This window comes from Nostoc sp. 2RC, from assembly GCF_014222165.1.
Taxonomy (GTDB): Bacteria; Cyanobacteriota; Cyanobacteriia; order Cyanobacteriales; family Nostocaceae; genus Nostoc; species Nostoc linckia.
Window position 1 is genome coordinate 1 of sequence record NZ_JACKZU010000007.1, and the last position, 57,671, is coordinate 57,671.

Consider the following 57,671-nt stretch of genomic DNA (forward strand, 5'->3'; position numbering starts at 1 on the left):
CCATCCTCCCACACCTCCCACACCTCCCACACCTCCCACACCTCCCACACCTCCCACACTTCCTAGAAAGCCCCATTCCCAATGCCCCATTACCAAACAAAGTCAGTATCCAGTTGAGCGTTTTATACACTTTTATTTTTACGGATGCCCATGTCTGATGTTAGAAAAATCAGAATTTTGATTGTTTATGAGCGTTCGGGAATGGGTCATGAAGTGATGGCTAATATTCTCGCCAATGAGATTTTACAGAATTCTCAGTTTGAAATTCTCAGGTACACCATCACTGAATTACTTCAAGACCCGTTGAGCGAACTATTAACAAAAACTTGGGTTAGGGCGTGGAATTTTTTAATTAATCGTAACTGGATTAATGTAGCAGATGTACTAATTAATTATCTGATGCGGTTTATTTTGTTGCCCATTGGTGAGGTTAGCTCAGTTGCAGCTATGCACCAAACTTTAGACGAAATTGCACCGGATATTGTTATTTGTACTGCCGATACTGCTGCTAAATCCTTGGGGAGTTGGGCTAAAGAAAAGCAAATTCCTTTTTTGATTGTGATTACAGATTTGGCTGTTTTTATAGATTTAGTTTGTCCCAATGCTATCCATATCTGTTATTTTCATGAAACTGTAAATGCTGTACAAAGTTTTCCATTCACCCTTACTTATTGGGCTGATGAATTAAATCGTCATAGTAAGTTTTCACAGCAAATTCGGTTTATAGGTAAATATCTTTATGATTTTGTGATTTGGTACCCACAAAATCGCATCTATCGGAATATAGATAGAGATTATCAATCTAAAAATCAGGCTCGTTGTGAGGTAATCGGCCCGTTGCGTGAAGCCAAACATTTTGCAATTAAAGAACAAAATAAACTGCGCGATCGCTTGCAATTATCTCCCACAGATTCCTGTATTCTTATCATCAGTGGCAGTTTTGGCGGCAATTTTTGTACAAAATATCTGAAATATTTACAAAGCTTATTTTTAGATTCTTTATTTATAATTGTGGCTTGTGGGCGAGATGAAAAACTGCGGATTCAAGTTGAGCAGATAGCTAAACAAAATCTAAATGGTAAAGTGCGATCGCTTGGTTTTGTAGATAATCTTCATGAGTGGATGTCTGCTGTAGATATTATTCTCGCCCGCCCTTCAGCAGGTGTTTTATTAGAATCAATGTTAGCTCGCACTCCATTGTTACTTACTAAAAAAGCTGCGGCGAACGACCGGGGAACCATTAGCTTTGTGGAAAAATATCAATTGGGTGAGTGCTTTACAAATCGCCAAGATTTGCAGTTAAAAATCAAGCGTTTATTGGACGAGAAAGAACAATACCAAAATCGCATTGAGGCTTTACTGAAAAAGTATCCATCTACCTTTGAAGAACAAAGCGCAAACTTCTACAATATATTATTGCGATCGCTGGAAAATTAAGTAATATTATTTTAGGGGTTTAAACAGAAGATTTTCTATCAAGAATACCTTGTAAAATATCAGGAACTTCAAACACAGCTTGGTTTTTAATTGCTGCCACATTCGCTTGATAGCGCAGCAAATTTTCTGGTTGTAAGAGTTCTTCTACAGCCGGAACAATATTGCGGAAACTATTAATTACCATACCGACTTGTTTTTCTAATATCCACTGTGCATTGTATTTTTCAGTCATGAGTGTTGAAGAATTGCCTTCGACAATCACAGGCAAATTCATCACCATAGCTTCACTAATACTCATAGGCCCTGGTTTGCCGATAAAAAAATCAGCCAAACTCAAAAAATATGGCACTTCATCGGTAAAACCTTGCACGTATTGGCGTAACTTCGTTGGACGTTTTTGTAATGCTTGTGCGAGTTTTTGATTAGAACCACAGAGAAAAATTAACTGTATTTTATCGCTGATACAATCTAAATACTTGGCAATATCCAGCATTGTTGCAGAACCTTTAGCCCCAAACAAAACGATTCCCGTTAATCGGTTTTTTTCTAATCCTAAACGCTGTCTTTCAACAAAGCGATCGCCAGATATCGGTTGATAGAAACGGGGATGTACAATCATTCCTGAAGTTTGCACAATGTATTCTTCTGAAATACCCAAAGAACGCGCTTGGTTAGTGGCGCGATCGGTTCCACAAATCAAGTGACTTTGAGTCTTTGGTTCTACCCAAAAATGTGGAGGAATATCGGCAAAATCAGTCATGATTGTTACCATTGGTGTGTGCGGTTTCACTCGTTGCAGACTCTCCCAAATTGGTAAGTTGTAGAGAGGAATTAAAGAAATCACTAAATCCGGGGGAGGTTGCTTTTGCCAATGTTGTTCGCCCAATTTTACCCCAATGGGATGCAACAAACGAATAAAGAATTTATCAAAAAACATCATGATTGGATGTAGCCATGTCCAATCTGCACCAATCATTTCGTTATAAAGTTCGTTACCATCAGAACCGAACAGCTTTTTATAGGGATCTATCGGTTCTGATAATTCGCCGATATCTGTAACAGTGATTTCCCAAGGTCGTTTTTGTTGAATGGCGATCGCACTTAAAGCTTTGAGGGTGGCGTAGTGACCTCCACCAGCGTTGAGTGTAAAAATATGCAACGAAAAAATTTTATCATCAGTCATAAGTTATTCAGACGCTCACGGACACGGTAAATCGCTACTTTATCCGCCAGTCGTACATAATACCCAACTGAATCCTGACGACTGACTTTTGAATTCTGTTTTGATAAATCTTCAGGCGAAGCTGATATTATTCAGCAACACCAAAAATTCTGAGACGTTGCAATACAAAGTCTCTACATTTGCATACATACCACAATTGTGCAACACTTTCGTGATTTACATCTGTTGCTTGATTTTGGAGAATTACTATAATCTCAAAAATCAAACCGAATTATTATATAATTTTTAAATTCTAATTAACGAGATTAAACCTTTAGCATTCTTTTTGAGCCTATGCACTGTTGCTCTATGCCAAATTATTGGGATAGTAAGTGTTGTTTGAAATTCTGGAAATAGCTTTCTAGTCAAGATTTTTAATCCAAACTTCACAATCTCAAATCCCAAATTGGTATGAGGCAACAAAATACTTACGCAAAAGGTCTATTCATTTGTTACATTCCAACTTTATTTCATTGGCAATGATGAAGCAATGGTTTGCCGATAACATTTTCCTTAAGAAAATTATTAAAAATGCTAGTTGGCTGCTAGGAGGTAGAGTCATGACTGGACTCACTAGCCTAGTGTATTTAAGTGTGGTTACTCGTCACCTTGGCGTTACGGGTTTTGGTACGCTGGTTCTCATCCAAACTTATATTCAGATAATTATAGATTTAACTACCTTTCAATCTTCTCAAGCCGTGATTCGTTACGGGACTATTTGTCTTGAGCAAAACGATAAAGTAGCTTTGCAACAGTTGTTAAAGTTTACTACCTTGTTGGATTTACTGGGAGTGCTGATTGGTTTGGCCATCGCAGTTGTAATTGCTCCCTATATTGGTTTTTATCTGGGATGGGATGGAAGCTTAATTACTCAAGTTCAGTGGTGTAGTTTGATTATTCTTTTTACCAGCACAGCAACACCCAGAGGCTTATTACAACTTTGCGATCGCTTTGATTTATTAGCTTTACAAATTAGCATTCCTACCTTCATTTCCATGTTATCAGCCCTCGTTGCTGTTACCGTGAATGCTCCCTTATGGGGATATCTTCTAGGCTGGTTCATTGCACAGGGATTTGGAGGTTTAGTGCTGTTTGTAATTGGCTGGAAAGAAGCCAAGAAACGAGGAATGCTGAGGAATATCAATTGGTTTGGTATTGAGTTGAGTCAACGCCATCGCGGCTTGTTGGAGTTTTGCATCGTCTCCAACTTTGATTCTTCCCTACCAACAATGATGAGACAAGCTAGCCCTTTAGCGGTGGGAATTTTCGCCACTCCCGCAGCCGCAGGATTGTTTCAAGTAGGTTATGAATTATCTACTCCCCTCAAGGATCTAGCTTTTATTTTGAATCAATCTGTATATCCAGAACTAGCTAGGTTAGATGTCCAACAAAAGTCGCGTTCATTTGTGACTTTGCTACTCAAATCAAGCGCCATCGCCACAGCTATCGGCATACTAATCTTGCTTGTCATCGTTTGCCTGGGTAAAATTTTCCTCAAATATTTCTTTGGTGATGAATTTATTTCTGCCTATGGTATCCTATTGCTCTTGGTGACAGCAGAAGTCTTCACAATGGCGAATTCCGCTTTAGAACCTGCCTTTTATGCAATTGGCAAACCCAGTTTTCCTTTGAGAATCAACGCGATGGCAATTTTGGGAGTTTATTTCCCATTGTTGTTGATTTTAACTAAATCCTTTGGCATCACCGGTACAGGAATTGCCACCTTATCTTCCACAGCTTTAATCTTTATTTTCAGTAGCGTACTAATTTCGCGCCAACTGCGTCAAAAATTACGAACATACACCAGAATTGAGAAATCACAAGTCAGAGTTGGCAAGTAAATAGGGAAAAGGGGAAGGGGAAAGGGGGAAAGGTTTCAAATACATCCTTTACCCTTTTCCCAACCACAAGGAAAGTTCATACTGCTTATCCGAACGAGATTGGATCACCACCAACGAACTTGTAAATATCCACGCTTGTCTGGTTGCAACTGGCTCTCGGTTTGCCAATTTACAAGTTGATAGGTTCCAAAAATTCGATCCCACCAGTCAACACCAATACCAAAGTTATGATTCCATTGCTGGTATTCGTGATGAACATGATGAACTGGCATAGCTAACCAGAAACATAGTTTGGGGTTATCGTGTTGGAGTTGATGGGCGTAAGCTGCAAATACGGCATAACTTAAACATCCGATTACCCAAGCAATTTGAATGTACAAGTTTGCCCCAATTCGGTCAAGAACTAAAATTGTCAACAACAGTATTGGCAAACCACCAAGGACATAATCTCGAAGTTCTTTCACCACACCTTGTCCGGTTCCGTCTGTATGGTGATCGACATGAAATTGGCAAGTTTTCGGAAATATATGCATCAAGCGATGACTCCAGTACTCACCGAAACTGGCGATCGCAAAGCCGGCTATCAAGGCAGTTACTATTTGTATAATATCAATCAACATATTTTTGACAAAATTTTGTTTATCTACAGGACTTACGCACAAGTAATGAAATAACGAACCGCAAAGGACGCAAAGGACACAAAGAAATAAGAGTTTTAGAGAGTTTTTGCGTAAGTCCTATTTCTCATTTGGGACTGCCATAGGAATGGATTATTATTATTTTGCTCTGCGCTTTATCATAAGATTTTTGTGACAGTGTTATCCTCTTCGTTTAAATCTCTCATAGATGTTCTCATCCATCGCGCCGAAAAACAACCAAGCGATGGAGCTTTCACTTTTCTCAAAGACGGAGAAATTGAGTCTGGTTTCCTCACCTATCAAGACTTAGATTTACAAGCTCGTGCCATCGCTGTTAGTCTGGAATCTGTCACTTCAATTGGCGATGCCTGCGGCGGGCACAGCCAACGCATTTTTTTAGTTTATCCTTTCAAAGCTTGTCTGGAGTTTGTTGCAGCTTTATTTGGTTGCTTTTATGCAGGGGCGATCGCCATACCCACAAGACCCCCTCAAAATGCTGAAGAATGGGCGGATTTCGCCTTTCGCGTCAAAGAATGTCAAGTAAATTTTGCTCTCACTACTAGCGAACTCACAAATAAGTTACAAAATTCATGGTCAGAATGGTTGACTAAATCACCAAATTATGTATTAGAAACTAAAAATTTATCTTGGATAGCCAGCGATGGAATTTCCTTGAATCAGGCTTGTAAATGGCAGAAACGAGAAATTGATGGCGATGCCATCGCTTATTTTCAATACACCTCTGGTTCCACGGGTATTCCCAAAGCAGTCACAATAACCCACAGGAATGTGTTGGAAAACTGCGGCAATTTTCAACGGAAATTTCCTGATTTTGAATTTCGGGCAGTGAATTGGCTGCCTTTAACTCATGATATGGGTTTGGTTGCTGCCATTATGCAAACCCTTTATTCTGGAGGCCATGCTGCTTTAATGACGCCAGTAGCAGTGTTTCAAAACCCCAGCCGTTGGCTCAAGGCAATTTCAACCTACAAAGCAACCATCACCGGCGGCCCTAATTTTATGTACGATCTCTGCATCCATAGAGTGAAACCAGAACAAATAGCAGATTTGGATTTGAGTAGTTGGCAAATCGCTGGCAATGGCGCAGAACCTATAAGACCTGAAACTCTAGAAAAATTTACAGCTTTATTTGCACCCTATGGCTTTCGAGAAGAGGTATTTTATCCTTCCTATGGAATGGCGGAAGCAACTTTGTGGATTTCTGGAGGTGTTTTTCAAAGGTCATCAGCCATTCAGTTTGTGGATGAGCAAGCTTTGTCAGAAAATCGAGTTGTGATGGTAGAACAGGGGCAAACGAGAGCGCGAATGGTGGTGAGTTGCGGTCATCCGTGGCCCGGAAACCGCGCGGTCATAGTCAATCCCCAGACTTTAACTCCTTGTCCCCCTGATGGTGTCGGTGAAATTTGGGTGCAAGGACTGGGGCTGAGTCGTAGTTATTGGCATCGACCCCAAGAAACCGAGAAAACATTCCAAGCTTATTTGTCAGATAGTGGTGACGGCCCCTTTTTAAGAACCGGTGATTTAGGTTTCATACACAATGACCAATTGTTTATTACTGGTCGTTTCAAAGACATCATGATTTTTTGGGGGCGCAATTTTTATCCTCAATTGTTAGAACAAACTTCAGAAAACAGCCATCCAGCATTATCAGACAATGCTAGCGCCGCTTTTTCTGTAAATGTGGAAGGAGAAGAAAGACTAGTAATTGTCCAAGAAATCCATCGTCACGCCCTGCGAACATTGGATGCCAAGCAGATTGCAGAGATAATTGGTGCTATTCGCCAAACCATGTTGATGCAGCATTTAGTAGAAGTTTATGCGATCGCTCTGTTAAAACCCGGTGCTGTACCCAAAACCTTTAGCGGCAAAGTCCAACGCCGTCGCTGTCGAGACAAGTTTTTAGCAGGCACACTACCCTTTATTGAACAATGGTTCTGCCCTGCCTCAGAACGATTAGATCCCACCGATTTGAGTAGTTTGCCAGGAATCGAAGACACTTGATACTTTGTGTGACTTATCAGCTGACGCGAAGACACGGGACACGGAGACGCGGGGACACGGAGACGCGGGGACATGGAGACGCGGGGACACGGAGACGCGGGGACACGGAGACGCGGGGACATGGAGACGCGGGGACACGGAGACGCGGGGACACGGGGAGGCAAAGAAAGTTTAATCATAAGTAATATCATGTCCAATACGGTTCGGATAAGCAGTATGAACTTCCCTTGTGGTCTGGGAAAAGGTTAAGGGGTAAGGGGTAAAGGATGTATTTGAAACCTTTCCCCTTTCCCCTTTCCCCTTTCCCCTTTTCCCTTTCCCCTTTCGGGGACGTGTGAGGAGAATTTGTATGGCTAAGCTGAGATTGAGGTTTTAAGTTGACCAAAACGGCGATCGCGTTTTTGGTAACTCAACAAAGCCTGATGAAATGCTTGTGTGTCAAAATCTGGCCAAAGAGTCTCAGTAAAATACATTTCTGTATAGGCCATTTGCCACAAAAGAAAATTACTCAATCGCATTTCACCACTGGTACGAATCAGCAAATCTGGTTCTGGAGTATCTGCGGTGTAGAGGTGTTTTTCTATCAAGTTTTCATTTACTTGTTCTGCGCTAAGTTCCCCTGTTTCCACTAATTGAGCTACTTGACGACAGACTTTTGTAATTTCGTTGCGGCTACCGTAGTTCACTGCAACAGTAAAGTGTATTGCTTGGTTATTTAAGGTTTCTGTCATTGAACGTTCCATTTCCCTTTGTAGAGATTTGGCTAGAACTGATAAATCTCCAATAAATGAAATTCGCACGCCTTCTTGATGCATCTGTGCTAATTCTCGGCGCAGTAATCGCTCAAACAAAAGCATCAGAAAATCTACTTCTTCAACGGGACGTTGCCAGTTTTCGGTAGAAAAAGCGTAGGCGGTTAGTGCTTTGATTCCCCAATGTTTGCAACAACGTAATAATTCTTTGAGGGTTTTGGCTCCTTGGCGATGTCCGGCGATGCGAGGTAATCCTCGTTGAGTTGCCCAACGGCCGTTACCATCCATGATGACGGCGATATGTTGGGGTAGGTGTTGCGGGTTTAAATCGGCGGGTAATGTGGTCATTTTTTATACGATTAAATTTGAGATTTTGGATTGGAAATTGCTTTGATGTGTGTGGCTTGGTGGGTTATTCGTCTAAAACTAATGACTAATTTCAAATAAAGTTTGTAGGTATTTTGATGTCAGGGTTTTGTTCCAAGTCCACAAGCGATGCATTGTATAAGTGGAGGTAAACAGGAGGGTGGTTTTGTTGGTTAATGACCAAGCCTTCCAATTCAGGGTAGCCATCATCCGGCGAAGAGTACGGATGAGGTTGTTGCGCTGATAGTTTTGAGAGCGAGTTTTGATTAGGGTGCGTGTAATTCGGATTAACCCCGTATCTGGAAAAGCCCAGACTCCAAAACCCCAGAATTTAGTCATGTGGTTGATTTCATCTTGTGCTAGTTCTGCTAGTACTTCGTGGAGTGCGCCTGTGGTGTGAGCCATTAGCCAAAGGTAAAGGCAGGTTGCACCATATTCTGTAGCAATGCGGTGTAAGCCGTGGCGATATAAATCTTCGTTAGGGTCATCTGTGGGGAGATAGCCGCGGACTGTACGATGTTTAGGGGTAATTTTCTCGCCTGTTAGTTGGCTATAGACTTTGATTAATGCAGGTGTGTGCTGACGTTCTTCTTTTTCCCATAAACCAAGTTCTGTCAGATTGTTATCTTCACCGACTGTTCCACCAACAAAGCAAGCCATGTGAGGATGCAATTTTTCTAAATATTGGCGACTGGTTTGGGTATAGCCGCGAATGGGTGCTTCTGTATCCATTGCACCAATCAAGATTGATAAAAAAACCTCTGGTTCTATACCGATAATTTGATTGCGGTTGATTGCTTGCCAGTCGATGACTTTCCAAGGACGCGGTTGGGGATTTTGAAATTGTATCGGTAAATCTTGCAAACGTTCGTGTAGTTTTTCGGCTGCAACATATCTATCTACAAGGAAACGGATGCGATGTTGTATTGTCAAAAAATCACAACTGGGATGGTTTTGAACTGCTAAGTCTTCTGCAAGTGGGCTGGGAGTGTGAAGCATAATTTTTATACTTGACATTTTATCTCTTCGCCCAATAGCCTAAGCGATCGCACTTTGTTTTGTCAGTCGGCTTAAGTCGGCTGTTTTATCTGATGCTGTTGCAAAAGTCGGGGAAAAAGTTGGTTTTGATTGTTAATTGTTGACTGGTCAATACGATTCGGATAAGCAGTATGAACTTCCCTTGTGGTGTGGGAAAAGGTTAAGGGGTAAGGGGATTTGGATGTATTTAAAACCTTTCCCCTTTCCCCTTTCCCCAAACCCTATTGGGTGACTGGGGAGTTATTGTTGTCCTCTGCCCCCGAATGAAGTTTTAGAATGCCCAGTGGTATTACTCCCCATCGCCTGTTTAGGTTGATTAGTCAATCAATTTTATTTATCAATTTAAGAAAAAAAATATTTTCTCCTATCATTCAACCAGCGTACATTCACCATTGGACTAAATCGTTTGTTGAATCCCGAAAACGATTCTCAGTCAGAAGTACAGCCCCAATTGTCTAGTTCTTTTTCCTTGATTAGTTTTCTATCTCCCCAAGCTTGCAGTGTGGCGGCTATTACCATCGCCAACGGTAGTGATAACATCAGTATCTATATGCCCTTGTTTGCTAATAGTACCCCCTCTAGTTTGCTGGCGATCGTTGCAATCTTCTTGCTGTTAGTGGGCGTTTGGTGCTATGTAACCTACAAGCTGACTTGCCAGCCTGCAATTTCTCAGCTGTTAACTCGTTATGGCAACGGTTTTGTTCCTTTCGTTTTAATAGGCTTGGGTGTGTTTATTATCTTAGACAGTGCCTCCCTAACTCCAATTGCCTTGATAGTTAGCTGCTTGTGTTTAACTGGGCTTGTCAAACTGTATGCAATGAATGGACAGCTGGCAACATCCTCAAGCATTGAAATTCGCGGGTAATCATGGCTGAATATTTGTGAGACTGTTTGCTAACAAAGCTAAAAACCCATTCAAATAAATAGTCTCATTTAGGAAAATTTTCAATACTGAAAATCTTTTGTAAACCTCAAAAGGACAATCCAAGTGAAACTTTTCAAAACTGCTCTCGTCGCTTTAGTACTTTTAGTTAATTTAATAATTGCCCAACCTTCGTGGGCTGATAGACCGGACTTAACTACTACTCCCGACTATATCGAAGTAAATCAAGTAATTAATAATGTATTGCAGCTGAAAAATACACCAGAACAATCTCAATATACACCAGAACAAATTGAGCAAGAATTAGGTGAATTGAAGCTACAAAAGTACATTTTAGAAACAGCATCAAGCTGGGCACAATGCCGCAATGAAACTGGCAAAACTCTAGCGATTTACGCCCACAAACCTAAAAAAGTTGCCCAAGGAAATACCCTGTATTTCTTAGGAAATGGTCAAATTACAGAAAATGAATGGGATTGTGATGGCGTTTACCTACCGATTGGAACTAAGGTAGCTGGTATAGCTGCGGATGGCCAAGCATTGACAGAACCTTTGGCTATTAAAATTGTAGATGGAACTCAGTTAATAGCTAAAACTAATCCACAAACCGGTACTATTGAATTTAACGTTAATCCTGCAAGAGTATTCAAAGCCGGTGAATCTAACTGGTCAATTCCCAATTTATCCCAAGCTGATATTGATGCAGCAATTCCCAATGCACCCATTGAAGATTAATATCATTTCATATCATGTCCGGTTGAAGACTTATCATTAGGACTGACACGGAGACGCGGGGACGCGGAGAATTTTTTTGACAAGTGATTAGGCGGACATGATATCACTTGAAAATTGATACAAAATATACAGCAGTTAGCAAGGGAGCAAGGGAGAAAAAAGCTTAACTGAACTGTATTACCTTAAAAAGGGGGCTTTAGAAGTTGCCCCCTTTTTCAGCTTGCAGAAGTCGGGAAAAGGGCAAAGGGAAAGGGGGAAAGGTTTGGTATTTTGCCTTTCCCCAGACCACAAGAGTGCAAAAAGCAATTGATTACAAGAGGTCTATTGTAAGGGCCGACGACCGTTGGCCCCTACCCATCTACCTCATTTACCTAAAAAACGTGTAATTATTGGAGATGTCTAATGACTAATGACTAATCACAATTAAACTTGAATTGGCATTCCTCGATCTTCATTTTTTGGCTGCGAACTCAATTGATCTAGAATTTCTAAAACTTCTTGTTCAAAGGCGACTTGAGCGCGATTAGTTTTACCACCTACATATAAGCGATCGCCTTTTTGTAATGCCCAAACTTGTGAGTGGGAAAAGTAACTCATCACCACACCCAACATTAATAAAGCAAATCCTGAATAAACAATTGGTATACCTGGATCGGCTTTAATTTGTAAACCTGTGCTACCAATTACCTCTATTATTTTCAAGTTCACACCATTGACTTCGGCGGACATCCCAGCGCGGATAGTATTAACTAGTTTGCCAGTGGCATCATAAATTAATACCATTCCTTGCAAATCTTTGGCTAGCACCGAGACACCTTGACTCAAATCTGGTTTAGTCGGAATCCAGGTTCCCCAAATTGCACCTTGGCCGTTGGTATTCAACTTGACCATCGGTAGCTGGAAAACTGGACTTTTATTAAATTGGACGCGAACAGCTGCAATTCCCCAGTCAGTTTGGTAGAAGGTAACGCCATGATAGCGCAGAGGTTGGTTAACAAAAATCTTTTTGTGGTCAACTTCTTGTCCTTGATTATTTAAAACAGATAAATCTGAATAAAATTGATCTATTCCTCCAGTGGGAGTGTAATCAATCCAAAAACGATTTACTCGCACAGACCAATCTTTTGGTACTTGACTTGCTGCCAAAGGCCCAGCATCTATAATATTTTTTACCTCAAATGTATCGCCACTAGCAACCATTTCCTGGGCAAGAAAACCGGTCATTGCCCCCCAAATTCCTCCCAGCAAAATAGTGACGATGCCAATATGAACTATAATTGGCCCAATACGTCCGACTATTCCTTTACGGGCATATAAAACATTTTCTTTTTCTATTTCTGAAAAAATTTTATAACGGCGTTTCTGTAAAATTTGATTGAGAAAATTCAAAGAACCAGTATCTAATTCTGCACTTAAAGCTAGTTTTTTAAATTCCCGTGGTTCTTCATAATATTTCCAGCGTTGGGCTGCTTTTAAAGCTGGTAACTGACGAGTAAAAGAACAAGCAGTTAAGCTAGTGCCAAATAAAATGAGTAATGCTAAAAACCACCAAGTACGATATACATGGTCTAAGCCAACTACTTGAATTACTTTCCAACTTAAGAAACCAAACAATGCTGGATGTTCTGGATAGTTAGCTTGGTAAAATGCTGGAGACTGACCTTGCTCAATTACAGTACCTGTAGCGCTAAAAATGGCAATCAATAGTAATAGTGCGATCGCCAGTCGTAAATCTGTCAGTACAGGCAAAAACTCCCGGCGTAAATACCGCCCAACCACAGCCCACCAACTGATTTTTTTGGAAGTCGAATCTTCTAATGTCATTACTCACATGTGTTAATCGGTGTACAATTATCTGAATTTAGGAATCAGAATTCAGAATTCAGAATTCAGAATTCAGAATTAACAAAAATATAATAATTCAGTACTTGGGAGGAAAAATCACAAATTAGAAAGAATTTAGTATCATTTGTAGATTAATTCATCAAATTTTATTCTAATTTATAAAGTCATCTGACTCCTGAATTCTGACTCCTGAATTCTGACTCCTGAGTTCTGACTCCTGAATTCTGACTCCTGAGTTCTGACTCCTGAATTCTGACTCCTGAATTCTGACTCCTGAATTCTGACTCCTTACTTAAAAACTACTAAAGGGAATTCGAGAAATTAAAGAAAATACACCGAATCCTACTAATAGTGCCCCACTGACTGGGTTAATCCAACCAGACCAACGGCGTAGTTCTAGCAACTTTTTAATTGAAGCAGTAAAAGTACCTGCTAAAATTAATGGTGCTACATAGCCGGCTGTATAAGAAAGTAGTAAAACAGCGCCTAAAATTAAGTCTTGTGTATTAGCAATCCAACCAAGTAAGCTAGCTAAAACAGGCGTGCTGCAAGGAGATGCAACTAAGCCGAAAGTCAGCCCCAATAAATAGGAACGCAACCCTACTGGCAAATCTTGGGAAATCCAATTAGTTTCACCCAAGGAGGGAAATTGCAGAGGTAGTGCTTCCAATAAATTCAACCCCATCAAAATGGCAATGATGCTCACAATGATTGGTAAACCAACTCCAACCTGACCGTAGACTTTTCCCACTAAACTTGCTATAATGCCTAATCCTGCGAGAGTAGTTGCCAATCCCAAAGCAAACCAAGTTGATTGTGCAGCACCTTGGAGACGGCTTTTTGCTTCATAACCGCCGATATAACCAATGGTAATTGGCAGCATAGAAAGCGTACAGGGCGTCAAGCTGGTGAGCAAGCCAGCGGCAAAGATAACACCCACACTCACTACACTAATGTGGGTCAGTTGATTAGAAACAAGGGCGTTGGCAAATTGTTCTAGTTCGTAAAGTCGGGTTTCCAAAGTTTCAAGCATGGAGTGTACCTAAGCGTGAAATGCTTACTCTGCTTGAATTTTAGCTTAAATTTAGCCATTTTGCTCCCAGGTAGGGCATTGGGCAGGGGGAAAGAATTGGGTATTTTGTGAGATGGTATTATTCAAAAAGCGATCGCCCCATCTACAACATATCAGGACACAGTTAGCCAATGAGGGTTTATATTCCGCACCACAATATTTTTTCCTGTTCAAACAAATGTAGAGACTAGCAATTGCTAGTCTCTACCTGTCTACAACCATTTTGTGGGAAAACCAAAATTTATTTGCCGTAGCAGGTTGTACCTGGAGTATTTTCGGGCTTGAACTCGTTACATTCTCTGTTATTTGGACGTTCTAAAGACCAACCGTAGGGTTTGTCGGAGGTCACAACGCCATTAGTTAAAATTGTCAATCGGTAGTTTGCCGCCCGAAAATTGGTAAACAGCAATTTGGCATCCTTTAAGTTTGCTGCTTCTAAATTAGCGCTTATGAAACCTGCATAGGATAAATCAGCTTTTTCTAGGGATGCTGATTTTAAGTTTGCACCAGTTAACGAAGCACCAGTGAGATTAGCCGAATTTAGAATTGCACCCTCTAAATTCGCACCTGTGAGATCGGCATTTGTGAGATTCACTTGAGATAATGTCGCACCACTCAAATTAGCCCCACGCAAAATAGCTCCACTTAGATTCAGTTGAGTCAGGTCAGCACCACTCAAATCGCACCTGGGACAAGCATTTGTCGCCTTCAACAGTTCTAAGTCTTGCACGTTTGATGCAAAAGTCTGCCCTGCAAAACCGAAACTAGCTAACAGGGAGACGGTGGCGACAATCTTAAGTTTCATATTTTTTACAGATATTTACAAGAATGACAACTAATGTACGCTCGGTACTGTCATAATTACATATAGAACCTGCGAAGTGAATAACAGGCATGAAGCATTGATTAAGAAGTAATGAATATCAGATAAATTATTGCGGTAGGACTACTCAAAGTAGAATCTAGGCTATACAATCGAGTCGTAAGGAACTATACCGAACCATTTATAGACTACCATATATGTGATCCCCCTAGTTCGATGAAAAAAAACGGCTAGGGGGATCTTGTTTTTAGGATAGTTGGAGGGTTGACGGTTGACGGTTGACTGATTAGGGAGTATTTATTCTCATTTTCCCAATGCCCCATGCCCCATACCCCATCTTCTTTACCTCCATCCCAAGAAACGCAATCCAGGGACAATTAAGTAAAAACTCACTCCTAACCAAAAGCTGAGAAATAAGCCTACGGAACCAAAAAAAATCAGTGGGTTGTATAACTGTGCCCAAGCTGGTTGAGTGGAAAATTCCAGCATTGCAGGTGCTAAGTTGATTAGAATCAAAGTTGCATAGGCGATCGCACTGCCAAAGGCTGCGAACACGGCATACACTATATGATGGCTGCGAAGTCCTAAACTCAGGGTAAGTAGGCAAACTCCCACCAAAATCGTTGCTATTAAGCCTTCGCCGCTGTTTTTTGGGGTTATGAATTGCAAAATCAACCAGCCGAAGCCATAACTAACGATACCCATTAAGGAAGCTACTAAAAATCGCCGCCGTTGACCAAAACACCCGGATACTGTCAGTCCCCATGCGGTTCCCCAACCAGCAGCGAGAAAAACCAAAATATCTGTCCCGAATGAGGGTTGGGTGTTGGGAACTAATTGGTTAACCTGAATCGAAAGGAATTCTACAATGCGAGGCCCCAAGCTTGTGCGATAGGCCAAAATAAAACCAGCGATCGCGCCAAAACAAGCCCCAAAACTAGTCAGCATCATCGCCCAAATTGTTGCCAAACAAGCTTTGATAATTCTCAGGATGGTTTGAACAATAAATATAATGGTTTGATTGACGCCTTGGCTAAATTGACCTAAACCTTGTTCAACGGCTTGTGTTAGCTGTGTCAATTTCTGGGAGGCTTGGGTTGAGGTTTGCTTGAGCTTGTCCTTTAGTTGGGAAAATAATCTTGGCGGTGGTAATGGTTGAGAAATCTTTGCGAGGCGTTTTTCAATTATCGCTGCATTTAAAGGACGCGATCGCACATCTTCCTGCACCATTTCATCCAGCAAGTCCGCTAACTCTGGGTTAACATTGGCTTCGGTGCGCCAGCGCAACTCACCAGTTTGCTGGTCTTCTAAATCTAAGGGATACTTGCCCGTTAGTAGTTCAATAATTGTTCGACCAAGGGCATAAAAATCCGCACCAGGCCCCACAATTCCCCCGGTTACTTGTTCTGGTGGACTGTAGCCAGAAGAAAATAATCGAGTGGAACTAGACCGCGAACCCACTTTTGAAGCGCTAACTTGTTTTGCTCCCCCAAAATCAATTAATACCAAGCGATCGCTTTTTGGTTCCCCTCCATAGGTATCCAGCATCAAATTAGAAGGTTTGATATCTCGGTGAATAATTTGACGTTTATGTAATTCTTTTAAAATCTCTACTGCTTGGGCGAACCAATTTAAAACTAAATTCTCCGGACACCCTTGGGGATATTTTTGTAATATCTCCTCTAAAGTCTTTCCATTGATTTTTTCCATCACCAGACAAGGCAGTTGGTGTGGTTTGGGGTTAAACAAATTTACCTGAAAATAACCGTCAGCTTCAACTCTAGGCACACCGGGATGCTGTAATCTCGATAAAACATCCGCCTCTTGGGTAAATAATTCCAGTGCTTTTGGTGAATCTTCAACTAATACTTTCAGCACTTTCTCAGTTTGAGTTTTTTCATCCCAAACCGTGTAAATTTGAGCAAATCCCCCCGAACCCAAACGCTGAATCGGGATATAACGGTCTAACAACTGTAGAGGTGCGCCACAGCTGTTGCAAAATTTGTTTCCCCAAGGTTGAGGATAAGGACGTTGACAATCAGGATTTATGCAGTGAACCTTAGAAAAACTGTACATCAACGCTTTTAGGCACAATGAATGCTAGCTCGTTTGATGCTCAAATCCCCTACTTTTAGCATTGTCTGTATAAATTATTGATATATTTTTATACTCAATAACTATACTCAAGCAATGCTCACCCTCTGAGGGAAGGCAGAATCAAAGCTTATATCTATCTTAAATCCTAGAAGTTGTTCATGCTCATCAATAGACCTCTTGCAATCAATTGCTTTCTGCACTCTTGTGGTCAAAGGGAAAAGGTGAGCCAGCGCGGTCTTGGGGGTTTCCCCCATGAGCGACTGGCGAACTCCGAAGGGGTTAATGGTTCGACAAGCTCACCAACCGGGGAAAGGGAAAATACCAAACCTTTTCCCCTTTCCCCTTCCCCTTTTCCCGACTTCTGCAAGAAGTCTAATAGCTACCATGACTCAACTGCTCCTGAAATTTTGCGCGTAAACATAATTACAACAATTCTGTGATGGAAAATAGGCGTTGTCTGTCTATTTGTTGCAGTTTGATTTTTTCAGTGTAAAAAGCCTGATAATAGAATTGATATTTTTCTGGTTCGGTTTCCGGATCGGTTTGCTGCCATAGTTCTAGAAAGTGGCGATAGCGTTTTTCTAGCATAACCAAATCCATGCAAGCGATCGCCGCTTGAACTACCTGCGGAGTGCGAAGTATTTCTTTTGTAGTTTTTTCGTTCAAATGAAATAAATGTGATATTAATCCCAGGTCTTCTGATAATTCTAAATATCTATTTTGTAGAGTCGAAATTAAATCTATTTGTTCCACCGCCATTTCTAAAATTTGTCGCCACAATAATCGGTGATGGGAAAGGCTAAATTGCAAATCTCGTTCATCTAATTCCTCAATAATTACTTGACGCTGTTCGGGACAATGCAAGTAAATTCGCAGTAATAATGCTTCTGCATGTTCTAAAAGACTGCGTTCAGTGGGGAGTGGGGAAACTTTTTCGCTGCTTCCCCATGCTTTTTTTGCTGATACGGGTTTGGAATATGTAGGTGCAAAAGGAGCAATTTGAGTTAATAAATTTTCCACTCGTAGCGGTATAAGTCTAGCATCGCCTAAACTGAGTATTTCTGCACAATAAGAAACATAATAATTGCGGGTATCGCTGTTAGCGATATTTTTGAGTAATTTAACTATTTGCTGAGTGACTTGTTGAAAATCAGTAGCTTGTTTTAAATCACGGTCTTGAATAATTTGTTGAATTTGCCAATCTAGCCAAAGGGGTGCATTTGCTAATAGTTGAACATAATCTTCTGGTGTTTGTTCGCGCAAATATTCATCAGCATCTTTGCCATTAGGTAAATTGAGAATTTTTAGCTGCACTTCTCCTTTATATGCTAGTTCGGCAATTTCGCCGATCGCCCTTTCGGCTGCATTGGTTCCGGCTTTATCAGCGTCAAAGTTGAGTATTAATTGTTTCGATTCACTGTAGCGTAATACTAGCCGCACTTGCTCTAGACTTAAGGCTGTACCCAGGGAGGCGACGGCGTTATTAATTCCAGCCGCGTGGAGGGCGATGGCATCAAAATAACCCTCCACCACCACGGCTCGATCCTGTTGGGAAATTCCGGTTTTGGCTAGATCCAGGGCAAATAATGTTTTACCTTTACTAAAAAGTTCGGTTTCTGGGGAATTTAAATATTTTGGTTGTTCCTCAGTTAGAGTTCTACCGCCAAAAGCAATAACGCGTCCTTGGACATCGCGGATGGGAATCATTAAGCGATCGCGGAACACATCATAATAACTGCCCCCTTCCTTGCGTGGTTTAATCAAGCCGGCTTTTTCCACCAGTTGCACTGGATAGCGTTTGTCTTCCACTAAGTAGCGATAGAGAGTTTCCCAACCTGCGGGGGCGTAACCCAAACCAAACTGCTGTATTGTTTCTTCTTTAAATTTGCGGTTAAATTGCAAATATGCAATTGCCTTTTGCCCTTGGGATTGTCTGAGGGCGTGTTGATAAAACTGCGCCGCAGAAGCCAGAACTTCATATAATTGTTCCCGCAAAGACAGCTGACGCTGTAATTCTTGGCGTTGTTCGGGTTCTAAGGTTTGTACGGGTATTTGGTAACGCCGTGCTAAATCCAGCACCACCTCAGCAAAAGAACGCTTTCCCAATTCCATCACAAACTTAATGGCATTTCCCCCGGCTTGACAGCCGAAGCAATAATACATTTGCTTGGTTTGGCTAACGGTGAAGCTGGGAGATTTTTCATCATGGAACGGGCATAACCCGACAAAATCTTTCCCTCGCTTCCGTAAAACTACGTACTCAGAGACGACATCGACAATATCAGCTCTGAGTTTAACTTCTTCAATTGTATCTGGGTGTAAGCGGGGGATTTGCATAATATTGGGCATGGGGCATTGGGCATTGGGCATTGGGCATGGGGCAAAGGGCAAAGGGCAAAAGAAAGATCCCTCCTTTTCCCTTTAACCTTTCCCCTTGTCCCTTGGCGAAGCCATTTCCCTACTCCGTTGTCCTATCAACTTTGGAGAAATAACAAAGGACAAATTACTTTCGACTTCTGATAGCTATTATATTGTTGTTGCGAAGCCACCAATTATATCTAAAATTGCTTACGTTTAATTTTATCAGAGGAAATACTGTAGATGGGACGTATTTTTATATCGGCGGCTCACGGAGGCAAAGAAGCGGGAGGAATCGATCCGGGTGCGATCGCTGGTGGTACAACTGAAGCTAAAGAAATGATTTTGTTGCGGGATTTGATTGTTACGGAATTGCGGGCGCGGAATTTTGAAATTTTAGCAGTTCCCGACGATTTAAGTGCTGCCGACACCATCACCTGGATCAATTCCCGTGGACGCCGGGGTGATGTGGCGCTAGAAATTCAATCTGATGCAGCTAGCAGTCCTGCTGTACGTGGGGCGAGTGTGTTTTACATTGCCAATAATACTGAACGCAAAACCAATGCCGAACAGTTACTCGTGGCACTGTTGCGCCGCGTACCCCAATTACCAAATCGCGGAGTCAAGCCAGATACAGACAGTGGATTGGGTAGTTTGGCATTTTGTCGCCGCACAACCCTTCCGGCTTTGTTAATGCAAGTGGGATTTCTCAGCAGTCCAGAGGATCGGGCTTTGCTGCAAAGTCGTCGCCGTGATTTTGCTTTGGGAATTGCTGACGGCTTGGTATCTTGGAGTCGTGTAATTGACCCTACCGGAACTCCCACAGAACCAACTTACCCAGCAATTAATATTAATATTAACGGGCAAAATTATTCCGAGCAAGGAATTTTAGTTAATGGTAATGCTTACATTCCCATTGATTTAGTAGACCGTCTGCGAATAGATTTATCAAAAGCACCAAATGTCAATCGAATTACCTATCGCAGAATAGTTTATGTCAAAGCGATCGAACTCCGAGATTTTAATATTGCAGTCAGCTGGGATGCTACAACTCGTACCGTCAGCTTGCGATCGAATTTAATAGTTTGTACTGGTCAATTAGACCGGATAATTTCAAACGGTAATACCTCAGAAATACAGTTACAATTATTCCTCAGGAATAATAATGAAAATGCTTTAGTAAAGTTTCCCGATATCGCAAAACTTTATCGGGAGGAAGCAGGTATAGAAGGGGTAAATTATGATATCGCCTTTTGCCAAATGTGTGTCGAAACTGGATTTTTAAGATTTGGTAGTGATATTAAACCCGAACAAAATAACTTTGCTGGTTTGGGTGCTATTGGTGGTGGTTCTGAGGCTGCATCTTTTCCCAGTGCCAGAATAGGAGTCAGGGCACACGTGCAACATTTAAAAGCTTACGCTAGTTTAGAACCTTTGGTACAGGAAGTTGTAGACCCTAGATTTCGCTTTGTAACGCGAGGAATTGCACCATTAATTGACCAACTATCAGGACGTTGGTCAGCAGATTTAGATTATGGTGCAAGAATTACAGCAATGGTGAAACGATTGTATGAATCAGCAGGACTACTTTGAGTTTTGAGCAACTACAGTTTATGTGGTGTTTTATGCTATTGATAAATCTCATAAACTTGATATAGCAATCCTATTTTATTGATGAGAATTTTGGTGTTTACTGTCCTTTATCATTGGTCATTTTTACTTGGTTTTGTCTCACAAATGATTTAGGATTGCTATAGTAATTAAGAAGACAGACCGTGAGCACTCCATCAAAAAATAAAGCGTTAATTGCAAATGATATCAGTAGTTTAGAGTTGAGAAGCCTCGCAGAAATATCAACTGGAAACTTACTTGCAGAAGTGGATTTTCGTCGTACTGTAGCAAGTTTGCAGCTAACACAAAATAAAAAAGCATCGATGGGCCAGTTTCTTACCCCAGCTTCAGTAGCAGAATTGATGGCTGGGATGTTTGATAGGCTAGATTTGCCTGAAATTTCCTTGCTAGATGCCGGAGCTGGAATCGGTTCGTTACTAGCGGCTTTTGTCAACAAAGTATGCCAGCAAAAACAGACTTCAAGTTTGCGTATTGTCGCCTATGAAATCGATCCTTTTCTAATTGGATATTTGAGCCAGACTTTAAAACTATGCGAACGGGAATGTCAACGTGTAAACATTTCTTTCAATTACGAAATTCGTGAAATTGATTTTATCAAAGATACAGCTAAGCGGCTTGAAGTTAATTTATTAAATAATACACATCCAGCAGAATTTACCCATGCTATTCTCAATCCACCTTATTTGAAAATCATTTGAATTATTTTCATAAAGATGGGCGTGGTCTTAGCCATACCTTGGCTTGTGGGCTTGCAGTTTATCTTAATTCAACTTTAGTTGATTTATTTTTTCGGTTGTTCAATGGACATACTCAAGTAAATGCAACAGATTTGCGAAAATTAAAGTATCCGACATTGGAACAATTATTGTCTTTAGGAACGGAGATTAAAGAACGCTTTCCCTCTGGGTGCGAAATCGATCTACTTGTGCAAAATAAGTTATTGAATATGTCAAATCAGTCCGACAAAAATCCCATCAAAATTAAGTCTCGAATTGACGAAGCACTGCAAATATTAAGGCAATTGGGCTTTCCACGACGACAGCTTAACGAACGCTCAGCTTTAACCCTTCTGGCGTTACTTGACTTAAAACCGACAGACTCTTGGAATTTAGCGACTTCTCCTTTAATGGGAATTACGCCAATAATGGACTTTATGGCTCAGCATTATGGTAAAACTTATAAGCCCAATACACGAGAAACAGTTTGCCGCCAAACAGTACATCAATTTCTAGATGCTGCTTTGATAGTTGCAAATCCAGATAATCTGAGCCGCCCTATCAACAGTCCAAAAACTGTCTATCAAATTGAAGAAAGTGCGCTCGAATTATTACGAACCTATGGTACTAATGAATGGGAGAAAAGCATAAGCACTTACCTGGCTTCCATTGAAACTCTCAAAAAGCAGTATGCACAAGAACGGGAGATGTCCCGTATTCCGATAGTAATTGCAGGAGAAATTAAAACTTTATCACCAGGTGGTCAGAATATTCTGATTGAAAAAATTATTAACGATTTCGCTCCACGTTTTACTCCTGGTGGAAAGCTAATTTATGTTGGTGATACCGATGAAAAATTCACACATTTCGATGAAGCAGCATTAACGGATTTAGGCGTTACTATTGATTCTCATGGCAAAATGCCAGATGTAATTATTCACTTGACAACAAATAATTGGTTAGTGCTAATTGAAGCTGTAACTTCACACGGGCCAATTAATGCAAAACGAAAGAAGGATTTGGAATCTCTATTTAAAGGCGTCAAAATCCCTTTAGTTATGGTAACAACATTTCTCAGTCGCAAAGCAATGGTAGAATACCTACCAGAGATTGCTTGGGAAACAGATGTTTGGGTTGCTGAAGATGCAACTCATGTAATTCATTTTAATGGCGAACATTTATTGCAGGCTTACGAAATATAGCTAGAATTCAGGCTGATTTAAAAAATCGAATGATTTCTCGTACATGATCGAGAAATTGTCCGTCAGTTGAAAGTTGAGCGATCGCACTTCTAGCTTCTCTTCCTAAACGTTCGTGTTCTGTGTGATTTATTGCACGTAATTCTTCTAAATTAGCCACAATTCTGGCTAAATCTCTGCGAGTTTCTTCTGCAAAACGTTGTTGAGTTGCTGGTAATGAAGATGGTTGTTCTGGGTTAAGTTGATCCTCTAAAGATTGCACTTTTTGTTCTAAATTATAAAAGCGATCGCGCAATTCCATAATATCTTCGCGGGGATACTTCCATTCTTGGCGAATCATCGCTAACCTTGCATATAAATACTCATAAGCCCGAATCGCTGGACGCAGAATTGTTAATAACAAAGCTGCACCAGAACTCACATATCCCACTGTACTAATACCAGTGACAGCGAGAGTATAAAGACCAACGGCTGAGAGTAAGTGTAAAGCAATGGCAACCCAAAGCGATCGCTTTGCCAAAACTGTGACATACTTCACTTGTTTTTCATCGACTGGAATTTCTTTTTCCCTAGATTGTGCTGCTTCTGCTAATACTTCTTTAGCTTGAAAATGCACATTCCACGGTACGGTCACAATTACCAACAACCACCAAAAACTTGCACCGCCAATCACCCAGTCCAGAAAGCTACCAGCAGGTATGTGCAACCATTGGAGTAATCCAAAAGCAGCCAGCACCACAATTACAATGCTGGCAATGGAACTGATAAAAAAGTTAATATACATTTTGTATTGTCTCCGATGAAACTATCATTTGAGAATCAGAATTCAGAATTCAGAATTCAGAATTCAGAATTCAGAATTCAGAATTAATATGGCGTATTTTTTCCCTTATCAATTACGAATTATGTTGACCGTCAACAGTCAACATCGATATTGTTCGCAACTGAAACAAGATTGCTATATTTTTATCGTGACTATAGCCCAGCAGTTTTACTGAAATAATTGTGATGCTTTTTTTTATTGCACACACCATCTTTTGCATGAGATGGCTACACCAAATAGGCTAAGTATCTTTTGCACCTTTTTGTAAAAATTAGTAACACAAATGCTTGTGATAGTTTTTATAGCTGCACATATACTAAGATTAACAAGTTCAAAATTCAGAACTAAATAAGTTCGTACAATAAAATCAAACTATCTTAAAAAAAGAAACTAAGTTGCCTTGGCGACTAGAATTCGCGCCTACACAGACAAAACCTTAATTTTCCGTTAGTCCACCTCCGTGGACTTCTCTGCGAGAGGCTACGGGAATGTTTCTGTAGTAGCGAATTCTGTTCGCATTTTCCAACATCATCTAAAACCCTTATCCCTATTGCCTATTACTTATTGAATGAGATAACTACGCCAAATTTGTTGAATATTTTTACTATTTTTATCTGGAAGCAGCAGTCGCCAAGTTTTACCTTCTTGCTGAATTTGCAAGTAAAGGTTAAAGGGTTTTTTTGGTTGTGTTAAGCTTCGTTTTGGTAACTTAAGAATTAAATCGTATGTTCCCTGAACGCGAAAAGCTGGTAAATTTTCTATAGTTAGGGGTTGTTCTTGGGTAATTGATAGCCGCTTGATTTCAAATCCTTGAAAATCTAGATCCAACTGCTGATTAAGCTTTTGTTGAGTTTGTTCTAAGTCTAGTGCGATCGCTTTTTGCACTAACTCGCTAGTTGGTAACAATCCAATGGTGCCACAAGCCGTCAATAGCACCAACAATATTACTGTTAAAAGCAACCGCACCATATTAATCCTCAGAAACCCCTAATCAGCGATAGTATAACTGTAGATTCCCTAAATTTTCTCATCTACCATGCCAAAACAGTCCATAGGTCTTGATAACCAACTATACAATTATCTTTTATCCGTATCGCTGCGAGAACCAGAAATTCTTTGGAAGTTGCGTCAAGAAACCGCGAACCATCCCAATGGCACAATGCAGATTTCGCCAGAACAAGGGCAGTTTATGAGGTTTTTGGTGCAGCTGATTGGAGCGAAGAAAACCCTGGAAGTTGGTGTGTTTACGGGTTATAGCTCACTTTCTGTAGCTTTGGCGCTACCAGATGATGGTAAGATTATTGCGGCTGATGTGAGTGAAGAATTTACTGCCATCGCCAGACGGTATTGGCAAGCAGCTGGGGTAGCCCATAAAATCGATTTACATTTAGCGCCAGCCTTGGAAACTTTAGATCGATTGTTAGCAACTGGGCAAGCCGAGACATTTGATTTTGCCTTTATCGATGCTGATAAAGAAAATTATGATGGATATTACGAGCGATCGCTACAATTAGTGCGTCCAGGCGGATTAATTGCCATTGATAATGTTTTGTGGTCAGGACGCGCTGCTGACCCACAATTCCAAGATGAAAGTACCCAAGCAATTAGGGCATTAAACGAAAAGTTACACCATGACGAACGCGTAATTCTTTCTCTTGTCCCCATTGCAGATGGGCTGACTTTAGCACTTAAACGACGTTAGTATATTTTCATACATTTGCTTTATTTGATTGTCATTAGTTCTTTATAATTGGTAATTATTTTTTAATGACCAATGACTAATGACTAATGACCAATTCATCAAACTTTACTACTTCTGAATCAGGCTTACGAGTATCAAAACGATAACTAGCGATGCTACCTGTTGCTGTGTCAAAGATACTAAAAACTGTAATTTCATTACTAGCAATATAAGGCATCGGTTTTGCATCTTCACCTAACAAAGGAGCAATTGTTGGTACAATTGGTTGTAAACCATTGGGGTCGCCGAGTTGAACATACTCTTCTTGATAATTAATTGGCACTTCTCGTTTCCTATCACCCCAAGCTGCACCGTAAGTATTACCAACATTAGATGTTTCTAAAAAGTGCATTCCACTGGGACTAACAAAGCGATTCCACAAATGAGAATGTCCATAAAATACTAATTGCACATTAGCTTTTTCTAACAAAGGTACAACATCTCGGATGATATAATCTGCGCCTTTGGGATACTCGTAACGCACAGCCTTGATGTTATCACCATCTCGCTCAATTATTTGTACTGGTTCTGTATAGGCGGGAACTATATTATCACCAAGAGTATGAGGTGGATGATGAAACATTACAACTTTGTATTTTGCTTGTTGAAACTCAGGGCTATTGAGTTCTGTTTCTAGCCAATTATATTGCTGGGAACCTTTAGCAATGGGTTCATAAATTACCTGTCCGTATCCCCAATTTTCTGGGTTATGGAAATCTTTTTCTGCTTCTTCATATCTACCTTTACGCTTCCCATCTAAACTGGGAGGACGCCACATATTAGTAATATATAATACTACGAGACGTACATCCCCAAAGGTAACTGCGTAATATTTTTTTCCACCGTCTTGGCTTGTTGGTAGAGTGAAAATTTCTTCGTAGGTAATAGTATTAAAAGAATTATCGATGAGAGATTTATCAGGGTATAACTTTTGGGCAATTGTCTGAGGAATAGTATCATCAAATTCATCATTTAAACTGCCAGTTCTAGCATATCGTCCCATGACTTCATGATTACCAATGCAAGTAAACATGGGTGTATGTTGAATTATTTGCCCACCAGTGTAGGTTGTTTTAACACCATTGTGGGTCATTTCGTATTTAGCGCGACCTTGTAAACCAGGAAACAGCGCACCACCGCTATTATCATCAAACCATTCCGAGGCGCGATCGCTAACATTGACCAAATCACCAGCAAACCATACCGCATCAACTCGTCCAACAGTTTCTACTACCTTTTGCAGATTTGCAGATGTCATCTGCTTTAATTGATGGTCTGAGGTCAGCAAAATTTTTAATGGTGTACCGGGTTTTGGAGTAGCTGCAAGAGTAAAAACATCACTGCTGATAGTTTCGCCATCTTCCCGCACACTTGCGACCCGATAGTTTACTCGTACCCCAGGAGTTAACCCAGTTACCTCGGCTTCATGCCGCCAAATGTCACGCCCGACCGGTTTTTGATAAATTTGGTTGTCTTGCGTTTGGTTTCCAACTCTTGATTTTTGGTCTTCACGTGTGCGACTGAGTTTGATAGTATTTGCTTTAGCGATTTGTTGGAGGTTTTCACCGTAGGACACTGTATGTTGAGTACCAGCAAACTCGGTAAACCAAACTACTCGCACTGAATTTTCAGTTGGCAGCTGCAAAAACGGATCGGTCAGCAGATAAGGTGCTGATATCATATCTGTTTGCCTACATGAATGCACGCTTACTAGGGTAAAGCATATAACAAGCGAAAGCATAGCCACTGAGGAGATTTTACGGCTATCTAAGAGGATGCTTGAAAAGTCGGTTGTGCAGTAAAAAAAAGCTCTCAAGGTGCCGCCGTAAATACGTAGTACAAAATTGTTGATAGCCATGAGTAAATCATATCTAACTCAGCTTGGTGTACCTTTAGCTCAGCAACAACTTGGTTGTCTGGAGTCTCAACCAAATTCACAGATAAGTATTTATGATTTCCATTGAATAAAGCTCTAGGAAATCTTAATCTAAGGCGACCTTGTAAGTTTTCAACTCCTACTTCCATAACTATGAAATGACTATTTTTTAGGGGGAATGCCATAGTCATTTCATAGTCAAAAGAGCCTCATACAGGAATTCAGCCCTCTAATACTACAGGTGACTAGGAGCTGAAACCCTTATATTATCGTCTTTCATAAGTGGCTCAGGTCGGATTTGAACCAACGACCCCAGGCTTATGAGTCCCTATATGAAGCCAACTATATCAAGAGCCTCAGCTCCACTCATATTATTTGATAGTCAGGTAATAGTCAATATCTATAATACATAATATTACTTTACTATTAGTATTACTTGACACTAATATCTTTACTGAATAAACTTGATACAGCTTCTACCGATAAATAACATTTAGGTTAATGTAATTAAGTTTGCGATCTTTGTGTTGTTACCCATAAAGTTGATGTGTTGTGGTATTTCAATAAACCCCAGCAACAGTTTACATAACCCTATTAAATTAAATGATTAGCAAAGGATAGTAGACATGAGTTATTTTCTTGCCATTGTGGAAACTTTTTTTCAGAATATGAGTATACCCAAGTACCAACATCTTCGGGATACAATGGAAGAAAAATTGAACCTAGATGAATTTTTATTAAATAAAACTAGCGTATATCAAACAACTAGTTTATATAAGGAAGCCTATAATAATTTCATTTCAGTACAAGATGGTGATGATATTGCAAAGGGGCAGTTTATTCAACTAACCGAACAGTTTCGTAATGAGAGATGGAAAATATTTTATGAGTTTGCTTTGTGGTGTGTACACGCATACAAAAAAGATCCTTATTGGTTTTATGAAGATACAGGAATTGAGTTTACTTGTAAATCAATTGGTTGTTTAATAGCAAGAGATTCCCCTATACAGCTTACTATGGAAGAAAAAAGTTATGCTCCTCTTCTATTACTACAACCTATCTACAAGATGAATCCTAAAATTGCTGATGATATAGTAATTAAGTGGGGGGAGATAATGGCAGAAATAAATCCTTTAAATTCACTAAGCAGCCTTATCTATTAAATGGGCGGTTTTGTAGAAGTATCTACAAAGTTCAACATGTAGCTCTAAAAGGTTGCATCTGTTTGGCTAAAGATAATTGCTCTTAAGTTCACGCCCGAATGTAGTCTTAATAATAAAATCACTGTGTTGTGGTATCTCAGGAAACCCCAGCAACAGATTTACTTCGGCAGATTGTTAAATTAAGTTTTTCTTTCTAATTGTCCTCCACTAAATAGGTAAGTTTTTATGACAGAAACTTCGGAGATGAAATCTCTAAGAACTACTAGTGAATTCTTATTCTTAATTGATGTAATGATATTAACTAAAATTACAAAGTCAGGAGAATATGCCTCTCGTTTAAATTCGCAAAATCGTTTATCTATTTCTATTCAAGATAGTTCTGAAATATTTATAATTCCTTGCTTTGTAGAAATAAGGAAAATGATTCAGAAAGTTCCAGAAGTATTACAAAATACAAATCATGACGCTAAAGTTGCTTGTATTGTTTTAAGAACCTTGATAGATATGAAATATAATGAAATAAATAATCTTAAACAACAAACTATAGATCCAACAGCAATAGCTGGTTTAAGTTTCATTCAAGGAATTTACAGAGATATAGTACAAGAAGTAGGTTGTTTTATATATAAACCAGAATAGGGCTTTTGACTAAGCTACCCTATCCATTAAATAAGTTGTAGCCTCCTCATCCTCAACATACTTATCATTACTCTCTCTCCTCTTCCAAGCATAAGCAGCTAGAGCTAATGACATAACACAGTCTGTAGGTAGACCTCTATCGTCAAGTTTATAGAATCTAAGCTCAGTTTTAAGCTGCTTTAACTTGTCTTCTTCACTATAAGGAATTACAAGCTTAGCCTTCTCTATAATCCCTGCCAAATTAGACAGCATAAGAGTTTTATGATTATGTTTATTATGTCTAAAAGGCTTTTTAGTGGAGTTAATAGGTGTACACAGTAATACCTCTTTAGGGTCTAATTCCTTTTCAATAGCTTCCTTTAAATATTGTCCAGCTAAAGCAGTGGCATCATAATAAAGTTCACCAGGGAATTGATTTAACCTTCTTCTAACCCTTTCAATAACCCCATCTTGGTCAAACAAAGGAGTTTTACTAATCCTTTCAAAAGCTACTATCCTCAACTCCCTATCAATAAATTGAAGTGTAGTAAGCACAGTTGAGTCAGCATTAGTATCTCCAGCCACATCAACTCCAGTAAAGAATTGCGCTCCAGGCCCACCTTTTGGTAAATAAGGGAAATCAGGATGAGTACCAGCTTCAGGTAAACAGAAGCCTGTAATTGGGTCATCGACTGGGAAGAAACAAGTATGCCTTTCTCCTTTTTCAATTGCTAGGTCTAGATAATTACCAGCAAAGAAAGTAGAACCATAGTTAGCAAACTTACCATAAATCTCCTCTCTGATTTGAGCCTGAGTCATGTTAACCATGTTGGCTTTGATTACTTCAGGGGGATTAACAGGATTATCAAACTGAGAAAACTCAGCGATCGCTACTGAATTATCTTTTTTAAGTCTGCGTTCCTTCAGTTCATTCCATATCTTTCTAAAGTAAATAGCTCCTTGACCAGCAGACTCCCCTTCTCCTTGTGGAGTAGAGATAAAAAACTTACGTCCACTAACTTCAGTACCCCTAACATTAAGTATCTTCATCCGTAGATGTTCTAAAGCATACTCAGAAGCAGACTCATCTAGGGTAGCTATATCCAAATACAAACCTAAAATGAACCTTCCCTTTTGCACAGTAGCTTGGAACCAAATAATGCTATTGAAACAAGTTTCTATAAAAGGTTGCTGACCATCAGAGATATGCTTAATGAAGCCTATACTAGTCAGGAAGGGGCTATCATTGACTAAACCTATGATTTCATCCTTTACTAACTTAGCTTGCTTCAAAGAAGGAGCGCAGTTAATAGACTGAAATCTTTTACTATAGTCTCCATAAAAAACAGAGGTAGTAGGTCTCTTTCTATAGAATAAAAACCAAAGGTGCATGAGGGCAGTAACAAAAGTTTTACCACTTCTACTACCTGCTTTTAATATTCCCTCTTGGCAATTAACAGCTTGCCTTAACCATTGTCTTTGTTTAGGATGTCCTATAACTACTTCCCCAGTTTCAGGATGAATCCTTTCAATTTCATTTAAGTAATAGTTAACTTTTTCACCTAAAAAATACTTAACAAATAATACAGGGTCATTAGCTCCAGCAAGGAATTGATATCTTAAAGTATCTGACTTAAGAACACTTTCCAAATCACAAGGGACAACATTCATTAGTCATCGTCCCCTAATTCATACTGGATTTCTACATCAGCAGGCTTGAGTGAGAGTAAGTCATCTACTTTAGCGTCAGGATTGGCAGATAGATAACCCTTAATCATATCTTGAATCAATTGCTTAGGTTCTACACTCAACTGCTCATATAAAGCTTTCAGTGTGGATTCATTCTCATTCTTGTCTCTAAGCTCTTTTCTAGTTTTGAGTGTAGAATTAATCTGAGCTTGATGAATTTGGATAACTTTAGAGATATCAGCGATCGCTTTACTTAATCCATTAATATTATTGGTTAGTACTTCTAGCTCTCTTGGTTCTCTTCTTTCAGAACCAGATAATAATTGAACAGCAGTATTATACCTTTCTATAATTTCAGATTGATGCTCAATAAGTCTACTAATCATAGCATCAGTTAACATGATACTGTTATCTAGTAAACTTTCTTTATTGTAATCAGTAGCTAATAGCTCCTTTCTTTCCTTATTACTTAATGATTTGATAGCTCTCATATTTTGTTCTTTAATTAACTTAGAATGTAGACCATGAGTAATCTTAGCCTTAGCTGCTTTACCTCCATGAGTGGCACAACATTTGTAACCAAGCATTACTTTGTTTTTACATTGTGTACCATCTTTTTTAATAACAGGACATCTAACAGGTTCACCTCTTCTACCTGATAGATACCTATGTTTATAAACTGCACTTTCCTTGTATGAAGACAAAAAAATATCCTTTAGTTATATTAATAATTAAAGGATATTACATGTACATTATAAATAAATAGGGGGAATTACACCTTTAAATAGTGAGGAGGTAGGTATAACTATATTAATAATATAACATTAATAAAGATTAATATTTAAGCTATCCCTAAACTATGTACTAAATCTACAAAAGCTTGTACATCAGTAGGTCTATTATTAGTAAAGTAATCAATTTTAGCTAGCAAGAAAGGTTCTGTCCAAGGAGCTAAATCAGGGAATAAATCATAGTATTCATGCAGTTCAATTTCTAATAAATCAGCAGCAGCTTGAGCTTCTTGTTCCATAAAATATTCAAAATACCTATCTAGAGCTATATCAAGCCATTCTTCACTAGGAAGCGTAGGGGTTCTAGTTTGACCTGCTAATAGTAATTCGCAATCTATAGGATAAGTAGCATAATTATCAAACTCATCAATTTCCCAGCACTCTGTAGGGTAGCCACTATAATTACCAATGATACTCATAAATTTTATTAGGTCTTAATGTAGAGAAAAGGAGCACCAGTAGTAAGTTCAGTTAAGCTATCTACAGGGGCAGAAGATGGTAAGCTTCCAGAAGAGTAGGTATAGTTATTCCTATAACCATTAACAAAACCTGTAGTGCCAAAAGAGCTTCTTCCTATGTAATAATTTTGAGAAGCAAGAGTCGTTTCTCCAGTTAAAGAAACACTAACGTTAGAACTAATAGCAGCCCAATACCATGCAGGAGGGAGTTGAATAAAAACAGTATCACTTCTTTCCCCCGTACCAGCAGTAGACAATTCTCCTGTTTGAACTAACAAGGTAGAAGGCAGAACAGTATTACTATTATTAGAATAAATTCCAAACCTCATATTCCCTGCAACACTTGTAGCTTGGTTAAACGCTATTTTAAGAATAGTGACAGGTTTTTTTAAACTGAAGGGATAATAACTAATAGTATTAGATGTGGAAGCAGTAGTGATAGAACTTAAGCCGTCAGTTATAGGAGATGTAGCATACCATAAACCCGTTCTATATCCTGGATGGTCTGCTTCTAGTTCAGTAAGTACTCTAGAGGAAATAGATGTACTTAAGCATAAATCAGTTCCAACTTTATAAAGAGTTGGGCCACCTATACCAATTTTAAAAGAATCTAAACTTGTTCCTTTAATATCAAAAGTTGATGCCATATTATTTTTTTTACTTATCTTTAATTTATAAAAAAGTCATAAGGATAAACTCGCATTACCCTTATGTTAAAGTCTGCCTGAAATATGTCCTATTACACTATTAACCAGGATTGGAGTAAGAAACTAGGACTCTTGCACTACCAGCACTGGCTGTAGAAGCAGCATAAGTAATGATTAAGCTTTCACTACTTCCATTAGCAGCTTGGTTGGGGGTAATAACATAACAATCCCCTGCGCTACCATACAAATCAATTAAGTTGCTACCTGCATATTTAGAAGTTGTCCCAGAAATACCAACCGTCATAGTTGCAGTTCCAGTTACCCAAGCTGTGTCTAAGATGACTTCTACTCTGTGAATTACAGCATTGGCGGGAAGGGTAAACATTGAAACACTTGAAGCACTGTTAAAAGCTAAAGAAGTGGTATCTGTGAACATACCATTGCTAGCACCACCAGAAACGGTAGTCCAGCTTAAAGTACCAGAACCATTGGTTGTAAGTACTTGGCTAGGGGAACCAGCACTTGTGGGTAAAGTAAGGGTGTAGTCAGCAGTTTGACCACTAGAAGGTCTAGCGATCGTAATCTTCCAATCTGCACCTGTTGAAGCTGCATCTGAATTAATTACTAAACCAGTGTCATTAGTTGTTTCAAACTGCGATGCTGTAACTTTCTTAAAGCTAGAATCAGCAGAATCTTTAACTTGTAAATCACCTGAGTTATTCTTAAGTCTTACCCCACCCTTTTCAATTTGCAGTGAGGAAATAGAAGTTCCTTTTAAATCTAAAATTTGAGCCATATCTTGTCTTAATAATTATTTAATTATTTACTTTCAATAATAATGTAACCGTTACCTTGACTTGCCCCAGTTCCTTGATTCAGATATAAATTAATAGGAGTTACTGAAGTGTATTTATAAACAGGATTAACTGAATATTCTCCTGCTTGCTCAAGGTAAATTTGAGAGTTATTTGCTAACCTATCATTAACAAGCGAATCTCCTATAGAAATAGATGCACCCACTCCATTAAAGGGTGTAATGATTACTATAGTTACTGTTAAAATAATTTCATTATCGCCAGTTGTGTAGATTAATCTAGAATTTACATCGCCGTAACTAAAATATATATCTTTCTCAACTGTATCTTCTACGCTAACTGAGCCTAAAGCTAGTACATCCCAATCAACACTTTCTGAAGAAGGTGGTTGGGTAGTAGTTTTATTTGCCCTATAAGAGGAGCCACCGTAAGAAACAGCTTGATTCTTTCTATAAGTTTTTGTATTAACCCACTCTCCCGCCCATATTACTGATAAACCATTTAAGGAAATAGTTTTATTAGTAACTTTATCGGGAGTGATTTCTATTGCCATATTAAGGACTTACTTCCGTTACTATAATATTTGATAAAGCATTATTACTCTGAAACCTAATACTTCCAGATTGAGCAGCAACTCTCACATTATAAGTAGTAGATGCAGTGCTTGTAATTGAACTTTTAGCTTGTATGTAATAGGGAGGCATATATTGAGTTGTAAATCTTCCTGAATAACTAGCACCAGTTGAGTAAACGCTTGTAGAAGCAGTAGTATTATATATTTGAGCGCCTAGCATATAAGTAGTATCGGCTGTTCCAGATACTTTCTCAATACCATGAATTACTACATAAAAGTAGAGGAAGTTAGAAGTATTTATAGGAGTAATAGTTATACTTAACCCAATATTAGTAAATCCTCCAGCAGCTATCGTAGTTATAGTATTACTCTCTGCGTAAACAGTTTGGATTAACTTACCAGAGGTACTAAGAGTAGTAGGTTCCCACTTGCTAGTGGCAGAGTTATATACTAAAACCTGACCATTTGTTGGGGCAGTAGAAATAATATCTGTGCCTTGAAGTTTATTTGCATTCCATTGAGAAGTTGTGTTACCTACTTGGGAAGCTGTTACTGAATGTGGATTAGAAGTGTTACCTGTATGGGAACTTAGACTACTACTAGAGGCTCCTCCAAGGGCTGAAAGCGCAGCAGAGGCAGAGGTACTACCTGTTCCCCCTTTACTAATAGAAAGGGTTCCTCCTAAGTTATCTAGAGTTAGATTAGATTCACTGACGTTAATATCTACTTCAGAGTTGCTAGTATCATCTGTAATTGTTATTTTATTAGACCCGGCATTTAACTTTTTAAACTCTAAGTTAACTCCAGTTTTCTGTTTATAAATACCAACTCCAGCAGTTCCAACATTACTTGCAGTATTAACTTCTCCTCCTCCACCTCCAGTAGAAATAGTTTCATTAGTCCACTTTGAAATAGAGCTATCATAAACTAGGGCTTGACCATCAGAGGGAGAGGATATTGCAACATCATCTAACTCAACTAAGTTATCAATGATTAAGTTATCAACTTCAGTTTTATTGTAAGTTGTAGACTGATTAGCTTTATTATTTAAAAGGGTATCTGTTTGAGTTTTAGTATAATAATCACTTAAGTCTACAGGTTCTCCACTATCAGAACCAGACGCTAATAAATCCCAATCTAAGGCTTCTGGGCTTGGTTCTTCTGTAGTAGTTTTGTTGGCTCTGTACGAAGAACCTTCATGAAAAACAGCTTGGTTTTTATAATAAGTTTTTGTGGGGCTATAATCTCCACCCCATATTACTGATAGACCATCACTCATCTTAGTTACTATGTAATTGTCCAGATACTAAAAGTTCGGTATTAGGCTCAAGTGCCGTAATATTTAATTTGATAATGCTAGTGTTAATTAAAGAGTAGCTCTTAGTAATAGCATTATCTATAACTTCTGGGCTAACATCAACCCAATCTATATCCACAAGTTCTTGTAATTTAAATTTAATATTTGCAGAAGCTACTAACCTAATATCTAATCTCTTATAGTTAGTAACTGGTATATTAGTAAAGTAATTTCCTGATAATAAAGTTGGTATACCATAATCATCATTAAAGAAATCTTTAACCATTAGAGGAACAGTATCTTCTAAATCAGTTGCATAGTAATCTAAATAACTAATAGTAAACTGACCTGCTGAAGTCCAAGCTCCATTAGTAGCAGACTTTTCAACAAGAGCAGCCTTATCTTCTAATTCATAAGCTCTGGTTACTTCTTTTAACTCAATAGCCGCTAATCTCTTCTGGTCACCTAAAGCTATTTCCTTGTCTTCTTCCCTAGCAATTTGAGATAGCTTAGCAGTGTTCTCTGCATCAATTAATATTAACCTTTCAGCTAATGTTAATTGTCCCGAACTATTGGTTACTTGAGTAGAAGAAACTTGTAACCTTTCTTTCCAAAAAGCAGAAGCTGTTATCTCTCCTAATATATGAATTCTTAAGTAAGCAAGAATTAAAGTTTCATAATTAGCTTTACAGGCAGTGGTTAGAGTTTCATTCTTTTGAATATCTAAACCAGCAGCAGTTTGTAATTTAATAACAGGGTCAGATACTAAAAAGTATTTAACTCCAGCAGCGATCGCAGTGAAGGCATCAGCAAAGTTAGCTGTAATAGAAGTTAAATCAGTTACCAGTAATTCTTGTTGTGTAGGCTTAGAAGCTATTAATACTTCTAGTAGAGGGTTACCTGTGCCAGTATTTCTTTCTGCTACAGTATAGAATTGTTGTGATTCCCCAGCAGTAGAGCCGACTAAGCGAACTCTGGTTGAGTCATCATAAGCTGTGAACTTAACATTAAAAGTAGAATTAGCATTTATTAAACTTGTTAAGCCAGCAGTTACATTAGCGATCGTATTAGCTGTAGCTGTGAATGTAACAGAGATATTATTATAGGTAAAGGAGAAATTATTCCCAATATTAACTTGATTAGGATTTAGATAAGTTACTTGGGCTGTAGCTGGTACTGTGGTTGATGTGGGGAGTGGCCCAATATCTGTTAAACCTTTACTAACTAAATCAGTAATAGCAGCAAAGGTAGTTTTCTTTAAAGTATCTTCGTCATATTGAGCACCATAAATATCAGATATTTGAGGTCTAAGATAAGTGCTTTCAAATAAATTCCAACTAATAGAAGTAGGCATATTAATATTATTTATTGTTTATTTTCTTCAAAGTTAGCCATTAACTTGTAACCAACTTTTTCTACTTTCATGTATAAGCCACCTGTAAACATTTTAGATAGGAAATCAGGCTTTAATATTAACTTTAAATCTGATTTAAAATAGTAACCATTTCGCTTAAGTAACTCTATATTTTTAGCTTTATTAGTAACTGCTTTAAACTTAATTATTTCAGTAACAGTTCCTTCTTCCTCATCTACTATTAAGTCTGAATAGGCTACAAGTCCATCTACTCCACCAAGGGACGTAGGGTCAAGATACCCTACTAAAGTTGGTTTATAGTTAAGGCTGGATATTCTGCTGCCTCTTTTAATTTGCTCTACTTCTTTACTTTTAAGAACACTGCCACCTGTAAGACTATTGACAGCATTGATATCGTAAACTCTGTAGTCTTGTTCTCTGGCAAATTCAGTAGTAATAGCAGTAATAACCCCATATCCATCCACTTCATATTTTCTGATTACCTTAGGATTAAAAACTTTCTTTTCTTTCCTAATAGAAACAGCTAGCTTCTCCCAGAAATCAGGTTCACTCTTTAATTGAGTAAGCAGATTATCAATGTAATTTAAAACTTTTGTTGTTTTATCGGAGACTGTAGCTATTGCTAATAGACCAATCCCATTATTATATAAAAGGTAATTAGCTTTATAATTACTTATTATTTGATAATTAGAATAAATGGTGGCTTTTGGGTCTTCTACATCCCCATAAATAATGGTATAGATATTATCAATAATCTCTGGGGTTAAATTAAGTTGAATTAAGCCTGAGTTTAAGATATCCATTACTTATGTAAAGTTAAAGGAGAAGGTTCCGTTACTTGTAGAAATGTTAGTGGCAGCAGCAGGTTGGGCAGATAATTGAATTACCATTACTCCTTCTTCTAAAATAGAGTTTTGAGCAACTTTAAATAGCTGCCTGTTAGACTTTAAATCTAGAAAAGGTATATCAAATCTTAGTTCACAGGAATTAAGTCTGTTACCATTGGGAACCTGAGGATACCAATAATAAGGAATAGTAGTAATTAATAAAACGTCTGCTGGAACTGTATTCACCGAACCAGTGGGGAGGGTGGGTAGCTCTATTCCTGGGCTAATTTGAGGTCTTTTAATTGTTTCTAAAAGGTAACCAGGTAAAGCCCAAGCTCTTTGAGTTTTCTCAACTACTCTAGGCCCAGTTGAAGTTTTCTCAACTTCCTTAAACCTAACAGCACCATCATCTATAAAATAATTAACAGCAGAGCTTATATTACCTTGATAATCAATAGCTAAAATGCCACTAAATTGTGATAGCAAATGAGATAAGGAAACTCTTTTAGCTATTAATTCATAATGTTCAACACATGTAATTAGGCTCATAACGTTATCCCCGCTATATCTAATAGTTGTTGGAGGACTGCAATATCTATATCTATTCGACTTGAGTTGCCTCCTGAAAGAAACCACAACCTACCAGCAGGAAGATTACTTTCTATATCAAATTGACCAGAGGTAACAATCTCATAAACCTTAACTCCTGAAGCTATTACATCCCCTACAGGAAGAGTAGCATTATCAAACTGTAAAGCATCTGCTGTATAGGTTTCAAAGTTGGAGACTGAGCGATTAGAAGAAGAGTACTGCCAGAACTTTAAGCAGGTGGATTTACAATAATTAATTAGCTCTTTTAAGAAAGCACTAAACTTAACTCTGAAGTAGTAAACTACTGGGTCTAATCCTCTAGCTTCTGCATCTGTTTGATATTGAGTTAGTTCAGTAGAAGTTGGTAAAGGAATAATCTTATTATTGATGTAGTCCTCAGTGTAGCTGAAACTAGTAGGTACGTTGCGAACTGTAGCTGAACTAGATTTAATTTGGCTTTCTAAAAAGACTGAGCTAGTAGGTAGAGTGTAAGGCATTAACTTCCATTTATTTAAATTAGAGCCTGTATAACCTAATAAATCAAAAGCAGATTTAGCAATAGAATCAGAGAAGGTTACGCTACCAATATCAAATGATTCAGGAGAGTAAGTTGTCCAGTATGCATCTGTATATGTTGGAGTGTAATTGCCTATTGTTAAATTATTATTTAGCTGGGTAACGATAGATTTAATAGTTCCCTTAACATAAGGAAAGCTAGCAAGATAAGGTCTTAATGTTGTGTTATCAACTACACCTGAAGTTAACTCTAAAGCTCTAACTCCTTTCATAGAGATAGGGGATTCACATACTCCCTGGCAAATTATTCCTCCACCAGAAGCTATATCTATTACTTCAAAGTAACCATAGTCTAGAGGGGCGAGAGCATTAGTCCGGTATTGTAAAGGAATTAAGGTACTAGATGTGCCATTAGTATATCTAGAAACACCATTCTGCTTGAACCAAGTTCTTACTATACAAGTTTTAGGAGTGCTACTTTTATTGATTGTTACTACTTCTATCTCGTGCCCTTTTAAAGGTCTACTAACTACAAAAGAACTTAAATCATAACTAGGGTCTTTATAACTTATACTCTTAACTTTAGTGGGGAAAGGAGTATCATTAATAAATCCGTATGTAGAAATATTGGTTGCTAATGAAGTAGACCAAGTTTCTAGATTAGCTTTAGCTGTAGTACTAGAAGAATAATTAGAGGCATTGTTAATAGCTGTTATTAAGGCTGGATAGCTGACAGTGCTAGTGGAGGTATAAAGGATTTGTCTCCAATCGTAATACTTATCAGGACTAACAGCAGTTTGAACTAACTGGTTTAAAGCTGTAATAAACTTATTATATTCAAGAGATGAAGTGTAATTAACTCCATCATAAGATGAGCGAATCTTAAAGTTGGAAGGGAAGAACCAATTAAAAGGATTAGTAGTTTCAGGTAGAGCAGGATCAGCTACATTTGATGGAGGAGGAATTAAAACTGCATCTATATCAACCGCACTATCAAATATTAATTCACACTTAACTGGGCCTCCATAAAGTGCAGCAATTCCCCCCACTGGAAGACTAGTTAATAAGTTGGCAGATACGTCAGCTACTTCAAATAAAACTGAGGGGATGTAAGGAGCTAAAGTTATTTCTTTAAAGGAGCCAGCAGTACTAACTCTTTTTATTCCATATTCTCCACTGCCGGAATCATATTTACCTTGGGTAAAACTTCCAGTTAATTGGGTGTCTTCAATAGTTCCTGAATTTAAATTAGAAGTAAACTTAACTTCATATTCATTTAAATTCAATAATCTGTTTTGGGTTACAACTGTGGATGAAGCTGGATTTGAATAAGGTCTGGTAACTGATTTACACCAATGGTAATAAGTTCTATAAGTAGCAGCCCAAAGTCTCATTAGAGCAAAGGGATTTAAATTATTTCTAGTAAGTCCCCCAGCTACCCACATATCAATTAAAGCATTGAAATCAGAAGGGTTACCTGCTTCATTAGATAAACCTACTGAACATCCTGGGTTAAAGGAAGTGGTCGTATTACCATTAGCTAAAGGTGTATTTCCTTGAGTTAAAGTAAAGTCTTCATCATGAGGATATCTCTCTATGAATTGAATGACTTTATTTTTATGTAGAGGTGCAGCCATCTTTCTCCTGTTCTATTTAATTAGGGGAGTAATCTCCCCTAATATTTACTTTAATTAACTTACACAGTGGGGACACTGTAGCTAGTAGCATTCAATTGAAGAACAGCAGCAGCACCACGATGATTAGGAGCAAAACCCCAACCTTCACTCATAACTGTATTTTCTAAAGCAAAGGTAGATTTAACATCAGTTTGCAATCCAGCCAAAGAAGCTACAGCAGGTTGACGGCTTAACAAAGGAGTGCGGTTTGGGCCACCATCAGTTCCTACACAAACTGCATAACCTGTTGGGGTTACTGGAGTTTTGATAACAGGAACATTAGAGATGAAACCTACTAAACCTTCAAAAGGAGAAAGTTGACGTTGGCGTTCTCCATTAGCTCCACCAGTAGCAATCTCAAGATTACGCCCTAATTGACCTTCAGCAGGTACAAACCCAGCTAAAGATTCAAAACTATAATCATAATCAGAAACCCAGATTTCAAGCTGGCGGAAACCATGATGTCTAACTTTATCAATTAGCTTACTGCGAATCTCAGATAGAGTTGGGTTGTTAGCAGAAGCCACAGCATTGTAATGCTGCAAATCCCCCGCTACAAAAGTGTAACCATTGATAGAAGGAGAAGCGGTGGAGCTACCTGAATTATAAAAAGGAAGGGAGGTTGTTTGATATTTGTTAACAGAATCAACTATTACTCGGTTGACATTAGTAAAGATAGCTTGACGCATTGCAGAAAACTTAGCCTTCTGGAAGCTGGTTAGCTTAGATTGAACATAAGCCGCAACTTCTTCCGAAGTCATCAATTGAACTGCTCTCTTGGTCAAAGTCAGCGCAGTGATGAATTCTTGGAAAGGAATCTCTTGAGTGTAATCATAAACAGTTTCTCTAGAGCTAGGTCTAGCTGCTTCTGTGTAAGCTTCTAAATCTTCACCATCATAGACCTTAACTACTTTTTGAGGAGTAGCGACACTTTCTGTTAATGACCCAAAGAAGCGGTCATTCATATCAGAATAAAATTTAAAGTCTTGGTCTAATTCACGTAAGATACTAACAACTGAAATGTTGTCAACTGTGACTAATTCAGAATCATTTGAATTAAGTTCACCAAAGTAGGTGGTGATGTAAGTCATATATTTTTAAAGGTTAATTTAGATAGAGATTTTAATCTTGTTAGCAGTTAAAGCTACACCAACTTTATTGGTTCCTGTTCCAGCTACAGCACCAGCAGCAGCCGCAAATACATTAGTTCCAGGAGTAAGAGCAAGTGAAGTGCCTTTATTTTCAATTATGCAATTACCTTCTACTGCAAGCATGGTTCCAGCTTTACGAGAGTGTCTAGCTACACCAACAGGAATGAGAGAAGCAGTACAAAGAATAGCTTGACCATTAGCGTCAACTGCAACTATAGAACCTTCAGGAATGTCAACTGCTGCAAGTAAATTAACAATGCTTCCGTCTAAGTTGGCAGAAGCAATGAAACGATAAATAATTGTATTGTAAGCTACATTCAACATATTTTTATTTATAAATTATTAGTAGGTGATTAATAACCTTTCCAGGCTTTAAGTTTACGCTCTTGAGGAGAGCTAGAAGTTACTGAAACTCCAGGCTTAGGGGTAATTGAATTGCCTGAATATTTTGTAGTCAAACCTTGTAAAGCAGCTTGAACTTTAGGAACTAAATTTGATTTTAAGTCAGCTTCAAAAGCTGTTTGCTTAGTTAACAAGTCCTGCTCTATATCTTCTTGAGTACTACCAGAAGGCTGGATTCCTAGAAGCTTTACCATTCTCTGAAAGTCAGGTTTAGTCTTAGCGATCGCAGCTTCATAATCAATTTGAGGAGGGGCAACTGTGATTCCTAAATCTAACTCTTCAGAGGTTACTTGTTCTTGATTTTCTTCAAGATTATTAGACATAATTATAAATTATTACTATTCGTATTATCTAGGTTGATTGAATTATCTTCATTACTAATAGCTTTATCTGAGAAGACTGTTCCCTCATCTTCATTAGGAGCGTCTTTAGAATCAACAAGGGCGGCAGAGTATTGAATATTTAATCCCTTCTCATTATCTAATTGTTGAAGTTCCTTATCGGCTTCTGTTTCACTTAACCCTTCTACTTGAATTAGATAACGCTTTCTGGAAATAAGTTTATTCTTTACTGCCTCTATTTGTAGTTTCTTGTCTTGCAAATCTTTCGGAAGCATATTAGGAAGTTCAACACGGTAGGTAATATCAATTCCTAATTGTTCAAAGATAGAACCTATGCAAGATATTAAGTAGGAAGCTCTATTTAAGGTAGCCCGTTGCAGGGGTTCATAAAGAACAGAAAGGGAGGAAGATGAACTAGCTGACCTTGCATTTTGTAACTCAAGTACCATTACCCCACTTAAGTTATAAACATCTTGAAGGATAATTAATCTTTGACGTTCTAGATAACTTGAATCTAAAGGTTGTAGGTATCCAATCTTAGGAGTAATACCAGCTTCAGCAGCCGCATTGGAAATTGGAAGGTGAAGGATAGAAGCAGCATCATCTCTAAAGGCTGTTTGGAATTCACTTGAACCTGTAGCTGTTTCAACAGATTCAGGACGAGAGGCATTGGTTCTTCCTATTACTGCCGGGGCGGAGGTTCCTATTGTATAAAGCTGAGGCTTATGATGCTTACCATGCAAGTTAATTCTTGAACGGCATTCATTATATTCAAGCTGGAGGAAGAGAATAGAATCAACAGAAGACTTAGCTTCCTTCCCATTTAGGGCATCTACAACTCTAATGATTGGCAAGCGATCGCCAGCTTCAATAGGTTCACTGTTGCCAACTTTAAGGTAATATTTATATTCAGGTAGGCTGAGTATATCTAATTCACTAGCATCCTGAGCAGAGTTGGCTAAAGCCAAGAAGTGTTCAACTTGGACTTTTTCATAATCATTTTTGGAGGGGTTGTATATTTCCCTGTGCTCTTTTAGGTAAACTACTTTTAGTGGGTCGGTGGGGTCAACTTTAACTTCTGAGACATCTAAACTTCTTATATGTCTTAGCTGACCATTTGATACATCTATAAAAGATTCCCCGAATACTGGAACCTCGTTATACAAATCATTAAGAAGACTGTATAGCTTTAGCTCATTTAACTTAGCATCTAAGTCTGCTTGCTGCTCAGAATTAGTAGCCAGAAATTTAATCTTTTTAGAGTATCCATCACCTAGTAAAAATGATTTAATCTGCTCAACAACAAGCTTAACTAACTTGATAGGTAGCTCTTTTCCAGTCGAAGGATTGATACCTTTGTAAGCATCATATAACTCTTGTTTTGTAGCCACATGTAAAAAATAATATTTATTTAATAATTAAATTTTAGTTAAATTTTGTTAAAAAAAGTAGGATAAAGCAATTGATAAATTAGATTTGATAAATTAGATATTTAGATATTAGGAGAGTTAAAATATATACTTAATATGTAGGTATCTGGGGGCAGGCTCCTCCAGCGCGGGGGTCTATATTTAAATAATTTGACCTACATAGTATATGAGTATGGATAATAAGGTTTATAACCCTTTAATAAATTTAAATAAGTAACTGCTAATTACTCCCTAAGTATCCTATTACTTAGGATGCTTAAGGCTAGAGAGAGGAAGATACACATTAATATCTACCTAGCTTGAAGGTTACTTAAGTTTAGCGATCGCTAGTAAAGAAAACTTAAATAATTAGCTTCACTTGATTGAGTGAACTCGTTAGCGATCGCTACAATTAAGAAGACTTAACTTCAAGTTTTCTTATTAAGAAGACTGAAGTTTTGCGATGGCTGATTAATGGTGTTTACATTTAAGCTAACTAATCAAGAAAACTCAATTAGCGATCGCTATCCAGTAAGCTCCAAGTTAGGTAACTTCAATAACTATTCTTAAAGCTTCAGGTGCGATAAATAGAGACAAATATACTTGTCATGCTACAACTTATCCTCACTTAATTTGACTTTAGTTAAGAAACCTTATAATTTATTTTATTTAATTTTAGTTTTTTATAAATAAATAGACTTAAATATCTCAAACCTTCAGCAAGGAGGCTTAACTTTGGATAGCTTCCTTCAGCTATCTAGACTATTACAGTTTACCAAGATTTAATTTTCTTAAATCTTTTGAGGTGGGAGAATGAATATTATGTCTTCTTACTCTTATGGATATTAAGAGTGGCGGCGCATTTTTAGAATGCTTAATTAATAATGCTTTTACTATGGCGATTACTTAATAATTGAAATATAATAGATATATATAAGAATACATTTTTTAGTTTATGAAATTAGACAAACTTACTTCCATTAGATTATTTGCAGGTGATAACGACAGGCTTCAAAAAGTAGCTGAAATTGAAGGGCTTGATAAAAGTGACATTATCAGAAAGGCAGTTCAGCTTTACTTGGCTAAGTATGAAAGCCACGTTTTTTTATCAGAGTCTTAAGTTGAAGTTGAAGCTCAAGTTTATTGTAAATAATTTTTAAATATAAAAGCCAGTTCTATAAAATAGCTGGCTCAAAGTACAAACTAAATAAATATTAATTTAATAGTACATGAAAACATTGGAACCAAATATAGATGCACAACTATGTGAGCTTTTAGGAGGATCAGAACAAGAAAGGTTACAAAGAAAGTTTGCTTCAATTTTTAACTACAGATTTAACTGCATTAAAGCCAAAGGATGTCCTGAAACTGGGACTGTGATCGAATGGGGTGATCCAAAAAGACCTTTGGATAATGAAGACTTATTTGTTAATTGGAATAACCCTAGTGAGTTTGTTGGAGTTAGTTTTAATACCAACACAAGTTATGCGTTATTGGATGTTGATGCTGGTTCAGAGTACCACCCAATTCCCCAGTTAGATAAAATTGAAGAAGCTTTAAAATCTGTAGGTATTAATAAAATTAATTGGTATCACTCCTCTGGAAGTAATGGTTGGCAAACTAACTGGTATCACCTCTCTGAAAATAATGGTTGGCATGGTTATATTCCCTTTGATCGTTCAATGCCGACTTGGGGGGTTGCCTGTGTACTAGATCAAACTTTAAGTGAGGCAGGATTTAATATTGCAAGAGGTCAATTGGAAATCTTTCCCAACCGTAAGAGTTGGGGAAGTAAATATAACTCTCACAGAATTCCTTTACAATCAGGTTTTGAGTTGAGCAAAGAAGAAATAAGCTACTTTCTAATGGATTGGGATGAAGCAGCAGAAGAAAATGATGCTGAATTATTCTTTAGTAAAATTGAGCCAGCTAGAAAATGGTTTAAGAGCCAACAATACACTAGTCTTAAAAAAGATGGTAGGACTGTTAATTCAGATGTACAAAGTAAATTAACTACCTGGTACACTAATCTGAGGAAAACAATTGACAAAGGTTGGACAGGTTCATCTCAAACCAATGATATTTTAAAAGACATTGCTCAGTACCATAGAGTATTTAATTCTGCTGAAGCAGACACTATAGAAAAGTTAGCTGAATTAATTGAGCAAACAGCAGTTAAATGCCCTGGCTACTCTAAATACTGTAACCATCAGCATAAAATCAAGAAGAGAGCAATCGACTATGCTAGAAACTGCTGGAAGAAGTATCACCCCTATGATGGTTATACCATTAAAAACTATGTAAAAAAAGATCCAAGTGAAAATAAAAATTTTCTAAAAGCTGAGGAGTCTAAGCGGAAGATTTTAGCAGCTATAGAAAGCTTGAAATCTAGGGGAGAAAAGGTTACTCAAAGAGCAATAAGTAAAGAAGCTGGTATCTCTCTTAAAACGGTTAATAAGTATAAGGAATGGATGGTTCAAGTAGCTCAACCAACTAGCCTTGAACCAGTTTCCCAAGGTTCCCAAAGTCCACAAAGGGCAATTTAGGAGACTGTATACTACATATGGAAAAGTGGTGAACAAACAAGAGGTAACTGATCACCCTGAAGAAGAAACCTTAACTGGTGCTCAAAAGATTACTAAAGCTATTGATTATATAATTAAATTAGAGCAACCCCTAAACATTTGTTCTATTGCCAAGGTTAGTGGATGTTCCAGAAACACAGTGAAGGCTTACAAACACTTAATAGCCGCTAGATTATGAATCACAAAGAGTGGTATCAACAGAGGTATGGAAGGTTATCTAAAGAGCTTTCCCTTTCAGCTAACAAGGCTGAGGAATATCAAAAGATATCTGACCATAATAGAGCTAAAAAGCAATCTCTAGAAGATGCTGCTAGAGTCATTTTTAGAGAGCATAATATCTCCTACCAGGAGAATACTAATAGTTGGTTATGCACAGTTGAAGGTTGTAAGTATTATTATTTTCCTAAGTCTGGAAAATGGAGACCTCAAGGTAAGACAAAGATTTATTACTCTAGAGGTGCAGCAGACTTCCTGGGTAAAGTTTGGAGATTCCACAATTCTAATTAATTAATTTAAAAAGCTGGATTCCTTAACTAAAGAAGGGTTCAACCATTTTTAAATTTAGGAGTAGCTTGTAAACTAAGCTGCCCCTGATGTATTCCTCTAAAATTTGACAGAAAATTACTGCCCTAAATTTATTATATTTTCAGTGTCTATCGTAGATATTAAAAAAAGTATATTTGCTAATTTATAGTAAGTTTCCACTTGTACTTTAATATAGGGTGCTTCAGTGAAAGGGTTAGCAAATGCTGTAGAGTAGGCATAAGTGCGGGATTCTTTCATTAATTTATCCCCTAAAGATTTCACAACTTCTTGAGGATTTTCTTCATTTGATTTTGAATCCTCTAATCTTTTTACAACCTCTTCTTCAGTTTTAACTAAAATTTTATATAATCTTGTCTTCCATTTACAATTAGTCCAGGGGTCTAAATATATATTATCTAATGCATTTACCGCTTGTTCCGTACAGTGTTCTAGACTTTGTAAAAACATACCTGTAGCATATTCAATATATGAAGTTCTCATTTAAAAACCTAATTTCAAAACTTCTATTTTATATTACTATCTATAATAGATACATGTTCACAGGATAAACACTGAAATTTAATTTTAAGCAAAACCACTGTTTTTAGGGCTATAAAATTTACGAGTATAATGTATACAAAAAATCACCAAAGGGTACGGCCCACTCCTTAGAGTGGTTGAACATTAACTTTGGTGTGGCTAATTATAAGTATTTAACCCTAAGCTAGGTTAACCTAAGTCTTTACTTTAGTAACTCACTTCAGAGCAATTAATTAAGAAAGACTTAGGTTACAGTGCTATATCGTAAGTTCCTAAACTTCCTCTTCTAAATCTTCTAAATCTTCCAAGGTTTCTTCATCATCATAAACAAATACACTTTCCCAAGCTCGGTTATCCATTCTTCGCACAATTTTACCATCAGCAAAATTAATTTGATCGCCCTCTTCCAGTAGGCAGAGTAAATCTATATATCGTTTAAATTCATGAATATTTATTTCCATCATGGGTGAAGTGACTCCTTGTTGATTTTACGTTTGTTTAAAGTTCAGGTAGCTTGTAATCTTCTTTCTCAGAAAAATCTCCTTTTAATTCATTCTGCTTCTCCTTTTGTTTGAGTATTTTTAAAATATTGCTGGAACTTCTAGTTGTTTAATTACTCCTGAATAATGCTTATATATTACTTCAGGAGAATTACCTACTATATCAGCAATCTGTTTAACACTAATACCTGCTTCCAAACATATTGTAATGAATGTGTGGCGACAATTATATTGGGGCAGATAATATCTAATTAACCCATCTTTAACTAATCTAGTTAATACTGGTCTCCATACCCTATTCAAAAAGTTATGGCTATTTATCTCTCTTCCATTACGATTACAAAATAGCAATTGCTCTGCTTCACCATGTCCAATATTATTTAAGAGTTCTCTTAGCTGGTCATTGATAGGGAATAATCTTGTTTGGTGAGTTTTTGTATTTTTCCTTATCCTTACATCAGAGGGTACAGCTTCAGCAAAAGTGATGTGAGTTTTACTAATATGTTTCCACTTCAACGCTACAGCTTCCTCTGGTCGGCAACCAGTAAGGAATAATAAACTAACATAACCAAAATAATGAGAGTGAGGTAATGGAGAGTATTTATGGCAATACTTATTTGTTCTAAAGGCATCAATAATAATAGCTATCTCCTCTCGATCAAAAGTGAGAATACTACTATCTTTCTTTCTAGTTTTGATACCTTTGTTTAAATCTTTAAATGGATTAATTTCTATTAATTGAGATAATACAGCCCAATTACAGCAGGCATTAAGCTGCTTTAAAGTGCGCTTAGTGGTCTCAGCAGAGTAAATACTCAACAAATGATTTCTAATCAGTACTGCCTCATTAAGGTTAGTAGTAGGGAACTTCCTAATCCTTTTCTCTATGATTGAGTAGTCACGAACCAAGGTAGATTTTTCTACCTGGCCTTTTTTGAATTCTGTATATTTCTCCCATAGACTCAGTAAGTTATAAGTTTTCTGCTTACTAGCAATATTGACTAGAGTGGTTTGAATTTTGTATTTACCCAGACTGAAATCAAAGTTGCCAGCTAAGATATCTAATTCAGCTTGGCGTACCTTTAGTTCAGCAACAACTTGGTTCTCTGGAGTGTCAGTCAAATTCAGAGATAAGTATTTCTGATTGCCATTAAATAAAGCTCTAGGAAATCTTAATCTAAGATAACCTTTAGACACTTCAATACCAACTTTCATGGTAATCCTCTGACTATTTTGGATAGTCACTGGATAGTCAAAGGAGGGTTAAAACAAAGTTTCAGCTTCCAAGACCACCAATAACAGAAAGCTGAAACCCTGATTTAGTAAACTTATTTAAGTGGCTCAGGTCGGATTTGAACCAACGACCCCAGGCTTATGAGTCCCGTGCTCTAACCAACTGAGCTACTGAGCCATTTTTTTCGGTCATTTATGAATATAACATACAAATTCCTTGATGCCTAGCCTCTTTTACAAATAGTTTTTCTGTTTTGCAAATACGAACTGAGGATTGGCTTATTTTGGGGGTAGGGGAAAAGAGGCTTTTGGGATTTTGCCAAAGATGCAGCAATCACAACTGATTATCCGTAGATGATGTAAGACATCAAGTGATTGTTAAACAAAGTTTAAGGGTGTAATACTATTTCACAAAATACTTGATCAACTAAAACACATCTAATTTGCAGATGAAAATTTTCTTAATATCTTGTAGGGTGGGCATCTTGCCCGCCCTCTTTGATTGCGACTTCAATATCAATTACTGAGAGAGTTTATCAGGCGGTAGTGAAAGCGATCGCTTTTTCTTCAACCAAATTCCTAATAATCCTGCAACCACTATTCCTCCAATAGTTGATGATTCAGGTACAGGTTTGACACTCACATTATCTAAATACAAAAATGCATATCTATCCACATTGCCAAATTTTAACTCTGTGGATGATGAATCTGCTGTGAAATTGAATTTATATTGAGTGTATGGTTGGAAAGATATGTTTTTTTCATCAAAAATCTTATTTCCACCTATAAATGCTTGGAACTGATTATCAAGATCGGGAGCTTCAGCTATGGATGCTAGATAGTAACTCAGTTCGTATTGCTGACCAGGTTGTGTAGAAAGTGTCTGTGATATGTAGCTCAGGTCTACAAACCCACCAAGTGATAAACCCTGATTACCACTTTGAGGAAAATTACTAATTCTAGTTCCTGATGTATTGATGGGATCGCCAATTTTATTCCATCCTGTGATATTCGGATTTGTAGTATTGGGATCGTTAGGATCTACAAGGGGGTCGAGTTCAAATCCTCCATTAAAAACAATATCTCTGGGATCTAAAACATAGTTGGGATCGTATTGTGCTTGTGCTGCTGGAATGTAAGTACCAGTGATTACAGCAGTGCTAGCTAAGGTAGTGGTAGCACTAAAAACAATAATTGAGAGTTTTTTACTTAAGTTCATCAAACTTGACTCCAAATAATTCCAAATTTCTGCAATTTTATTTGCGTAAAGGGTTAATTAATGCTGGCTCTAAACAAGGCATTATCAAAACTCTAGAGCCAGACATCATAGCAATTTACAATTTTCAATTCATGGACGATAAAAACGAGATGTTTTATTCATCTTCATCATCTATGACTTCATCCCCATAGTTTTCACCAGGATCTTCGGGCGTAGCTTTAACACTCACATCATCCAAATATAAAAAGGCATACTTGGCTTTGGAACCAAACTTGATTTCAGTAGATGTTCCTTTTGCTTTGAAATTTACCGTGTATTGGGTATAGGCTTGAAAAGAAGTATCAGTTTTCACTGAAACCTTCTTTCCACCGATAAAAACCTTAAATTTATTCTTGAGGTCAGGTGCTTCTTCTATGGATGCTAAATAGTAGGTAAGTTTGTAGTGTTGACCGCGAACTGTGGGAATGGTCTGTGATATGTAACCAATATCTGAGAATGCACCAAGTGATAAACCTTGCTTACCAGTGCTAGGAAAGTTGCTAATTCTAATACCTGATGCAGCTAATGAATCACCAGATTTAATCCATCCCGTAACGTTGGGATTTAGAGTATCAGGTTCATTAGGATTGACAAGATCGTCGTATTCAAAGCTCCCGTTAATAATTAATTCTTGTCCTTCCGCTTGTGCAGCTGATTTATAAGTATTGGTAATCACAGCAGTATGAAGGAAGGCAGTAGTCAGACTACAAACAATAATTGAGAGTTTTTGAGTAAACTTCACAAAACATGACTCCAAATAGTTCAAAATTCAAGACAACTACTACTTAACAACTACTTAATTGATTTACTTTGTAGTGATTAAGGTGCAAGAAACCCATAGTTATTTCGGAAGATATTCTGAGCAGTAGTACCACTCAAATAGTTAGAAAAACTTTGTGCAGTCGTTAAAACTGTAGTTCTGGTGAGTATACCCAGTGGGTAAACAATCGGGTCGCTCTCTGCTATCAAAGAAGTATCTGCGACTCTGACTTTGTTAGAAATGGCAGCATCAGTTTTGTAAACGATACCTGCATCAATAGTTTTATTTACACCTCCAACTACAAGAGTTTTATTTTCAACCGCAGTTAAAACGTTACGTACATTGCTAGCAAGGTAAAGTTTAGGACTGAGAGTGGTGAAAATACCCCGGCTGGTGAGAACTTGTTTGGCATAATTTCCTGCTGGGACAACTGGCGGATTACCTGTGTAGTCACCTATGGCTATACCAGTAATGTTGGCATTAGTCAAACCATTGAAGCTATTGAGAGCAGCACTACCAGCACTCACAGGAGGTGTTGTAGGGGCTATCAAAACTAGACGGTTTTTGACAATGTTTTTACGGCTACCTGCAACCAATTTACTTGGGCTTGCATTTTGTAAAACATCTATTTGGTCAGCAGCAGCAGAAATGAAAATATCCGCCGGCGCTCCTGCTTGTATTTGGCTGAGCAAAGTACCAGAGGCCCCAAATGTATAATTAATTGTGACACCGGGGTTAGCATTTTGGTACTGAGTCTTAATGCTATTGAGCGCGTTTGTTAAGCTGACAGCCGCATACACATTGAGTGTAGTTACTGAGTTTGCTGGTGATAATTTGACGAACTGCAACCCAACTACCAGCATCATACTGGCAGCTGCGGTAGCCATCCAAGCAATAAGTCTTCTTCTGTTCATAAAAGTCATAGTTTGAAATGAAACCCCATCACTGGCATAATCCATACCTGGAAACAAATAACCGCAAAGAATCGCCCAGAGCGTTTCCAAGGATGGAAATTTATCATTCTCCGGTAAGTTTACGTAAACAGAGAGTAAAAGGGATTAGGATGTAGAGATTTTACCAGTAAAGTAGGTATCTACCAAAATATTTGGTAAATTTTTCATGACATTCAACTATGACTTTGTAGTTACCTCAGATAAACACTGTGTAGGGTGTAGGGGAAACAACCTAGCTCCAAAATCAAGATACAAGTCTTTGTTTTTAAGCATAGAAGTAGAAAAAAGATATATTTACCAGATCCAATGTGAGTGAATACTGTCACTTTTGTTGAGAAAGATTTAGGTAATAAATAGACCTCTTGCAATCAATTGCTTTTTGCACTCTTGTGGGAAAAGGGATACATCTTTATTGGGGAAAGGGAAAATACCAAACCTTTCCCCCTTTCCCCTTACCCTTTTCCCAACTTCTGCAAGAAGTCTAATAGCTTAAAAAGAATAACTTTGATTTCAGTTTATCCCTTGTTAAGTTGAAGTTAAGAGGGATAAATAGATATCTAAAATTACAGCCAAGTACTTTTCAAACAACCTTTAAGTCATGATTTTTAAATCACTATATTAAGAGACTGTCAAATTTGTTGCTTATTACCTCTTGATTATGGTATTCTCTAAATTTACATAAAATTCTTGGAAATTTTATAACAGCGAATAAAATGGAACAGCAACATACTCTGCTGTGAAAGATTTATGAAAAAATATACCCTTTTAAAGAAAATTGCTACAGCTATTATCATAGGCTTAGTTTCTTTTTCCTGTGAACCCGAAGTTACCAGAAACGGCGAACAGGCAAAAGCAACCGACCAAACAAAGTCAGAATCAAATATTATCTATGGTAATTTAATTATTAAAGAACAGTCTGATTATTTAATGATTCCAGTTAATTTTACAGACCAGGATAGAAATCAGGACAATAATCTAAGTGTTTCACGTTCTTATGGAAAAAGTAGCAGTTTGTATAACATTGTATTTTATCGCAAACAAGATGGCGAAGCTCACCTTTTATTAAATAAAAAAGCCCTTATTAACTCCTTTGATTTTTTAGAAGTGAAAGCGACAAATCAAGCGGTTACAAGAATTTGGTTATATAAAATTATTGACCAAGATACAAACGGCGATAAAAAAATTAACACCGATGATGCCATTATTGGTTATATTTCTGATTTATCGGGTAAGAATCTCCAGCAAATTACCCCAAACAATACACAAGTTCTTAATTGGGTCGTTGTTCCCAGCCAAAACGCTATTTTTATCAAGATTCTTAAAGATTCCAATAATGATAAAAAATTCAGTGCAGAAGACAACACAAATTTTGTGAGAGTGAATTTAGAGCGACCAGGTATTGGAACAGAAATTATTAGCGATCGCCTAGAACAAGAAGTTAAATCATATATAGTTAAATAATTTCAACTTGAGTATATTTTTTGAGTTTTTAAACTTTTTTTAGAGACGCTTAAATTGCGTCTCTAATCAGCATTTATCACTACGAAACAGACAAAACCCAATCGCGTAAAAGTTGGTTTACTTTATCGGGTATTTCGTCGTGGGGACAATGACCCGCGGCTAGAAAATGTTCTGTAAGTTGAGGATAATATTGACGAAACTTGCGAGAACGTTCTCTAGCATTCATCCAAGGATCTGCTTCTCCCCATAGCAGCAACAAAGGACAAGTTAATTCCTTTAGTAGGGTATCGACTTTTTCACCTTGAGGCGTGCTAAAAACAGAAACAAACACATCCAATGCTCCAGGATCGTAAGCTGGACGATAAATTTCTTCTACTAATTGGTCTGTAATTGCGCTTTTGTCAAGATAAACTTTTTCTAAAGTTTGGCGAATAACCCAACGTTGTCGCACGTATTGAAATAGTAGAAATTGGGCTAAAGGTTGTTGAAATATCCATTTAACCGAGTCACCCAAGAGTTTTTGTAAAGAAGAGGGTTGTTTGGGAGGCTGAATTTGGCTTTGTAAAGCTTCAGGTTCCGGTGTAGGTTGGCTTTCGCTAAAAGGCCCGGCGCTATTGAGTAACACTAAGCCAGCCGCGCTATCAGGACGTTGTGCTGCAACACACAAGCTTGCATAACCGCCAAGAGAATTACCAGCCAAGATAGCTTTTTGGCCGATCGCTTCACTGATAAAATCGTGAAGTTGGTCGCGCCATAAGTCACCACTGTATTGTAATTTTGGTTTTGCCGATCGCCCAAATCCTAAAAGGTCGATGGCAAACACTTCAAAATCTTGACACAATCCTGTGATATTCTTGCGCCAGTGGTCAGTGGAAGCACCAAATCCATGTACTAAAAGCAAAGGCGGACGCTGGGCTTGCTTTTCTCCCGCATGTACATAGTAAACATTGTGCCCGCGCCACTGCCAATATTTACCAGGAATTGGAGTTGTAGAGGGGGCTGTAGTTGCCTGCATGATTTAAACAAATGTGAAGTAGCCTTTAATAATTGTAGAGTAGGTGGGGAGATGACGGAGACGTGGGGACGCAGGGAGGTGGAGACGCGGGGACACGGGGACACGGGGACGCGGGGAAAGAAGTCGCAAAGACGCAAATACACGGGGACACGGGTAACTTATCACAAACACTCTTTGCGTCACCGCGTCTCCCTGTCCCCGCGTCTTCTTATCAAGTCATGGGTATCATTGCCATTGCAGATGAGGTGAGAGTGCAAGCAGCAGCGACTATTAGCCGATTAAAAAAATTGGGAGTCGAGCAAATTGTCATGTTAACTGGGGATAATCAGGAAACTGCCAATAGTGTCGCCAAAGCAGTGGGAATTGACAGGGTGTATGCTCAACTTTTGCCAGAAGATAAGCTCGACGTTATTCGTCGTTTGCAGCAAAAGTATCAAACTGTGGCCATGGTGGGCGATGGTATTAATGATGCACCAGCTTTAGCACAAGCATCTGTGGGTATAGCGATGGGAGGTGCGGGTAGTGATGTGGCACTGGAAACCGCAGATATAATTTTGATGGCAGACAAATTAGAAAAAATTGCTGTGGCGATACATTTAGGTAGGCGATCGCAACTCATAGTCAAACAAAATATAGTCGTAGCGTTGGGTTTTATTGTCTTGCTTTTAGTAAGCAACTTTTTGGGAAATATTAACTTACCCATCGGCGTCATTGGTCATGAAGGTTCCACAGTTTTAGTTACCCTCAGTGGTCTGAGATTGCTGAAATGATTTCTGTTGTGGATTTGAATTAGCGAATTCTACAATTACACATTTTTCAGCAACTAAATTAAATTTGACTTTAAATTCTGGTTAAATTTTTGAGTTTTTAGAAAATTCAAAAATTTTCATGGCTACACCAAATGCCATTTTATATACTTCCAAGTCTTCATGACTTTTAATTGGTTCTTTTTCCATTCCCCCTGCCCCCTGCTCCCCTGCTGTCTTTATGATGAACAAAATCGCGTTGCTCCCAACTTGGGGTATGCACTCAGTAAAACAAGTGACAAAAACCTTTTTCATGTTTAGTTGTAGAATTTTTCCGTGATTAGCTGTTGAAAATTTGGGCAGTTCGCAGAAAATGTAAAAGTCACTTTTTTCAGGAGGTAGCATGGCTAGGGTAATGGTAGTTGGAGCCGGGGGTGTAGGAAACGTTGTTGTACACAAATGTGCTGCACAACAAGAGTTTTCAGAAATTCTTTTGGCCAGTCGGACACTGGAAAAATGCCGTAGAATTGCGGAACGCGTTCAATCACCAAAAGTTAAGGTGGTTAGCCTTGATGCAGATTATGTCAACAATACAGTGGAAGTTCTCAAAGAATTTCGCCCTGATATTCTCATAAATGTGGCACTTCCTTATCAAGATTTAGCGTTGATGGATGCATGTCTGGAGGTGGGAGTTAACTATCTCGATACCGCAAACTACGAGCCTCCAGACGAGGCAAAATTTGAATATAGTTGGCAGTGGAAATATCACGAGCCTTACAAACAGGCAGGAATTACTGCTATTCTTGGATGTGGTTTCGATCCTGGGGTGACGGGAGTCTTTAGCGCCTATGCCCTGAAGCACTATTTTGATGAGATTCACTACCTCGATATTGTTGATTGCAACGCTGGGAATCATGGGCAAGTTTTTGCGACCAATTTTAATCCAGAAATTAACATCCGAGAAATTACCCAAAATGGACGATATTATGAAAATGGCAGGTGGGTAGAAGTACCTCCTCTTTCGATTCACCGTCCAATTCCTTATCCAGAAATAGGCGAGAGAGAGTCATATCTTCTCTATCATGAGGAACTAGAATCTCTTGTGAAACATATTCCAACTCTGAAACGGGCGAGGTTTTGGATGACTTTTTCACAAAGCTATATCACCCATCTTCAAGTACTTCAAAATATTGGCATGACACGCATTGACCCAGTTGATTATGAAGGATTCAAAGTAGTTCCATTGAAATTTCTCAAATCTTTGCTTCCAGATCCTTCATCCTTAGCACAGGATTATACAGGACAGACATCCATTGGCTGCTATATTCGTGGAGTCAAGGAAGGAAAAGAGCGCAGCTACTACGTATATAACAACTGCGACCATGCTCAAGCATACCAGGAAGTTGGAGCGCAAGCGATCGCCTACACAACAGGTGTCCCTGCGGTAATTGGTGCGCTGATGGTGGTTAATGGCTTCTGGAAACAACCTGGAGTATTTAATGTCGAACAGTGCGATCCCGATCCCTTTATGAAGCTGCTTGGCCCTTTGGGACTATCATGGCATGAGGTCATCGATGGCACATCCCCGTTTGAGAAGGAGTAAGGATGACGCAAATCGACAAAGTGCCATCACCTTGTTTTGTATTAGAGCAAGCACGTCTTGAGCAAAATCTTGCTGTATTTCAACGAGTGCAGCAAGAAGCACCCATCAAAGTACTTCTTGCTCTCAAGGCCTTTTCTTTGTTTCATAGCTTTCCTCTAATACAAAACACACTCCAAGGTGCTTCAGCAAGTTCCTTGTGGGAAGTGCAGCTGGCTAAGGAAAAATTTGGCAAGGAGATTCATGTATATTCCCCTGCCTATCGTGAAGCAGATATACCTTTGATTCTCAGTTATGCTTCTCATATAACCTTTAACTCAATGAGTCAGTGGGAACGATTTTACCCGCTCATTGAAAATTCCGATTCTCAAGTATCGGTGGGACTTCGCATTAACCCCCAATACTCGCCAGTGAAAACAATGCTTTATAATCCTTGCCAGCCCAATACTCGCCTTGGAGTTTTACCGGAGTACATTGGCCATGCCCTACCAAAGAAAGTAGAAGGATTTTTATCCCATAATTTATGTGAAAGCGATTCCTATGCTTTGGAAAAAACCCTTGCAAATATAGAACGCTTTTTTGGAGAATTTTTGCCACAAATAAAGTGGTTAAATCTCGGTGGTGGGCACTTAATGACTCATCAAAGCTACGATATCGCTCATGCAATTGACGTTTTATGTGCATTTCACAATCGTCACCCACATATTGAATTGATTCTGGAACCCGGTTCGGCAATTGTCTGGGAAACTGGATTTTTGCTGGCCACTGTGCAAGATCTAATTCCCACCACCGATCTTACCCATGTGATGTTAGATGTATCATTTACTGCTCATATGCCTGATTGTCTAGAAATGCCTTATAAACCCGTGATTCAAGGAGCGCATGAACCACAGGAAAAAGACAAAGTGTATCGTATGGGTGGTTCGAGTTGTTTAGCAGGAGATTTTATTGGTGATTACGCCTTTTTGCATGAATTGGCAATTGGCGATCGCCTCATATTTGAGGATATGATGCACTATACGATGGTGAAAAGCACTAT

General features: G+C 38.3%; 52 protein-coding genes, 1 tRNA gene and 1 pseudogene (1 of these 54 running past the window's edge). 18 read left to right on the forward strand and 36 right to left on the reverse strand.

The window, feature by feature from the left end:
- Positions 1–150: 150 nt before the first annotated feature.
- On the forward strand, positions 151–1,437 hold the full coding sequence (locus tag GNE10_RS01815) for a hypothetical protein (RefSeq protein ID WP_185563397.1): 1,287 nt from the start codon (positions 151–153) through the stop codon (positions 1,435–1,437).
- Between the two features lie 19 nt (positions 1,438–1,456).
- Here the strand turns inward: GNE10_RS01815 and GNE10_RS01820 are convergent, their stop codons facing one another.
- Complete coding sequence (locus tag GNE10_RS01820) at positions 1,457–2,620, reverse strand: glycosyltransferase (RefSeq protein WP_185563398.1); 1,164 nt, start codon at positions 2,618–2,620, stop codon at positions 1,457–1,459.
- 521 nt (positions 2,621–3,141) lie between these two features.
- On the opposite strand from GNE10_RS01820, the gene GNE10_RS01825 reads away from it, so the two are divergent.
- Positions 3,142–4,500, forward strand: coding sequence for a lipopolysaccharide biosynthesis protein (locus tag GNE10_RS01825; protein WP_185563441.1), 1,359 nt, complete (start codon positions 3,142–3,144; stop codon positions 4,498–4,500).
- 104 nt (positions 4,501–4,604) lie between these two features.
- Here the strand turns inward: GNE10_RS01825 and GNE10_RS01830 are convergent, their stop codons facing one another.
- Positions 4,605–5,120, reverse strand: a complete 516-nt coding sequence (locus GNE10_RS01830) for a sterol desaturase family protein (RefSeq protein WP_185563399.1) — start codon at positions 5,118–5,120, stop codon at positions 4,605–4,607.
- Between the two features lie 189 nt (positions 5,121–5,309).
- On the opposite strand from GNE10_RS01830, the gene GNE10_RS01835 reads away from it, so the two are divergent.
- On the forward strand, positions 5,310–7,160 hold the full coding sequence (locus GNE10_RS01835; RefSeq protein ID WP_311774781.1) for a fatty acyl-AMP ligase: 1,851 nt from the start codon (positions 5,310–5,312) through the stop codon (positions 7,158–7,160).
- 353 nt (positions 7,161–7,513) lie between these two features.
- Here the strand turns inward: GNE10_RS01835 and GNE10_RS01840 are convergent, their stop codons facing one another.
- Together GNE10_RS01840 and GNE10_RS01845 are read right to left on the reverse strand one after the other, a co-directional pair.
- Positions 7,514–8,260 (reverse strand): isoprenyl transferase, encoded by a 747-nt coding sequence (locus GNE10_RS01840; protein ID WP_185563400.1) that lies wholly within the window; start codon positions 8,258–8,260, stop codon positions 7,514–7,516.
- A 78-nt stretch (positions 8,261–8,338) separates the two neighbouring features.
- Complete coding sequence (locus GNE10_RS01845; protein WP_185563443.1) at positions 8,339–9,277, reverse strand: ferritin-like domain-containing protein; 939 nt, start codon at positions 9,275–9,277, stop codon at positions 8,339–8,341.
- 445 nt (positions 9,278–9,722) lie between these two features.
- Between GNE10_RS01845 and GNE10_RS01850 the strand changes: the two genes are divergently transcribed.
- Together GNE10_RS01850 and GNE10_RS01855 are read left to right on the forward strand one after the other, a co-directional pair.
- Entirely contained in the window at positions 9,723–10,181 is a 459-nt protein-coding gene (locus GNE10_RS01850; RefSeq protein WP_221642703.1) for a cadmium resistance transporter, read from the forward strand.
- A 123-nt stretch (positions 10,182–10,304) separates the two neighbouring features.
- Entirely contained in the window at positions 10,305–10,934 is a 630-nt protein-coding gene (locus GNE10_RS01855; RefSeq protein ID WP_185563401.1) for a hypothetical protein, read from the forward strand.
- A 423-nt stretch (positions 10,935–11,357) separates the two neighbouring features.
- Here GNE10_RS01855 and GNE10_RS01860 read toward each other — a convergent pair whose 3' ends face one another.
- The 5 genes from GNE10_RS01860 to dnaG form a co-directional block, all read right to left on the reverse strand.
- Complete coding sequence (locus GNE10_RS01860) at positions 11,358–12,758, reverse strand: cytochrome c biogenesis protein (protein WP_185563402.1); 1,401 nt, start codon at positions 12,756–12,758, stop codon at positions 11,358–11,360.
- Between the two features lie 313 nt (positions 12,759–13,071).
- Positions 13,072–13,812 (reverse strand): cytochrome c biogenesis protein CcdA, encoded by a 741-nt coding sequence (locus tag GNE10_RS01865; RefSeq protein WP_185563403.1) that lies wholly within the window; start codon positions 13,810–13,812, stop codon positions 13,072–13,074.
- A gap of 280 nt (positions 13,813–14,092) precedes the next feature.
- Complete coding sequence (locus GNE10_RS01870) at positions 14,093–14,656, reverse strand: pentapeptide repeat-containing protein (protein ID WP_185563404.1); 564 nt, start codon at positions 14,654–14,656, stop codon at positions 14,093–14,095.
- A gap of 360 nt (positions 14,657–15,016) precedes the next feature.
- Positions 15,017–16,750, reverse strand: coding sequence for a serine/threonine-protein kinase (locus GNE10_RS01875; protein WP_185563405.1), 1,734 nt, complete (start codon positions 16,748–16,750; stop codon positions 15,017–15,019).
- A 444-nt stretch (positions 16,751–17,194) separates the two neighbouring features.
- Complete coding sequence (gene dnaG / locus GNE10_RS01880) at positions 17,195–19,108, reverse strand: DNA primase (RefSeq protein ID WP_185563445.1); 1,914 nt, start codon at positions 19,106–19,108, stop codon at positions 17,195–17,197.
- A 264-nt stretch (positions 19,109–19,372) separates the two neighbouring features.
- Here dnaG and GNE10_RS01885 point away from each other — a divergent pair, with 264 nt between their 5' ends.
- From GNE10_RS01885 to GNE10_RS01890, 3 genes are all read left to right on the forward strand, one after another.
- Positions 19,373–20,722: an N-acetylmuramoyl-L-alanine amidase gene (locus GNE10_RS01885; protein ID WP_185563406.1), complete on the forward strand. Its 1,350-nt coding sequence runs from the start codon at positions 19,373–19,375 to the stop codon at positions 20,720–20,722.
- Positions 20,723–20,904: 182 nt separating this feature from the next.
- Positions 20,905–21,459, forward strand: coding sequence for an N-6 DNA methylase (locus GNE10_RS35690; RefSeq protein ID WP_311774782.1), 555 nt, complete (start codon positions 20,905–20,907; stop codon positions 21,457–21,459).
- Positions 21,456–22,679: a BsuBI/PstI family type II restriction endonuclease gene (locus GNE10_RS01890; RefSeq protein WP_260446715.1), complete on the forward strand. Its 1,224-nt coding sequence runs from the start codon at positions 21,456–21,458 to the stop codon at positions 22,677–22,679. Before GNE10_RS35690 ends, GNE10_RS01890 begins: the two co-directional genes overlap by 4 nt.
- Positions 22,680–22,686: 7 nt before the next feature.
- On the opposite strand, the gene GNE10_RS01895 is transcribed toward GNE10_RS01890, so the two are convergent.
- Together GNE10_RS01895 and GNE10_RS01900 are read right to left on the reverse strand one after the other, a co-directional pair.
- On the reverse strand, positions 22,687–23,460 hold the full coding sequence (locus tag GNE10_RS01895) for a hypothetical protein (RefSeq protein ID WP_185563407.1): 774 nt from the start codon (positions 23,458–23,460) through the stop codon (positions 22,687–22,689).
- Positions 23,461–24,060: 600 nt separating this feature from the next.
- Positions 24,061–24,468: a hypothetical protein gene (locus GNE10_RS01900; protein ID WP_185563408.1), complete on the reverse strand. Its 408-nt coding sequence runs from the start codon at positions 24,466–24,468 to the stop codon at positions 24,061–24,063.
- Between the two features lie 67 nt (positions 24,469–24,535).
- On the opposite strand from GNE10_RS01900, the gene GNE10_RS01905 reads away from it, so the two are divergent.
- Positions 24,536–25,201 (forward strand): class I SAM-dependent methyltransferase, encoded by a 666-nt coding sequence (locus tag GNE10_RS01905; protein WP_185563409.1) that lies wholly within the window; start codon positions 24,536–24,538, stop codon positions 25,199–25,201.
- A gap of 76 nt (positions 25,202–25,277) precedes the next feature.
- On the opposite strand, the gene GNE10_RS01910 is transcribed toward GNE10_RS01905, so the two are convergent.
- Complete coding sequence (locus tag GNE10_RS01910) at positions 25,278–26,921, reverse strand: metallophosphoesterase family protein (RefSeq protein WP_260446716.1); 1,644 nt, start codon at positions 26,919–26,921, stop codon at positions 25,278–25,280.
- Between the two features lie 899 nt (positions 26,922–27,820).
- Here GNE10_RS01910 and GNE10_RS01920 point away from each other — a divergent pair.
- Both GNE10_RS01920 and GNE10_RS01925 read left to right on the forward strand, forming a co-directional pair.
- A complete protein-coding gene (locus tag GNE10_RS01920) occupies positions 27,821–28,279 on the forward strand; it encodes a hypothetical protein (RefSeq protein WP_185563410.1) in 459 nt (152 codons plus the stop codon).
- 225 nt (positions 28,280–28,504) lie between these two features.
- Positions 28,505–28,918 carry a hypothetical protein gene (locus tag GNE10_RS01925; RefSeq protein WP_185563411.1) on the forward strand — a complete coding sequence of 138 codons (414 nt, stop codon included), beginning with the start codon at positions 28,505–28,507 and terminating at the stop codon, positions 28,916–28,918.
- A 9-nt stretch (positions 28,919–28,927) separates the two neighbouring features.
- On the opposite strand, the gene GNE10_RS01930 is transcribed toward GNE10_RS01925, so the two are convergent.
- The 15 genes from GNE10_RS01930 to GNE10_RS02000 form a co-directional block, all read right to left on the reverse strand.
- The gene (locus GNE10_RS01930) at positions 28,928–30,568 is read right to left on the reverse strand and encodes a hypothetical protein (protein WP_185563412.1); all 1,641 of its coding nucleotides are present in this window, start codon (positions 30,566–30,568) and stop codon (positions 28,928–28,930) included.
- Positions 30,568–31,290 carry a hypothetical protein gene (locus GNE10_RS01935; protein WP_185563413.1) on the reverse strand — a complete coding sequence of 241 codons (723 nt, stop codon included), beginning with the start codon at positions 31,288–31,290 and terminating at the stop codon, positions 30,568–30,570. Before GNE10_RS01935 ends, GNE10_RS01930 begins: the two co-directional genes overlap by 1 nt.
- A 137-nt stretch (positions 31,291–31,427) precedes the next feature.
- Positions 31,428–31,796 (reverse strand): hypothetical protein, encoded by a 369-nt coding sequence (locus tag GNE10_RS01940; protein WP_185563414.1) that lies wholly within the window; start codon positions 31,794–31,796, stop codon positions 31,428–31,430.
- An 8-nt stretch (positions 31,797–31,804) separates the two neighbouring features.
- Complete coding sequence (locus GNE10_RS01945; RefSeq protein ID WP_185563415.1) at positions 31,805–32,482, reverse strand: hypothetical protein; 678 nt, start codon at positions 32,480–32,482, stop codon at positions 31,805–31,807.
- Between the two features lie 100 nt (positions 32,483–32,582).
- Positions 32,583–33,278: a hypothetical protein gene (locus GNE10_RS01950; RefSeq protein WP_185563416.1), complete on the reverse strand. Its 696-nt coding sequence runs from the start codon at positions 33,276–33,278 to the stop codon at positions 32,583–32,585.
- 23 nt (positions 33,279–33,301) lie between these two features.
- Positions 33,302–33,850, reverse strand: coding sequence for a hypothetical protein (locus GNE10_RS01955; RefSeq protein ID WP_185563417.1), 549 nt, complete (start codon positions 33,848–33,850; stop codon positions 33,302–33,304).
- Between the two features lies 1 nt (position 33,851).
- Positions 33,852–35,150 (reverse strand): hypothetical protein, encoded by a 1,299-nt coding sequence (locus GNE10_RS01960; RefSeq protein WP_185563418.1) that lies wholly within the window; start codon positions 35,148–35,150, stop codon positions 33,852–33,854.
- 1 nt (position 35,151) lies between these two features.
- Entirely contained in the window at positions 35,152–36,522 is a 1,371-nt protein-coding gene (locus GNE10_RS01965) for a hypothetical protein (protein WP_185563419.1), read from the reverse strand.
- A gap of 11 nt (positions 36,523–36,533) precedes the next feature.
- Positions 36,534–37,346 carry a hypothetical protein gene (locus GNE10_RS01970; protein WP_185563420.1) on the reverse strand — a complete coding sequence of 271 codons (813 nt, stop codon included), beginning with the start codon at positions 37,344–37,346 and terminating at the stop codon, positions 36,534–36,536.
- A gap of 3 nt (positions 37,347–37,349) precedes the next feature.
- Complete coding sequence (locus GNE10_RS01975) at positions 37,350–37,919, reverse strand: hypothetical protein (RefSeq protein WP_185563421.1); 570 nt, start codon at positions 37,917–37,919, stop codon at positions 37,350–37,352.
- Positions 37,916–40,114 (reverse strand): hypothetical protein, encoded by a 2,199-nt coding sequence (locus tag GNE10_RS01980; RefSeq protein WP_185563422.1) that lies wholly within the window; start codon positions 40,112–40,114, stop codon positions 37,916–37,918. The genes GNE10_RS01975 and GNE10_RS01980 overlap by 4 nt, the downstream gene beginning before the upstream one ends.
- A 59-nt stretch (positions 40,115–40,173) precedes the next feature.
- Complete coding sequence (locus tag GNE10_RS01985) at positions 40,174–41,244, reverse strand: hypothetical protein (RefSeq protein WP_185563423.1); 1,071 nt, start codon at positions 41,242–41,244, stop codon at positions 40,174–40,176.
- 18 nt (positions 41,245–41,262) lie between these two features.
- Positions 41,263–41,628: a capsid cement protein gene (locus GNE10_RS01990; RefSeq protein WP_185563424.1), complete on the reverse strand. Its 366-nt coding sequence runs from the start codon at positions 41,626–41,628 to the stop codon at positions 41,263–41,265.
- Between the two features lie 29 nt (positions 41,629–41,657).
- Positions 41,658–42,029 (reverse strand): hypothetical protein, encoded by a 372-nt coding sequence (locus GNE10_RS01995; protein WP_185563425.1) that lies wholly within the window; start codon positions 42,027–42,029, stop codon positions 41,658–41,660.
- A 2-nt stretch (positions 42,030–42,031) separates the two neighbouring features.
- Complete coding sequence (locus GNE10_RS02000) at positions 42,032–43,438, reverse strand: hypothetical protein (RefSeq protein ID WP_185563426.1); 1,407 nt, start codon at positions 43,436–43,438, stop codon at positions 42,032–42,034.
- Between the two features lie 973 nt (positions 43,439–44,411).
- On the opposite strand from GNE10_RS02000, the gene GNE10_RS02005 reads away from it, so the two are divergent.
- From GNE10_RS02005 to GNE10_RS02020, 3 genes are all read left to right on the forward strand, one after another.
- Entirely contained in the window at positions 44,412–44,576 is a 165-nt protein-coding gene (locus GNE10_RS02005; RefSeq protein ID WP_185563427.1) for a hypothetical protein, read from the forward strand.
- Positions 44,577–44,685: 109 nt separating this feature from the next.
- Entirely contained in the window at positions 44,686–46,002 is a 1,317-nt protein-coding gene (locus tag GNE10_RS02010; RefSeq protein ID WP_185563428.1) for a hypothetical protein, read from the forward strand.
- A gap of 213 nt (positions 46,003–46,215) precedes the next feature.
- On the forward strand, positions 46,216–46,548 hold the full coding sequence (locus GNE10_RS02020) for a hypothetical protein (RefSeq protein WP_185563430.1): 333 nt from the start codon (positions 46,216–46,218) through the stop codon (positions 46,546–46,548).
- Positions 46,549–46,662: 114 nt separating this feature from the next.
- Here the strand turns inward: GNE10_RS02020 and GNE10_RS02025 are convergent, their stop codons facing one another.
- The 7 genes from GNE10_RS02025 to modA all read right to left on the reverse strand — a co-directional run bounded on the left by GNE10_RS02025 (position 46,663) and on the right by modA (position 51,771).
- Entirely contained in the window at positions 46,663–47,067 is a 405-nt protein-coding gene (locus GNE10_RS02025) for a hypothetical protein (protein ID WP_185563431.1), read from the reverse strand.
- A gap of 311 nt (positions 47,068–47,378) precedes the next feature.
- Positions 47,379–47,570 (reverse strand): hypothetical protein, encoded by a 192-nt coding sequence (locus GNE10_RS02030; protein WP_185563432.1) that lies wholly within the window; start codon positions 47,568–47,570, stop codon positions 47,379–47,381.
- A 117-nt stretch (positions 47,571–47,687) separates the two neighbouring features.
- On the reverse strand, positions 47,688–48,821 hold the full coding sequence (locus GNE10_RS02035) for a tyrosine-type recombinase/integrase (protein ID WP_185563433.1): 1,134 nt from the start codon (positions 48,819–48,821) through the stop codon (positions 47,688–47,690).
- A 122-nt stretch (positions 48,822–48,943) separates the two neighbouring features.
- Positions 48,944–49,017 (reverse strand) — tRNA-Met (locus GNE10_RS02040).
- A 342-nt stretch (positions 49,018–49,359) separates the two neighbouring features.
- Positions 49,360–50,058 (reverse strand): PEP-CTERM sorting domain-containing protein, encoded by a 699-nt coding sequence (locus GNE10_RS02045; protein ID WP_185563434.1) that lies wholly within the window; start codon positions 50,056–50,058, stop codon positions 49,360–49,362.
- Positions 50,059–50,212: 154 nt separating this feature from the next.
- Positions 50,213–50,839: a DUF642 domain-containing protein gene (locus tag GNE10_RS02050; RefSeq protein WP_185563435.1), complete on the reverse strand. Its 627-nt coding sequence runs from the start codon at positions 50,837–50,839 to the stop codon at positions 50,213–50,215.
- A 77-nt stretch (positions 50,840–50,916) separates the two neighbouring features.
- Entirely contained in the window at positions 50,917–51,771 is an 855-nt protein-coding gene (gene modA, locus GNE10_RS02055; protein ID WP_260446718.1) for a molybdate ABC transporter substrate-binding protein, read from the reverse strand.
- Between the two features lie 786 nt (positions 51,772–52,557).
- Between modA and GNE10_RS02060 the strand changes: the two genes are divergently transcribed.
- Positions 52,558–53,271 carry a hypothetical protein gene (locus GNE10_RS02060; RefSeq protein WP_185563437.1) on the forward strand — a complete coding sequence of 238 codons (714 nt, stop codon included), beginning with the start codon at positions 52,558–52,560 and terminating at the stop codon, positions 53,269–53,271.
- Between the two features lie 79 nt (positions 53,272–53,350).
- Here GNE10_RS02060 and GNE10_RS02065 read toward each other — a convergent pair whose 3' ends face one another.
- Positions 53,351–54,286, reverse strand: a complete 936-nt coding sequence (locus tag GNE10_RS02065; RefSeq protein WP_185563438.1) for an alpha/beta fold hydrolase — start codon at positions 54,284–54,286, stop codon at positions 53,351–53,353.
- A gap of 212 nt (positions 54,287–54,498) precedes the next feature.
- Here GNE10_RS02065 and GNE10_RS02070 point away from each other — a divergent pair.
- Positions 54,499–55,056, forward strand: a pseudogene (locus tag GNE10_RS02070) (HAD-IC family P-type ATPase); the annotation flags it as partial.
- An 81-nt stretch (positions 55,057–55,137) separates the two neighbouring features.
- On the opposite strand, the gene GNE10_RS35695 reads toward GNE10_RS02070, so the two are convergent.
- Positions 55,138–55,437, reverse strand: a complete 300-nt coding sequence (locus tag GNE10_RS35695) for a hypothetical protein (RefSeq protein WP_260446719.1) — start codon at positions 55,435–55,437, stop codon at positions 55,138–55,140.
- Between GNE10_RS35695 and GNE10_RS02080 the strand changes: the two genes are divergently transcribed.
- Together GNE10_RS02080 and nspC are read left to right on the forward strand one after the other, a co-directional pair.
- A complete protein-coding gene (locus tag GNE10_RS02080) occupies positions 55,436–56,635 on the forward strand; it encodes a saccharopine dehydrogenase family protein (protein ID WP_185563439.1) in 1,200 nt (399 codons plus the stop codon). The two genes, GNE10_RS35695 and GNE10_RS02080, sit on opposite strands and share 2 nt — an antisense overlap.
- 2 nt (positions 56,636–56,637) lie before the next feature.
- Positions 56,638–57,671 carry the 5' portion of a carboxynorspermidine decarboxylase gene (gene nspC / locus GNE10_RS02085; RefSeq protein WP_185563440.1) on the forward strand. It continues 106 nt past the right edge of the window, so 1,034 of the gene's 1,140 nt are visible here — the first part of the coding sequence; its start codon is at positions 56,638–56,640; its stop codon lies beyond the right edge, outside the window.

Excerpts from the sequence above, each read along its gene's own strand:
- GNE10_RS01815 (WP_185563397.1), top strand. The coding sequence starts at position 151 with ATGTCTGATGTTAGAAAAATCAGAATTTTGATTGTTTATGAGCGTTCG.
- GNE10_RS01820 (WP_185563398.1), bottom strand. The coding sequence starts at position 2,620 with ATGACTGATGATAAAATTTTTTCGTTGCATATTTTTACACTCAACGCT.
- GNE10_RS01825 (WP_185563441.1), top strand. The coding sequence starts at position 3,142 with ATGAAGCAATGGTTTGCCGATAACATTTTCCTTAAGAAAATTATTAAA.
- GNE10_RS01830 (WP_185563399.1), bottom strand. The coding sequence starts at position 5,120 with ATGTTGATTGATATTATACAAATAGTAACTGCCTTGATAGCCGGCTTT.
- GNE10_RS01840 (WP_185563400.1), bottom strand. The coding sequence starts at position 8,260 with ATGACCACATTACCCGCCGATTTAAACCCGCAACACCTACCCCAACAT.
- GNE10_RS01845 (WP_185563443.1), bottom strand. The coding sequence starts at position 9,277 with ATGCTTCACACTCCCAGCCCACTTGCAGAAGACTTAGCAGTTCAAAAC.
- GNE10_RS01860 (WP_185563402.1), bottom strand. The coding sequence starts at position 12,758 with ATGACATTAGAAGATTCGACTTCCAAAAAAATCAGTTGGTGGGCTGTG.
- GNE10_RS01865 (WP_185563403.1), bottom strand. The coding sequence starts at position 13,812 with ATGCTTGAAACTTTGGAAACCCGACTTTACGAACTAGAACAATTTGCC.
- GNE10_RS01870 (WP_185563404.1), bottom strand. The coding sequence starts at position 14,656 with ATGAAACTTAAGATTGTCGCCACCGTCTCCCTGTTAGCTAGTTTCGGT.
- GNE10_RS01875 (WP_185563405.1), bottom strand. The coding sequence starts at position 16,750 with ATGTACAGTTTTTCTAAGGTTCACTGCATAAATCCTGATTGTCAACGT.
- dnaG (WP_185563445.1), bottom strand. The coding sequence starts at position 19,108 with ATGCAAATCCCCCGCTTACACCCAGATACAATTGAAGAAGTTAAACTC.
- GNE10_RS01885 (WP_185563406.1), top strand. The coding sequence starts at position 19,373 with ATGGGACGTATTTTTATATCGGCGGCTCACGGAGGCAAAGAAGCGGGA.
- GNE10_RS01895 (WP_185563407.1), bottom strand. The coding sequence starts at position 23,460 with ATGTATATTAACTTTTTTATCAGTTCCATTGCCAGCATTGTAATTGTG.
- GNE10_RS01900 (WP_185563408.1), bottom strand. The coding sequence starts at position 24,468 with ATGGTGCGGTTGCTTTTAACAGTAATATTGTTGGTGCTATTGACGGCT.
- GNE10_RS01905 (WP_185563409.1), top strand. The coding sequence starts at position 24,536 with ATGCCAAAACAGTCCATAGGTCTTGATAACCAACTATACAATTATCTT.
- GNE10_RS01910 (WP_260446716.1), bottom strand. The coding sequence starts at position 26,921 with ATGATATCAGCACCTTATCTGCTGACCGATCCGTTTTTGCAGCTGCCA.
- GNE10_RS01920 (WP_185563410.1), top strand. The coding sequence starts at position 27,821 with ATGGAAGAAAAATTGAACCTAGATGAATTTTTATTAAATAAAACTAGC.
- GNE10_RS01925 (WP_185563411.1), top strand. The coding sequence starts at position 28,505 with ATGACAGAAACTTCGGAGATGAAATCTCTAAGAACTACTAGTGAATTC.
- GNE10_RS01930 (WP_185563412.1), bottom strand. The coding sequence starts at position 30,568 with ATGAATGTTGTCCCTTGTGATTTGGAAAGTGTTCTTAAGTCAGATACT.
- GNE10_RS01940 (WP_185563414.1), bottom strand. The coding sequence starts at position 31,796 with ATGAGTATCATTGGTAATTATAGTGGCTACCCTACAGAGTGCTGGGAA.
- GNE10_RS01945 (WP_185563415.1), bottom strand. The coding sequence starts at position 32,482 with ATGGCATCAACTTTTGATATTAAAGGAACAAGTTTAGATTCTTTTAAA.
- GNE10_RS01950 (WP_185563416.1), bottom strand. The coding sequence starts at position 33,278 with ATGGCTCAAATTTTAGATTTAAAAGGAACTTCTATTTCCTCACTGCAA.
- GNE10_RS01955 (WP_185563417.1), bottom strand. The coding sequence starts at position 33,850 with ATGGCAATAGAAATCACTCCCGATAAAGTTACTAATAAAACTATTTCC.
- GNE10_RS01960 (WP_185563418.1), bottom strand. The coding sequence starts at position 35,150 with ATGAGTGATGGTCTATCAGTAATATGGGGTGGAGATTATAGCCCCACA.
- GNE10_RS01965 (WP_185563419.1), bottom strand. The coding sequence starts at position 36,522 with ATGCCTACTTCTATTAGTTGGAATTTATTTGAAAGCACTTATCTTAGA.
- GNE10_RS01970 (WP_185563420.1), bottom strand. The coding sequence starts at position 37,346 with ATGGATATCTTAAACTCAGGCTTAATTCAACTTAATTTAACCCCAGAG.
- GNE10_RS01975 (WP_185563421.1), bottom strand. The coding sequence starts at position 37,919 with ATGAGCCTAATTACATGTGTTGAACATTATGAATTAATAGCTAAAAGA.
- GNE10_RS01980 (WP_185563422.1), bottom strand. The coding sequence starts at position 40,114 with ATGGCTGCACCTCTACATAAAAATAAAGTCATTCAATTCATAGAGAGA.
- GNE10_RS01985 (WP_185563423.1), bottom strand. The coding sequence starts at position 41,244 with ATGACTTACATCACCACCTACTTTGGTGAACTTAATTCAAATGATTCT.
- GNE10_RS01990 (WP_185563424.1), bottom strand. The coding sequence starts at position 41,628 with ATGTTGAATGTAGCTTACAATACAATTATTTATCGTTTCATTGCTTCT.
- GNE10_RS01995 (WP_185563425.1), bottom strand. The coding sequence starts at position 42,029 with ATGTCTAATAATCTTGAAGAAAATCAAGAACAAGTAACCTCTGAAGAG.
- GNE10_RS02005 (WP_185563427.1), top strand. The coding sequence starts at position 44,412 with ATGAAATTAGACAAACTTACTTCCATTAGATTATTTGCAGGTGATAAC.
- GNE10_RS02010 (WP_185563428.1), top strand. The coding sequence starts at position 44,686 with ATGAAAACATTGGAACCAAATATAGATGCACAACTATGTGAGCTTTTA.
- GNE10_RS02020 (WP_185563430.1), top strand. The coding sequence starts at position 46,216 with ATGAATCACAAAGAGTGGTATCAACAGAGGTATGGAAGGTTATCTAAA.
- GNE10_RS02025 (WP_185563431.1), bottom strand. The coding sequence starts at position 47,067 with ATGAGAACTTCATATATTGAATATGCTACAGGTATGTTTTTACAAAGT.
- GNE10_RS02030 (WP_185563432.1), bottom strand. The coding sequence starts at position 47,570 with ATGATGGAAATAAATATTCATGAATTTAAACGATATATAGATTTACTC.
- GNE10_RS02035 (WP_185563433.1), bottom strand. The coding sequence starts at position 48,821 with ATGAAAGTTGGTATTGAAGTGTCTAAAGGTTATCTTAGATTAAGATTT.
- GNE10_RS02045 (WP_185563434.1), bottom strand. The coding sequence starts at position 50,058 with ATGAACTTAAGTAAAAAACTCTCAATTATTGTTTTTAGTGCTACCACT.
- modA (WP_260446718.1), bottom strand. The coding sequence starts at position 51,771 with ATGAACAGAAGAAGACTTATTGCTTGGATGGCTACCGCAGCTGCCAGT.
- GNE10_RS02060 (WP_185563437.1), top strand. The coding sequence starts at position 52,558 with ATGAAAAAATATACCCTTTTAAAGAAAATTGCTACAGCTATTATCATA.
- GNE10_RS02065 (WP_185563438.1), bottom strand. The coding sequence starts at position 54,286 with ATGCAGGCAACTACAGCCCCCTCTACAACTCCAATTCCTGGTAAATAT.
- GNE10_RS02080 (WP_185563439.1), top strand. The coding sequence starts at position 55,436 with ATGGCTAGGGTAATGGTAGTTGGAGCCGGGGGTGTAGGAAACGTTGTT.
- GNE10_RS35695 (WP_260446719.1), bottom strand. The coding sequence starts at position 55,437 with ATGCTACCTCCTGAAAAAAGTGACTTTTACATTTTCTGCGAACTGCCC.